Annotated in this window: 51 protein-coding genes and 1 pseudogene (1 of these 52 running past the window's edge); 24 read left to right on the plus strand and 28 right to left on the minus strand. The window is 63.4% G+C overall.

Annotated elements, in window-relative coordinates; all coding sequences use genetic code 11:
* Positions 1–47 precede the first annotated feature (47 nt).
* The gene (locus tag HCN58_RS02590; RefSeq protein WP_171577786.1) at positions 48–1,064 is read left to right on the plus strand and encodes a S1C family serine protease; all 1,017 of its coding nucleotides are present in this window, start codon (positions 48–50) and stop codon (positions 1,062–1,064) included.
* 119 nt (positions 1,065–1,183) lie between these two features.
* On the opposite strand, the gene HCN58_RS02595 is transcribed toward HCN58_RS02590, so the two are convergent.
* The 5 genes from HCN58_RS02595 to HCN58_RS02615 form a co-directional block, all read right to left on the minus strand.
* A complete protein-coding gene (locus HCN58_RS02595) occupies positions 1,184–1,966 on the minus strand; it encodes an alpha/beta fold hydrolase (RefSeq protein ID WP_171577787.1) in 783 nt (260 codons plus the stop codon).
* A 3-nt stretch (positions 1,967–1,969) separates the two neighbouring features.
* On the minus strand, positions 1,970–3,265 hold the full coding sequence (locus tag HCN58_RS02600) for an O-acetylhomoserine aminocarboxypropyltransferase (RefSeq protein ID WP_171577788.1): 1,296 nt from the start codon (positions 3,263–3,265) through the stop codon (positions 1,970–1,972).
* A gap of 44 nt (positions 3,266–3,309) precedes the next feature.
* A complete protein-coding gene (gene pncB, locus HCN58_RS02605) occupies positions 3,310–4,614 on the minus strand; it encodes a nicotinate phosphoribosyltransferase (protein WP_171577789.1) in 1,305 nt (434 codons plus the stop codon).
* A gap of 61 nt (positions 4,615–4,675) precedes the next feature.
* Positions 4,676–8,239 carry a molybdopterin cofactor-binding domain-containing protein gene (locus HCN58_RS02610; protein WP_171577790.1) on the minus strand — a complete coding sequence of 1,188 codons (3,564 nt, stop codon included), beginning with the start codon at positions 8,237–8,239 and terminating at the stop codon, positions 4,676–4,678.
* Positions 8,236–8,721: a (2Fe-2S)-binding protein gene (locus HCN58_RS02615; RefSeq protein WP_171577791.1), complete on the minus strand. Its 486-nt coding sequence runs from the start codon at positions 8,719–8,721 to the stop codon at positions 8,236–8,238. The genes HCN58_RS02610 and HCN58_RS02615 overlap by 4 nt, the downstream gene beginning before the upstream one ends.
* A 285-nt stretch (positions 8,722–9,006) precedes the next feature.
* On the opposite strand from HCN58_RS02615, the gene HCN58_RS02620 reads away from it, so the two are divergent.
* The 8 genes from HCN58_RS02620 (at position 9,007) to HCN58_RS02655 (ending at position 17,284) form a co-directional block, all read left to right on the plus strand.
* Positions 9,007–10,452: a 6-hydroxynicotinate reductase gene (locus HCN58_RS02620; protein ID WP_171577792.1), complete on the plus strand. Its 1,446-nt coding sequence runs from the start codon at positions 9,007–9,009 to the stop codon at positions 10,450–10,452.
* Positions 10,449–11,357 carry a UPF0280 family protein gene (locus tag HCN58_RS02625; protein ID WP_171577793.1) on the plus strand — a complete coding sequence of 303 codons (909 nt, stop codon included), beginning with the start codon at positions 10,449–10,451 and terminating at the stop codon, positions 11,355–11,357. The genes HCN58_RS02620 and HCN58_RS02625 overlap by 4 nt, the downstream gene beginning before the upstream one ends.
* A 20-nt stretch (positions 11,358–11,377) precedes the next feature.
* On the plus strand, positions 11,378–11,962 hold the full coding sequence (locus HCN58_RS02630; RefSeq protein ID WP_171577794.1) for an amino acid synthesis family protein: 585 nt from the start codon (positions 11,378–11,380) through the stop codon (positions 11,960–11,962).
* 24 nt (positions 11,963–11,986) lie between these two features.
* Positions 11,987–13,189 carry an ABC transporter substrate-binding protein gene (locus HCN58_RS02635; protein ID WP_171577795.1) on the plus strand — a complete coding sequence of 401 codons (1,203 nt, stop codon included), beginning with the start codon at positions 11,987–11,989 and terminating at the stop codon, positions 13,187–13,189.
* A 232-nt stretch (positions 13,190–13,421) separates the two neighbouring features.
* Positions 13,422–15,311 (plus strand): ABC transporter permease, encoded by a 1,890-nt coding sequence (locus HCN58_RS02640; RefSeq protein ID WP_171577796.1) that lies wholly within the window; start codon positions 13,422–13,424, stop codon positions 15,309–15,311.
* Positions 15,308–16,099, plus strand: a complete 792-nt coding sequence (locus HCN58_RS02645; protein ID WP_171577797.1) for an ABC transporter ATP-binding protein — start codon at positions 15,308–15,310, stop codon at positions 16,097–16,099. The genes HCN58_RS02640 and HCN58_RS02645 overlap by 4 nt, the downstream gene beginning before the upstream one ends.
* Positions 16,096–16,800 carry an ABC transporter ATP-binding protein gene (locus HCN58_RS02650; RefSeq protein ID WP_171577798.1) on the plus strand — a complete coding sequence of 235 codons (705 nt, stop codon included), beginning with the start codon at positions 16,096–16,098 and terminating at the stop codon, positions 16,798–16,800. The genes HCN58_RS02645 and HCN58_RS02650 overlap by 4 nt, the downstream gene beginning before the upstream one ends.
* A gap of 28 nt (positions 16,801–16,828) precedes the next feature.
* Entirely contained in the window at positions 16,829–17,284 is a 456-nt protein-coding gene (locus HCN58_RS02655) for a MarR family winged helix-turn-helix transcriptional regulator (RefSeq protein WP_171577799.1), read from the plus strand.
* 13 nt (positions 17,285–17,297) lie between these two features.
* Here HCN58_RS02655 and HCN58_RS02660 read toward each other — a convergent pair whose 3' ends face one another.
* The 3 genes from HCN58_RS02660 to HCN58_RS02670 form a co-directional block, all read right to left on the minus strand.
* Positions 17,298–17,963, minus strand: coding sequence for a hypothetical protein (locus tag HCN58_RS02660; protein ID WP_171577800.1), 666 nt, complete (start codon positions 17,961–17,963; stop codon positions 17,298–17,300).
* Between the two features lie 2 nt (positions 17,964–17,965).
* On the minus strand, positions 17,966–19,366 hold the full coding sequence (locus HCN58_RS02665; RefSeq protein WP_171577801.1) for a selenium-binding protein SBP56-related protein: 1,401 nt from the start codon (positions 19,364–19,366) through the stop codon (positions 17,966–17,968).
* A 378-nt stretch (positions 19,367–19,744) separates the two neighbouring features.
* Positions 19,745–20,035: a hypothetical protein gene (locus HCN58_RS02670; RefSeq protein WP_171577802.1), complete on the minus strand. Its 291-nt coding sequence runs from the start codon at positions 20,033–20,035 to the stop codon at positions 19,745–19,747.
* A gap of 36 nt (positions 20,036–20,071) precedes the next feature.
* On the opposite strand from HCN58_RS02670, the gene HCN58_RS02675 reads away from it, so the two are divergent.
* The 4 genes from HCN58_RS02675 to HCN58_RS36700 are packed head-to-tail and all read left to right on the plus strand — an operon-like array spanning position 20,072 to position 22,437.
* The gene (locus tag HCN58_RS02675) at positions 20,072–20,731 is read left to right on the plus strand and encodes a TetR/AcrR family transcriptional regulator (protein ID WP_171577803.1); all 660 of its coding nucleotides are present in this window, start codon (positions 20,072–20,074) and stop codon (positions 20,729–20,731) included.
* Positions 20,732–20,747: 16 nt separating this feature from the next.
* Complete coding sequence (locus tag HCN58_RS02680) at positions 20,748–21,560, plus strand: crotonase/enoyl-CoA hydratase family protein (protein WP_171577804.1); 813 nt, start codon at positions 20,748–20,750, stop codon at positions 21,558–21,560.
* 20 nt (positions 21,561–21,580) lie between these two features.
* Entirely contained in the window at positions 21,581–22,138 is a 558-nt protein-coding gene (locus tag HCN58_RS36695; RefSeq protein ID WP_283814521.1) for an enoyl-CoA hydratase-related protein, read from the plus strand.
* Complete coding sequence (locus tag HCN58_RS36700) at positions 22,078–22,437, plus strand: Clp protease/crotonase-like domain-containing protein (RefSeq protein WP_283814522.1); 360 nt, start codon at positions 22,078–22,080, stop codon at positions 22,435–22,437. Before HCN58_RS36695 ends, HCN58_RS36700 begins: the two co-directional genes overlap by 61 nt.
* A 17-nt stretch (positions 22,438–22,454) precedes the next feature.
* Here the strand turns inward: HCN58_RS36700 and HCN58_RS02690 are convergent, their stop codons facing one another.
* From HCN58_RS02690 to HCN58_RS02700, 3 genes are all read right to left on the minus strand, one after another.
* Entirely contained in the window at positions 22,455–22,880 is a 426-nt protein-coding gene (locus HCN58_RS02690; protein WP_171577805.1) for a DUF4399 domain-containing protein, read from the minus strand.
* Between the two features lie 16 nt (positions 22,881–22,896).
* Complete coding sequence (locus tag HCN58_RS02695) at positions 22,897–24,498, minus strand: SUMF1/EgtB/PvdO family nonheme iron enzyme (RefSeq protein WP_171577806.1); 1,602 nt, start codon at positions 24,496–24,498, stop codon at positions 22,897–22,899.
* A 490-nt stretch (positions 24,499–24,988) separates the two neighbouring features.
* On the minus strand, positions 24,989–26,188 hold the full coding sequence (locus tag HCN58_RS02700; protein WP_171577807.1) for an amidohydrolase family protein: 1,200 nt from the start codon (positions 26,186–26,188) through the stop codon (positions 24,989–24,991).
* Between the two features lie 144 nt (positions 26,189–26,332).
* Between HCN58_RS02700 and HCN58_RS02705 the strand changes: the two genes are divergently transcribed.
* A complete protein-coding gene (locus HCN58_RS02705; protein WP_171577808.1) occupies positions 26,333–27,106 on the plus strand; it encodes a ferredoxin--NADP reductase in 774 nt (257 codons plus the stop codon).
* A 132-nt stretch (positions 27,107–27,238) separates the two neighbouring features.
* Here HCN58_RS02705 and soxA read toward each other — a convergent pair whose 3' ends face one another.
* From soxA to HCN58_RS02750, 9 genes and pseudogenes are all read right to left on the minus strand, one after another.
* Positions 27,239–28,012: a sulfur oxidation c-type cytochrome SoxA gene (soxA, locus tag HCN58_RS02710; protein ID WP_171577809.1), complete on the minus strand. Its 774-nt coding sequence runs from the start codon at positions 28,010–28,012 to the stop codon at positions 27,239–27,241.
* Positions 28,009–28,329: a thiosulfate oxidation carrier complex protein SoxZ gene (gene soxZ, locus HCN58_RS02715; RefSeq protein ID WP_171577810.1), complete on the minus strand. Its 321-nt coding sequence runs from the start codon at positions 28,327–28,329 to the stop codon at positions 28,009–28,011. Before soxZ ends, soxA begins: the two co-directional genes overlap by 4 nt.
* A complete protein-coding gene (locus HCN58_RS02720; protein WP_171577811.1) occupies positions 28,329–28,808 on the minus strand; it encodes a SoxY-related AACIE arm protein in 480 nt (159 codons plus the stop codon). The genes soxZ and HCN58_RS02720 overlap by 1 nt, the downstream gene beginning before the upstream one ends.
* A gap of 9 nt (positions 28,809–28,817) precedes the next feature.
* Positions 28,818–29,246: a sulfur oxidation c-type cytochrome SoxX gene (gene soxX / locus HCN58_RS02725; RefSeq protein ID WP_235983346.1), complete on the minus strand. Its 429-nt coding sequence runs from the start codon at positions 29,244–29,246 to the stop codon at positions 28,818–28,820.
* Positions 29,247–29,265: 19 nt separating this feature from the next.
* Positions 29,266–30,537, minus strand: coding sequence for an NAD(P)/FAD-dependent oxidoreductase (locus tag HCN58_RS02730; RefSeq protein WP_171577813.1), 1,272 nt, complete (start codon positions 30,535–30,537; stop codon positions 29,266–29,268).
* 54 nt (positions 30,538–30,591) lie between these two features.
* A complete protein-coding gene (locus HCN58_RS02735; RefSeq protein WP_171577814.1) occupies positions 30,592–32,778 on the minus strand; it encodes a xanthine dehydrogenase family protein molybdopterin-binding subunit in 2,187 nt (728 codons plus the stop codon).
* A gap of 11 nt (positions 32,779–32,789) precedes the next feature.
* Positions 32,790–33,239, minus strand: coding sequence for a (2Fe-2S)-binding protein (locus HCN58_RS02740; RefSeq protein ID WP_171577815.1), 450 nt, complete (start codon positions 33,237–33,239; stop codon positions 32,790–32,792).
* A gap of 171 nt (positions 33,240–33,410) precedes the next feature.
* Positions 33,411–34,394, minus strand: a complete 984-nt coding sequence (locus tag HCN58_RS02745; RefSeq protein ID WP_171577816.1) for a TRAP transporter substrate-binding protein — start codon at positions 34,392–34,394, stop codon at positions 33,411–33,413.
* A 47-nt stretch (positions 34,395–34,441) separates the two neighbouring features.
* Positions 34,442–35,835, minus strand: a pseudogene (locus tag HCN58_RS02750) (MFS transporter).
* Between the two features lie 283 nt (positions 35,836–36,118).
* On the opposite strand from HCN58_RS02750, the gene HCN58_RS02755 reads away from it, so the two are divergent.
* Genes HCN58_RS02755 through HCN58_RS02765 form a run of 3 tightly spaced genes read left to right on the plus strand, consistent with a single transcriptional unit; the run spans position 36,119 to position 40,045 of the window.
* Positions 36,119–37,855, plus strand: a complete 1,737-nt coding sequence (locus tag HCN58_RS02755; RefSeq protein WP_171577817.1) for an ABC transporter permease — start codon at positions 36,119–36,121, stop codon at positions 37,853–37,855.
* A 23-nt stretch (positions 37,856–37,878) separates the two neighbouring features.
* The gene (locus tag HCN58_RS02760; RefSeq protein ID WP_171577818.1) at positions 37,879–38,913 is read left to right on the plus strand and encodes an ABC transporter substrate-binding protein; all 1,035 of its coding nucleotides are present in this window, start codon (positions 37,879–37,881) and stop codon (positions 38,911–38,913) included.
* Positions 38,897–40,045, plus strand: coding sequence for an ABC transporter ATP-binding protein (locus HCN58_RS02765; protein WP_235983309.1), 1,149 nt, complete (start codon positions 38,897–38,899; stop codon positions 40,043–40,045). The genes HCN58_RS02760 and HCN58_RS02765 overlap by 17 nt, the downstream gene beginning before the upstream one ends.
* 36 nt (positions 40,046–40,081) lie before the next feature.
* On the opposite strand, the gene HCN58_RS02770 is transcribed toward HCN58_RS02765, so the two are convergent.
* From HCN58_RS02770 to HCN58_RS02795, 6 genes are all read right to left on the minus strand, one after another.
* Complete coding sequence (locus tag HCN58_RS02770) at positions 40,082–40,870, minus strand: ABC transporter ATP-binding protein (protein ID WP_171577819.1); 789 nt, start codon at positions 40,868–40,870, stop codon at positions 40,082–40,084.
* Positions 40,858–41,913 (minus strand): dihydrodipicolinate synthase family protein, encoded by a 1,056-nt coding sequence (locus HCN58_RS02775; protein WP_171577820.1) that lies wholly within the window; start codon positions 41,911–41,913, stop codon positions 40,858–40,860. The genes HCN58_RS02770 and HCN58_RS02775 overlap by 13 nt, the downstream gene beginning before the upstream one ends.
* Positions 41,914–41,924: 11 nt before the next feature.
* Positions 41,925–42,749, minus strand: coding sequence for a GNAT family N-acetyltransferase (locus tag HCN58_RS02780; protein WP_171577821.1), 825 nt, complete (start codon positions 42,747–42,749; stop codon positions 41,925–41,927).
* Positions 42,736–43,773, minus strand: a complete 1,038-nt coding sequence (locus HCN58_RS02785; RefSeq protein ID WP_171577822.1) for an NAD-dependent epimerase/dehydratase family protein — start codon at positions 43,771–43,773, stop codon at positions 42,736–42,738. The genes HCN58_RS02780 and HCN58_RS02785 overlap by 14 nt, the downstream gene beginning before the upstream one ends.
* Before the next feature lie 14 nt (positions 43,774–43,787).
* Complete coding sequence (locus HCN58_RS02790) at positions 43,788–44,558, minus strand: ABC transporter permease (RefSeq protein WP_171577823.1); 771 nt, start codon at positions 44,556–44,558, stop codon at positions 43,788–43,790.
* 89 nt (positions 44,559–44,647) lie between these two features.
* Complete coding sequence (locus HCN58_RS02795; RefSeq protein WP_171577824.1) at positions 44,648–45,295, minus strand: TetR/AcrR family transcriptional regulator; 648 nt, start codon at positions 45,293–45,295, stop codon at positions 44,648–44,650.
* A 98-nt stretch (positions 45,296–45,393) separates the two neighbouring features.
* Here HCN58_RS02795 and HCN58_RS02800 point away from each other — a divergent pair, with 98 nt between their 5' ends.
* From HCN58_RS02800 to HCN58_RS02810, 3 genes are all read left to right on the plus strand, one after another.
* Positions 45,394–46,398 (plus strand): ABC transporter substrate-binding protein, encoded by a 1,005-nt coding sequence (locus tag HCN58_RS02800; protein WP_171577825.1) that lies wholly within the window; start codon positions 45,394–45,396, stop codon positions 46,396–46,398.
* Between the two features lie 93 nt (positions 46,399–46,491).
* On the plus strand, positions 46,492–46,788 hold the full coding sequence (locus HCN58_RS02805) for a hypothetical protein (protein WP_171577826.1): 297 nt from the start codon (positions 46,492–46,494) through the stop codon (positions 46,786–46,788).
* A 52-nt stretch (positions 46,789–46,840) separates the two neighbouring features.
* The gene (locus tag HCN58_RS02810; protein ID WP_171577827.1) at positions 46,841–48,787 is read left to right on the plus strand and encodes an alkyl/aryl-sulfatase; all 1,947 of its coding nucleotides are present in this window, start codon (positions 46,841–46,843) and stop codon (positions 48,785–48,787) included.
* Positions 48,788–48,927: 140 nt separating this feature from the next.
* On the opposite strand, the gene HCN58_RS02815 is transcribed toward HCN58_RS02810, so the two are convergent.
* Positions 48,928–49,995, minus strand: a complete 1,068-nt coding sequence (locus HCN58_RS02815; protein ID WP_171577828.1) for a glycosyltransferase family 4 protein — start codon at positions 49,993–49,995, stop codon at positions 48,928–48,930.
* Between the two features lie 302 nt (positions 49,996–50,297).
* Here HCN58_RS02815 and HCN58_RS02820 point away from each other — a divergent pair, with 302 nt between their 5' ends.
* The 4 genes from HCN58_RS02820 (at position 50,298) to HCN58_RS02835 (ending at position 56,208) form a co-directional block, all read left to right on the plus strand.
* On the plus strand, positions 50,298–52,061 hold the full coding sequence (locus tag HCN58_RS02820; RefSeq protein ID WP_171577829.1) for an ABC transporter ATP-binding protein: 1,764 nt from the start codon (positions 50,298–50,300) through the stop codon (positions 52,059–52,061).
* 68 nt (positions 52,062–52,129) lie between these two features.
* Positions 52,130–54,328 carry an amylo-alpha-1,6-glucosidase gene (locus HCN58_RS02825; protein WP_171577830.1) on the plus strand — a complete coding sequence of 733 codons (2,199 nt, stop codon included), beginning with the start codon at positions 52,130–52,132 and terminating at the stop codon, positions 54,326–54,328.
* Between the two features lie 47 nt (positions 54,329–54,375).
* The gene (locus tag HCN58_RS02830) at positions 54,376–54,873 is read left to right on the plus strand and encodes a PRC-barrel domain-containing protein (RefSeq protein ID WP_171577831.1); all 498 of its coding nucleotides are present in this window, start codon (positions 54,376–54,378) and stop codon (positions 54,871–54,873) included.
* Positions 54,874–54,918: 45 nt separating this feature from the next.
* A complete protein-coding gene (locus tag HCN58_RS02835; protein WP_171577832.1) occupies positions 54,919–56,208 on the plus strand; it encodes an MFS transporter in 1,290 nt (429 codons plus the stop codon).
* On the opposite strand, the gene HCN58_RS02840 is transcribed toward HCN58_RS02835, so the two are convergent.
* Positions 56,177–57,107 carry the 3' portion of an MFS transporter gene (locus HCN58_RS02840; RefSeq protein ID WP_171577833.1) on the minus strand. The gene runs 299 nt beyond the window's last position, so the window shows 931 of its 1,230 coding nt (coding positions 300–1,230); the start codon falls outside the window, past its right edge; it ends in the stop codon at positions 56,177–56,179. The genes HCN58_RS02835 and HCN58_RS02840 overlap by 32 nt on opposite strands.

A 57,107-nucleotide genomic window follows, 5' to 3' on the forward strand; every position in this document is an offset into this window, starting at 1 on the left:
GCGAGGAGTTCCCGGCCACCATCTGATGAGGCCGAAGGAATCTCGCCATGTTGGATTTCACCTCAGATATCGCCGATGACCGCCTGTCATCGCGAAAGGCCGAGCCTGCCCCGGACGACCGGGTTCTGCTCGATGCCTATTCCAATGCCGTAATCGACGTGACCGAACGCGTCGGTCCCGCCGTCGTGCGCGTCGAAACCGGGCCGAAGGTGCGCAGTGCGCGCGAGCGCGGCGGACTTGGCTCGGGCATCGTGATCTCGCCGGATGGTCTCGTGCTGACCAACAGCCATGTGGTCGGATCGTCGAAAGAGATCCGCCTGCGCGATACCGAAGGGTTCGTCACGGACGCTCACGTGCTCGGCGTAGATCCCGACACCGACCTTGCGCTTTTGCGGGCAGACGGCGCGCGCGATCTGCGCTACGCCTCGCTCGGCAATTCGAAGACGCTGCGTCGCGGCCAGCTCGTGGTCGCGATCGGCAATCCGCTGGGCTTCGAATCGACAGTGACGGCCGGCGTGGTGTCAGCGCTTGGCCGCTCGATCCGCTCGATCAGCGGGCGGACCATCGAAGATGTGATCCAGACAGACGCAGCGCTCAACCCCGGCAATTCCGGTGGGCCGCTGGTGTCGTCGGCGGCGGAGGTGATCGGCATCAACACGGCGATCATCAATGGCGCGCAGGGCATCTGCTTTGCAGTCGCCAGCAACACCGCGCAGTTCGTGCTGTCGGAAATCATCCGCCACGGCTATGTCCGCCGCGCCTATATCGGCGTCGCCGGCCAGACCGCGCCGATTCCGCGGCGGCACGCGGTGGTCGCCGGCGTCGACAACAAGATGGGTGCGCTGCTGGCGCAGATCGAGCCGGACAGCCCGGCCGCGAAGGCCGGCCTGTTGCCGGGCGATGTCGTGATCAAGCTCGATGGCGCCGAGATCAACGGCGTCGACGATTTGATCCGCGCCCTCGACCGCGACCGCATCGGCCGCACGCTGTCGATGGACGTGCTGCGGATGGGGAGGTTGCGCGGGATCGACATTCACCCGGTGGAGCGCAAGCCGGCGCGGTAGTGATGTCAGACCCTCACGGTGAGGAGCGCGAAGCACGTCTCGAACCATGAGGCCCGGCTGGTGGCCTTCATCCTTCGCGGCGAAGACGCCGCTCCTCAGGGATGAGGGGAGAGAGGGCGCTACTGCCGCAGCGCCGCCAGCAATTCGTCGGGTGCTTCGGCCATGATCATGTGGCCCGCGCCTGGCACGATGACTGTGCGCGAATTCGGCGTCGCCGCCGCGAGCGCCTTGCCGCCCTTCGCCGGCGTCATCATATCGCGCTCGCCGAGAATGAAGGTCGCGGGCACCTTGACCTGGGCTGCGGCCGCGAGCGCATTTTGATACGTATTGCAGGCGTTGAGATCGTTGTGGAGCACGCCCGGCCGCGTTTGCTGCAGCACGCGCTGCGCGCCCTGATGCATCCACAGTCCCGGCGCAAGGCTGCCGCCGAGTTCGGCCTTGAAGCCGAGGCCCCAGATCGAAACCATATCGATGGCGTCAGGGTTGTTGACTTCAGCGGCTTTGAGCAGATCGGGCCCGACCGTCATCGTAGCGGCGGTGCCGATCAGGCTGAGGCCGGACACCTTCTCGGGATGCCGCGCGGACGTCTCCAGCGCGATCAGCGAACCCATGGAATGCCCGATCAGCTTCGCCTTCGGTGCGCCCGCGGCATGGAGCAGCGCCGCGGTCCAGTCGGCCATATCGGCGATGGTCGGCAGCGGGATGCCTGCCGAACGGCCATGGCCGGGCAGATCGGGCGCCAGCACCGAATAGCCGTGATGCGCGAACCAGCGGCTGTGCAGCGCCCAAGTCGAATGATCAAAGCCGGCGCCGTGCAGCATCACCACCGTAGGCAGCAATGGATCGAACGGACGGCCGCCGGTCGCGACGAAGGTATCAACGCCATTGACGGAAAGCTGCATGGTTCAAACCCTCTGCGACGCGCGAAGCGCCTGGCCGAGATCGTCGATGATGTCGGAGACGGTTTCGATGCCGACCGACAATCGCACCAGCTCCTCGCCGATCCCGGCGGCCTTCAGCTGAGCCGCGTCCATCTGCTGATGCGTGGTGCTGGCGGGGTGAATCACCAGCGTCTTGGCGTCCCCGACATTGGCGAGGTGGCTGATCATCCGCAACGACTCAATGAATTTTTTGCCCGCCGCGCGTCCGCCCTTGATGCCGAAACTGACGATCGATCCGGCGCCGCGCGGCAGCAGCCGCTTCGCGAGCTGATGGTCGGGATGATTTTCGAGTGCGGGATGCAGCACCCACTCGGCCGCCTTGTTGGCGGTCAGCGCCTCCAGCACCGCGAGCGTGTTGCTCATGTGGCGCTCCATGCGGACGCCGAGCGTCTCGACGCCTTGCAGCAGTTGAAACGCGTTGGTCGGCGACAGGCAGGCGCCGAAGTCGCGCAGGCCCTCGGTGCGCGCGCGCATGATGAAGGCGGCCTGGCCGAACTGCTCGTCAAAGACGATGCCGTGATAGCCGGCGTACGGTTCGGTGAGCTGCGGGAATTTGCCTGACGCATGCCAGTCGAAGCGGCCGCCATCGACAATAACGCCGCCAATCGCGATGCCGTGACCACCGATCCATTTGGTCGCGGAGTTCATCACGATATCGGCGCCGAGCTCGATCGGGCGGCTGAGGAACGGCGTTGCAAAGGTGTTGTCGATCAGAAGCGGAATCTTGGCGTCATGCGCGATCTGCGCGACCGCCGGAACATCGAGTACTTCGAGCCCGGGATTGCCGATGGTCTCGCCGATCACGAGCCGCGTATTCGGCTTGATCGCGGCGCGGAATTCATCGAGCGCGCGCGGCTTGACGAATGTCGTCGTGATGCCGAAACGCGGCAGGGTGTGGGCGAGCAAATTGATGGTGCCGCCGTAGAGCGAGGACGAGGCGACGATGTGGTCGCCGGCATTGAGGATCGTTGCGATCGCCAGATGCAGCGCGGCCATGCCGCTCGCTGTGCAGATCGCGCCGACGCCGGATTCGAGCGCGGCCAGCCGCTCCTCGAGCACGGCCGTCGTGGGATTGGAAATGCGCGTGTAGATGTGCCCGGCGCGTTCCAGATTGAACAGCGCAGCCGCGTGGTCGGAATCCTGGAACACGTAGGACGTGGTCTGGTAGATCGGAACCGCGCGGGCGCCGGTCGCGGGATCCGGCCGTTGGCCGGCATGCAGGCTCAGGGTTTCGAAGGCAGGCGGCTTGGGTGCGGGCATGCGGGGCTCGTCAGATCAAGTGGTGGCGGGAAGTATTCGACGGTTCAGACGTGCACGGCGGTGCGGACGCGGCCGGCATTGCCGAACACGCGCAAATAACGTTCGATCTCGGACGGCGTGCCGGTCGCCTTCTCCGGATTGTCGGAAAGCTTGACCGCCGGCCGCCCATCGACCGACGTCACCTTGCAGACCAGCGAGATCGGATCGAGATCGGCCGATCCGTCAGGCGCGCAGCCGACGAAATCATTGGTGAGGTTGGTGCCCCAGCCGAACGAGATGCGCACGCGTCCGGCGAAGTGGCGATAGGTCTCCTCGATCGAATCGACATCCATGCCGTCGGAGAATACGAGCAGCTTCTCCCGGGGATCGCGACCCTTCTGCTTCCACCACTTGACGATGTCTTCACCGGCCGTGATCGGCGGCGCGCTATCCGGGCGGAAGCCGGTCCAGTCGGCGACCCAGTCCGGCGCGTCGCGCAGAAATGGTTTGGTTCCGAAGGCATCGGGCAGCGCGATCAGGAGGTTGCCGCCATAAGTATGGCGCCATTGATCGAGGATGCGATAGGGCGCCCAGCGCAGCTCCTCGTCCGAATTGGCAAGCGCGGCCGCGACCATCGGCAATTCATGCGCATTGGTGCCGATCGCTTCGAGATCATTGTCCATCGCCAGCAGCACGTTGGAGGTGCCGGTGAAGGAGGAGCCGAGGCCCTCCTTGACGGCCTCGACACACCAGCGCTGCCATAGATGGCCGTGGCGTCGGCGTGTGCCGAAGTCCGACAGCCGCAGGCCTTCGAGCTTGCGCAGCCGCTCGACCTTGGACCACAGCTTGGCCTTGGCGCGCGCATAGAGCACGTCGAGCACGAAGCGTCCCTGTCCCTTGGTCGCCTGCCGCGAGCGCAGCTCGTTCATGATCGCAAGCGCCGGGATTTCCCACATGGTGGTGTGGGTCCATGGCCCGTGGAAGTGCAACTCGTACTGGCCGTCGACCTTGTTCAGTTCGTACTCGGGCAGGCGAAAGTTGGCGAGCCAGTGGATGAAGTCCGGCGAGAACATCTGGGTCTTGCCGTAGAACGTATTACCGGCGAGCCAGATCAGCTCCTTCTTGGTGAAGCGGATGGTGCGCGCGTGGTCGAGCTGCGCGCGCAGTTCGCCCTCATCGATGATCTCGGCGAGGCGGACCTGCCGGGTGCGATTGATGACGGAAAAGGTGACGCGCTGCTCCGGATAAAATTCCCGGATCATCTGCAGCATCAAGAGCTTGTAAAAATCGGTATCGAGCAGGCTGCGCACGATCGGGTCGAGCCGCCAGCCGTGGTTATAGGTCCGGGATGCAATATCGGTCACTGCCATGCTGGAACTCTACCGTGCCGGGGGCCGCCCAACCAGTGGGTTTTGCCGGCGGCATGGCAGCTCAGCGCGCCTGTTCCCGCCGGATACGGCTAATCGCAGCAGGAATATCCTTCCAGACCGGCTTATCAGGAGCAAATTGTTGCCTCAGATAAGCGACCAGTTCGGTGACCTGGCCGTCGGTCAGGCTGTCCCTGAACGCCGGCATATAGCCGAGGTCGGTTGTGGCCGGTTTCGCGATGCCGTGCAGGATGACCTGGATCAGATTGTCGGGCATGGCGCTGTGCAGATTGCTGTTCAGCGCCAGCGACGGCCGGCTGCCGAACAGCGGCGCGCCGCCGACCTCGTGGCACACCGCGCAGGCGCCCTGATAGAGGCGCGCGCCGACGCTGGCGGCCGCAAGCGTTCGCGTGCCGGTCGATGCTTCGAGCCTGGCGGCAAGCGCTTGCTGTGCCGAGCGATCGATCGCGGTCTCGTTGAACGAGGCGAGATAGACCGCCATGGCGCGAATATCGGCATCAGGCAACGCCGCGAGTTCTCGCACCACCGGCGCCATTGGCCCCGCGGCGACGCCGTGAAAGCGCGATTCGCCGGTCCGCAAATAGGCGTACAGTTCGTCCTCGTTCCACGGGATTGGCGCTTGCGACAAGGAGGTCAGCGCCGGTGCTTCCCAGCCCTCCGCGAATCCCCCGGCGAGATAGGCGTTCGTCTTCTCGGCGCCCAGCCCGTTGCGCGGCGAATGGCAGGCGCTGCAATGGCCGAGGCCTTCGACCAGATAAGCGCCGCGATTCCAGATCTCGGATCTTGCATGATCGGGCTGGAACACGGCGGGCTTGTGAAACAGCGCATTCCACCCAGCCATCAGGGGGCGAAGGTTGAACGGAAATGCCAGCGCGTTGGCCGGCGTCTCCGCTCGCACCGACGACTGCGCCATCAGATAGGCGTAGAGCGCCTGCATGTCGGCATCGGTCGTCTTGGCGAAATGCGGATAGGGGAATGCCGGGTAGAGATGCCGTCCGTCGCGGTGAATGCCGTCGCGCATCGCGCGCTCGAAGGCGGGATAGGACCAGGCGCCGATGCCGGTTTCGACATCGGGCGTGATATTGGTCGAGTAGATTGTGCCGAACGGTGTCGGCAGCGGCCGTCCGCCGGCGTTGAGCACGCCATTCGCAGCGGTGTGGCACACTGCGCAGTCGCCCAGCGCGGCGAGTTGCTGGCCGCGGGCGATGGTCGCGGCCGAATAGACCGAGGCATCGGGTCGCGTGATCGGCGCGATCGCTCGCCACGGCAACACCGCGGCGCCGACGCCGACCACGGCGGCGCACAGCGCTGCGGCTGTCGCAAACACGCCGCGTCGTCCGGCGAATGGGTTCTTCCATCGGTTGAGATCGGATTGCGGCGCCGTTGTCGGCGAGGGCAGGACTTCGGCTGCTGCCGGCTCCTCGCCGCGCAGTCCCCGCAGGATGCGTTCCGGCGTGAACGGCAATTCGCGAAAACGCACGCCGGTCGCGTCATAGATCGCGTTGGCGATCGCCGCCGCGCTGGGGACGGAGGCGGATTCTCCGACACCGAGCGGCGGCTGGTCCTGCCGCGGCAACATCAGCACGTCGATCTCAGGCACCTCCGGGAATTTGATGATGGGATAGGCGCCCCATTCGCGAGCCGTTACGGACGTGCGATCGAACGAGACCTCCTCCATCAGCGCACGGCTGGTCGATTGAATGACATTGCCGTGGATCTGGTGGCGCACACCATCCGGATTGATCATCAGGCCGGAGTCCTGGCCTGCAACGACGCGCGTCACGCTGACATCGCCGGTCGCCTTGTTCACCGCGACATCGGCGATCCATGCCGACCAGGCTGCGCCATAGCCGGGAAACTTGCTGTGCACATAGAGCGCATAGGCAAAGCCGCGCCCGCGCACGATGTCGCCCTCGGCCTGCTTGCCCTCGCGCACCGGCCGCGGTTTCCAGCCGGCGCGCTCGGCCACCGCATTGACGAGATCGACGGCGCGCGGATCCTTCAGATACCGTAGGCGATATTCGATCGGGTCGACGCCGGCTTCAGATGCGCATTCGTCGATCCAGGATTCATGCGCAAACGTGTTCGGCAGCGCCGAGACGCCGCGCAGCCAGGATGCGCGCACGATGGGCGGCATGTCGTTCGCCACCACGCGCAGATTCTCGTAATCGTACGGGGGGATCGCGGTGCGATCGCCCATCTCGAATACGGCCGGCGTATGCGGTACGGCGCCGGTCAGCAGCAGGGCCAGCGTCGGTGCGCCGTTCGATGGATAGCAGGTCGCAAAATCATATCCGGCAACGCTGCCATCCGCGTTCAAGCCGCCGTGGACATCCATCAATTGCGCGGTGCCCTTGGGTTCCCAGGCGTGCTCCTGCTCGCGCGTCAACTGCACACGGACGGGGCGGCCGACGGCGCGCGACAGCAGGACTGCATCGGCAGACACGTCGTCGGCGCAGTTGCGGCCGTAGCAGCCGGCCGCTTCCAGCCGGATCACCTCGATTTCGGCTTCGCGCCGGTGGATCAATCGCGCCAGATCGGTGCGCAGATGATGCGGGTTCTGTGTGCCGGACCAGACTCGGGTGTGGTCGTCCTGGTAATCGGCGACCGCGCAGGATGGGCCGATCGAGGCGTGCATCTGGTAGGGCCAGATGTACGTGCGCGGCATTGGCCTGGCGGCATCGGCAATTGCCCCCTCGACGTCGCCCTTGTCAATCAGCCTGCGCGGGGTCGACGGATTGGCGCGCAGCGCGGTCTCGATATCCTTCAGATCGGGCAGCGTCGGCACCGGCTTCCAGCTCACCTTGAGCTGCGCCGCCGCCTTGATCGCATTTTCCTCGCGCTCGGCGACGACGCCGACGAAGTCGCCGATGCGAACGATGGCGACGAGCCCCGGGATGTCGCGCACAGAGGCTTCGTCCACCGCAATCAGGCTGTTGCCGATGAAGTCGCCGACATCGACGCCGGCATAGGGCGGGCGAACGACGCGGCCATGCAGCATGCCGGGCACGCGCACGTCGTGCACATAGACCAGCTCGCCGGTCGCCTTCGCCGGCAGATCGACGCGCGGGACCGATTGGCCAACGATGCTGTAGGCGCTCACCGCCTTCACGGGAACATCGTCGGCGAGTTCAAGGCGAATGGTCTCCCCCGCAATCAGTTCGCCATAGCTGACGCTGCGATTGTCCTTGCCGCGGACGAGGCCGTCTTCAACGACGAGGTGCTCGACCGCAAACTCCAGCCGGTCGGCTGCGCGTGCGAGGAGATACTGCCGCGCCTGGGCGGCGGCCTTGCGCAGCGGCACTGCGGTGATCTGGATCGTCTCGCTTGCGATCGTCGCGCCCTGATTGGGGACGAGGGTTGTGTCGCCAAGGACGACGACGACACGCGCAAAGGAGACGTCGAGCTCTTCGGCGACGATCTGCCCGAGCGCGGTGCGAATGCCGGTCCCGAGATCGACGTGGCCATTATAGGCGGTAACCGATCCGTCGGCGGTGATCTTGATAAACGTCTCGAACTTGACGGCCTCGACCGGTGACGCGGGGCGAACGACGGACAGCGTGCCTTGCAACCGTTCGCGATTCTCGGCCGTGTCAAGGACGGTCATCGCGTCTGCGCCTCAACGAGACGGCCTGCGGCGCGCATTGCCGCGCGCATGATTTCGACATGCGCACCGCAGCGGCACAGATGATGACGCAGCGCTTCCAGCACCTCGGCCTCCGACGGGCGAGGGGAACGCAGCAACAGCGCCTTCGTCGCGATGATCATGCCGTTGAGGCAATAGCCGCATTGCGCGGCCTGCTCATGGATGAAGGCCTGCTGCACGGGATCGGGATGCTCGCGCGTGCCGAGGCCTTCGAGCGTCACAATGTCGCGCCCGGCGCAGCCTTCGATCGGGATCACACAGGACCGCGCGGCGACGCCGTCGATCAGCACGGCGCAGGCGCCGCACTCGCCGAGCCCGCAACCGTATTTCGGTCCATTCAAGGCGAGGTCGTTGCGCAGCACATAGAGCAATGCGGTATCGGGCGCGGCATCGACATCGTGTGTGTTGCCGTTGATGGTCAGCCGCATCGTTGTCTGCGTCATGCTCCCTTAGGCCCTCATTGCGCTGCAAACTACGCGCCGGACGCTCCCGGAAGATACCGTTTGTGTACAAACGTGCAAGCCGCGCATCCCGCGCTGCAGCGCGCTGCTCGCTTTATGAACAGAACGGCGACGCAGATGCGGTATTATGCGGCAAGTCGGGCCTTTCCCGGCCGGGCCCGCTTGACAGCGTTTGCGTCCGCGCGCAACATCATTCGTATACGAACAAATGGTCGGACCCGCGAAGAAGCGGCTATGATCGGCGCCTTCCCGACTGCAGGCTTGTTCATGACTGACGAGACCGTTGCCACTGGCGACAAGATCCGCTGCGACGCCTGTCCGGTGATGTGCTACATCAAGCCGGGCGCGGCAGGCGCTTGCGATCGCTACGCCAACCACAATGGCGAGCTGGTGCGTGTCGATCCGCATATTGTGCTGGAGCGAACGGTCTCGCACGGTGGACGGCTGGTGCCGTTCCAGGCCGGCGGCGATTGGGACGGCAAGCTCGTTCACGAGCCGAATGTATTCGTCACGGCGATCGGTGCTGGCACGACTTATCCCGACTACAAGCCTGCACCGTTCATCGTGTCCTCGGAAGTCGATGGCGTCGACATGGTCACCGTCGTGACCGAAGGCATTTTCAGCTATTGCGGCGTCAAGGTGAAGATCGACACCGACCGCTATCTCGGTCCCGAAACGGCGACCGTCCGCGCGGAAGGCGAGGCGATCGGCCACGTGACGACCAGCGAGTACGGCTCGCAGATGCTGTCGCTCGGCGGCGTGCATCATCTGACCGGCGGTTCCAAGAAGGAGGGCCGCGTTACCTGCGACGCGCTGATGGAACTTTCCAACTGCAAGCCGGTGGAGCTGACGATCGATGGCGGCGCTACCGTCGTGGTGCAGGCTGGCCGGCCGCCGGTTGTCAATGGTGTTGCCGAAGAGCGCATGCGGGTCGGCTGCGGCTCGGCGACGATCGGCATGTTCGCCAAGCAATGGCACGGCAAGGTCGACGAGGTCGTTGTCGTGGACGACCACATCACCGGCGTCCTCTCGGAACACCAGGCCGGCAAGTTGCTCGATATTCCCGATACCGGGATCAAGATGAAGGGCCGGCGCTCGACGCCCGGCCGTTATTTCCAGGTCGCCGATCCCGGGACGGGGTGGGGCGGCACCAATATTTCCGATCCGCTGTCGGTGCTGGGACCGTTCAATCCGAAGGAGGCGCGGCCCGGGCTCACCATGCTGATGGTTTCGACCACCGGCGAGCACGCCGCCTATTACGAACTCGACGAGGCGCTGCGGCCGGTCGAGAAGCCAATGCCGCCCGATCTGCAGTTCTCGGTCGAACGCATCCAGGAAAATTGCGAACCGGCGCTGTGCACGGTGCTGTTCATGGGCGGTGCCGGCGGTTCGCTCCGCGCCGGCGTCACCGACAATCCGGTGCGGCTGACGCGCTCGGTGAAGGACGCGCTGACGCGGGTTACGAGCGGCGGCGCGCCGGTCTATGTCTGGCCCGGCGGCGGCATCACCTTCATGGTCGATGTCACGCAGATGCCGGCCGGCGCGTTTGGCTATGTACCGACGCCGGCGCTGGTGGCGCCGATCGAGTTCACGTTGAAACTGTCTGATTACGCGGCGCTCGGCGGCCACATGGATCATGTGCGTCCGCTGGCGTCGTTGCGGGAAAACAGCGAATTTCGCCCGATGTCCTATGTACCCGGACGTCACGCATGAAACGGCTCCCGCAAATCGCGCTACTTCCTGACGGCAAGCGGCTGCATTTGCAGGACGGTCCGATCGACCTGATTATCGAGGCGAAGGGGAGTGAAGGCGACGTGCACGCCGCTTACGAGGCCGCCGCGCAGCGCTTTACCGGCCTGCTCGATGAACTCTGCGACGAGTTGATCGAACTTCGAAAGGCCGCCGATCCCGCGCGAAGCGCGCTGAATGGCGTTGTTGCACGTCGCATGCATGCGGCAGTGGCGCCTTTCGCGGCAGAGCACTTCATCACGCCGATGGCTGCGGTGGCGGGCAGCGTTGCGGAAGAAATTCTGGGCGCGCTGCTGGAGGCGGCGCGGCTTGATCGTGCCTACGTCAATAATGGCGGCGACATCGCGTTGCATCTGACCGAGAGCGAGGGATTCACAGTTGGACTGATGGACCGGCCGGACAGTCGCGGTGTGATGCAAACCATCACTATTGAAGCCGAAGATGCGGCGCGGGGTATCGCCACCAGCGGGCGGCACGGCCGCAGCTTTTCGCTCGGGATCGCCGACGCCGTCACCGTGCTGGCGCGAACGGCATCGCAAGCAGATGCCGCGGCCACCATCATCGCCAATGCCGTCGACTTGCCTGGTCATCCCGCCGTCCTCCGCTGTCCGGCCAATGAGCTGCAGCCCGACAGCGACCTCGGCGCGCGCCTCGTGACCCGCGACGTCGGCTTGCTCCGGGAAAGTGAGATCGAGGAGGCGTTAAGGGCGGGGGTGAGCCGGGCACAGCAACTGCTTGCGGCGGGGTTGATCGAAGGTGCGGCCTTGCGTCTACTAGGCGAGACCGTGATGGTTGGAGCAAGTGGGATGAAGGCCGAAGCGTCGCCAGCATTTCATCGAGGCGCGATAGAGCGCGGGGCGCATGTTTGATCGGGAGCGAGGCGAGTAAGATGAGCGCGATCATTCGCAAGATCGTTACAGTGGTCGAGGAGACCCATCTGGAGATGGGACAAAAAGTTGCGCCGCCGACACGGCGCGCGGCCGCGATTGCCGTGATCGAAAATCCGTTTGCCGGAAAATATGTGGAGGACCTTTCACCGCTGATCGCGATCGGCGAGGAGCTTGGTGAACTGCTGTCGAAACGGGCAGTCGCGGCGCTCGGCATTGATGGCGCCAAGGCGCACAGCTACGGCAAGGCGGCTGCGGTCGGAGAAAACGGCGAGCTCGAGCATGCGGCAGCGATCTTGCATCCGAAGATGGGCGCGCCGGTGCGGAAAGTTTTGGGCAAGGGCGCGGCGCTGATCCCGTCGTCGAAGAAACGCAGCGGCCCGGGAACGACGCTGGATATCCCGCTCGGCCATAAGGATGCGGCGTTCGTGCGCAGCCATTTCGACGGCATGGAAGTGCAGATCAACGACGCGCCGCGCGCCAATGAGATCATGGTCGCGGTCGCGGTCACCGACAGCGGCAGGCCGCTGCCGCGCGTCGGCGGACTGACGGTTGCGGAAGTCAAAGGCGAAGATGGCTTGAGATAATGACAGTCAACATTGGAGGTAGGGATGCGACGGAGACATTTGCTGGGAGCGGGATTGGCGATCGCGGTCGCCGGCATGGCTGGTTCGGCCATGGCGCAGAGCGAGATCAAGATCGGCGAGATCAACAGCTATTCGCTGTTGCCTGCCTTCACCGAGCCCTACCGCAAGGGCTGGCAGCTGGCGGTGGAGGAGGTCAATGCGGCTGGCGGCATCAACGGCAAGAAACTCGTCGTCATTTCCAAAGACGACGGTGGCAAGCCGGCGGACGCGCAGACCGCCGCAAACGAATTGGTGTCGAGCGAGAACGTTGCGATGCTGGCCGGCACCTTCCTCTCCAACATCGGTCTCGCCGTCTCTGATTTCGCCAACCAGAAGAAAGTGTTCTTCCTGGCCGCGGAGCCGTTGACCGACGCCATCACCTGGTCGAAAGGCAATCGCTACACGTTCCGCCTGCGTCCTTCCAACTACATGCAGGCCGCGATGCTGGTGGAGGAAGCCGCAAAGCTGCCGGCCAAGCGGTGGGCGACAATTGCGCCCAACTATGAATACGGCCAGTCGGCGGTTGCGGTGTTCAAGAAGTTGATGTCGGAGAAGCGCCCGGACATTCAGTGGGTCGACGAGCAGTGGCCGCCGCAAGGCAAGATCGACGCCGGCCCGGTGGTACAGGCGGTTGCCGCAGCTAACCCCGAGGCGATCCTCAACGTCACCTTCGGCGCCGATCTGGTAAAGCTCGTGCGCGAGGGCAATACCCGCGGCCTGTTCAAGAACCGCTCCGTCGTGTCGTTCCTGACCGGTGAACCGGAGTATCTCGATCCACTCAAGGACGAGACGCCGGAGGGTTGGATCGTCACGGGATACCCCTGGTACGACATCAAGACACCGGACCACGACAAGTTCCTGAAAGCCTACCAGGCCAAGTACAACGATTATCCGCGGCTCGGCTCGATCGTCGGCTATCAGACCATCAAGGCGGCGGCGGCGATCCTGGCGAAAGCCAAATCGACCGATCCGGAGAAGCTGATCGCGGCGACTGAAGGACTGTCGATGCCGTCTCCGTTTGGCGAGATCACTTTCCGTAAGATCGATCACCAGTCGACGCTTGGTGCCTATGTCGGCAAGACCGCGCTGAAGGACGGCAAGGGCGTGATGGTGAACTCGGTCTATCGCAAGGGTGCGGATTATCTGCCGGGCGACGCTGAGGTCGAAAAGCTTCGCCCCAAGGATTGATTTCTCCCCTCTCTCTCCCCGCTCTTCGCGGGGAGAGAGAGAGGGGTGAGGGGCTCTCTCCACGAGTTGTGGCAGCAAGTGGACCTGCACCCCTCACCAGGATCGCAAGGGCGATCCGAACCTCTCCCCGCAGGCAGGGAGAGGTAAGACCGACGACCGTCATTCCTGAGGAGGCCCGAAGCGCCGTCTCGAAGGATGAAGGCCCCAATGTTTCTGCGAACCCGGACCGCCAATGGCCTTCTACTTCGTTCAGTTCCTGACCGGTCTCGCTAGCGCGGCGTCGCTGTTCCTGGTCGCGTCGGGGCTGTCGATCATCTTCGGCGTGACCCGGATCGTGAACTTTGCCCATGGCGCGTTCTACATGCTCGGCGCCTATGTCGCATTCACGTTGACCGAGCGGCTCTCCGGGGCGCTCGGCTTCTGGGGCGGCATCGTCGTCGCGGCACTGATTGTCGCCGTCATCGGCGTGCTGGTCGAGATGGTGCTGTTGCGGCGGATCTATCACGCGCCGGAGCTATTCCAGTTGCTGGCGACGTTCGGCCTCACCTTGATGGTTCAGGACATCGTCGTGATGATCTGGGGCCCGGACGATCTGCTCGGTCGTCGCGCACCCGGCTTCAGAGGCGCGGTCGATTTTTTCGGCCAGAATATTCCGAGCTACGATCTGTTCCTGATCGCGCTCAGCCCGGTCGTGCTCGGCGTGCTCTGGCTTCTGTTCCAGCGCACGCGCTGGGGCGTCTTGGTGCGCGCGGCGACGCAGGATCGCGATATGGTGGCGGCGCTCGGCGTCAATCAGAAATGGCTGTTCACCAGTGTGTTCGCGCTCGGCGTCTTTCTCGCGGCGCTCGGTGGCGCGCTGCAGATCCCGCGTGACGCGGTGCATCACGCGCTGGATCTTCGCATCATCGTCGAAGTGTTCGTGGTCGTGGTGATCGGCGGGCTCGGCAGCATCATCGGCGCCTTCGTCGCTGCCGTGCTGGTGTCCGAACTCAACGCCTTCGGCATTCTCATTTTCCCGAAGATCTCCATCATCCTGGTGTTTCTGGTGATGGCGGTGGTGCTGATCGTGCGGCCGTGGGGCCTGTTCGGCAAGCCGGAAGCTGCCGCGCGTCGCACGCCGGGCCTGACGGTCAATCCATGGCGACCGCTCACTTCAGGCGAGCGCATGATGTCGATCAGCGCACTGGCCCTTGCGGCGACGCTGCCGCTGTTCGCCGGAAATTACGCACTTACCGTGGGCTCGGAGATTGCGATCTTCGTCGTCTTCGCCGCCAGCCTGCATTTCCTGATGTCGGTCGGCGGGCTCGCCTCGTTCGGCCACGCCGCCTATTTCGGGCTCGGCGCGTATGGCGTCGCATTCCTCGCCAAGGCGGCGGGATTGCCGATGATGGTTTCGCTCCTGTTAGGCCCGGTGCTGGGCCTGCTGGGTGCGGCGGTATTCGGCTTCTTCGCGGTGCAATTGTCCGGCGTCTATTTCGCGATGCTGACGCTGGCCTTTGCACAGATCGTCTGGTCGATCGCGTTCCAGTGGGTCACGGTGACCGGCGGCGACAACGGCATTTTGGGTGTGTGGCCGGAGAAATGGGCGGCGAGCCCCGCCAATTTCTATTGGTTGTCGCTCGGCATCACGGCGCTGGTGGTTGCTCTGCTCCGCGTGATCGTGTTCTCGCCGTTCGGCTTTGCGCTGCGCGCGACGCGGGATTCGCCGCTGCGTAGCGAGGCGATCGGCATCAATGGCAAGCGCGTGCAATGGACGGCCTTCGTCATATCAGGCACGGTGGCGGGCATCGGCGGCGCGTTGTTCGCCTATCTGAAGGGAAGCGTATTCCCGGACAGCGTCGGCATCTCGCTGTCTGTGGATGCATTGGTCATGGTGCTGCTCGGCGGCGTGGAGACGGTTTCCGGCGCGGTGATCGGTGCCATCGTGTTCAAGGCGGCGAACATCTGGCTGGTCAGCCAGACCGATCTCTCCAAGCTGGTGCTGGGCGGCTTTATCGTGCTGATGGTGGTGGCGTTCCCCAAGGGCATCGTCGGCACGCTGGAGACGATCAGGAATCGTCGGCGATCCTCCAAAGCCAAAAAATCTGCGCTCGTCACCTCTCGGATCGAGGCCGCCGAATGAGCATGGTTCCCACATTGCTGTCGGTCCAGAATCTGAGCAAGTCCTATGGCGGCGTCCATGCCGTGCGCAGCGTTTCGTTCGAGCTCAAGGCCGGTGAAATCCTGGCGCTGATCGGGCCGAATGGCGCGGGCAAAAGCACCTGCTTCGACATGCTCAACGGCCAGAACGTGCCGGACACCGGACGGATCAATCTGCTGGGCGAGGATACGATTGGCCGAAAGCCGCGCGCCATCTGGCGGCTCGGCGTCGGACGCACCTTCCAGATCACGGCGACATTTCCGACGATGACCGTGCGCGAGAACGTGCAGGTGGCGCTGGTGTCGTATGGCAGGCAATTGTTCAATCTCTGGGGCTCGACGGCGGCTTACGCGCGCGACGAGGCAGGCCGCTTGCTCGATCTGGTCGGCATGGTCGGCTATGCCGAGCGCCCCTGCGGCGAGCTTGCCTACGGCGATCTCAAGCGGCTGGAGCTTGCGATCGCGCTCGCCAACCAACCCAGGCTGTTGCTGATGGATGAGCCGACCGCGGGCATGGCGCCGCGCGAGCGGATCGAACTGATGCGGCTCACCGCGCGGATTGCCCGCGAACAATCGATCGGCGTGCTTTTCACCGAGCACGACATGGACGTGGTGTTCGAACATGCCGACCGCATCCTGGTGCTGAACCGCGGTAGCCTGATCGCCGAAGGCTCGCCCGAGGAAGTCCGTGGCAATCCGCAGGTGCGCGCGATCTATCTCGGCGAAGGATTGCTCTATGATGCGCGTCACCGCGAGGGAGCCGGCGCATGAAGCTGCAGGTCGCCGATCTCAACAGCTTTTACGGCCCGGCGCATATCCTGTTCGATATTGCGCTCGAAGTCGGTGAGGGCGAAGTGGTGGCTTTGCTCGGCCGCAACGGCGCCGGCAAGTCGACCACGTTCCGCTCCATCGTCGGCCTGGTCGAGAACCGTTCGGGACGGATCGTCTTCGAGAGCAGGGACGTCTCACGCGAGCCGACGCATGCGATCGTGCGTGGCGGGCTCGGCTATGTGCCGGAAGAGCGGCGCATCTTCACGGACCTGACGGTTGAGGAAAATCTCGAGGTCGGCCGCCAGCCAAAACGGCCGAATGCACCGCATTGGACGCGCGAAAAACTGTTCACGCTATTTCCTAATCTCGGCGAGATGCGCAACCGGCCGGGCGGGCGGATGAGCGGCGGCGAGCAGCAGATGCTGACGATTGCGCGCACCCTGATGGGCAATCCGTCGCTGGTGTTGCTCGACGAGCCATCGGAAGGGCTGTCGCCAAAAATCGTCGAGCAGATGGTCGACGCCATCCTGGCCATGAAGAACGAAGGCGTCAGCATCGTGGTCTCGGAGCAGAACCTGCATTTCGCGCGGCTGATTTCGGACCGCGCCTACATCATCGAGCGCGGCAGGATTTGCTTCGGCGGCACGATGGCCGAACTCGACGCGCGGCCGGATATCCGGGACGCGCATCTGTCGCTGTGATCGGCGAAGGGAAGGGCGGGGAACGCAGATGGGAAGGAGTGTTTCGCCGAAACGAAGCGTCAAGCCGCCGCGGCCGTCCTACATTCTCGACGAACAGATCGGCTTCATCCTGCGTCAGGTCTGGCAGCGCCATGCCACCATCTTCGCCCGCGAGATCGGCATCAACCTGACGCCGACGCAATGGGCGGCTCTCGCCAAGCTGACCGAGACCGGACCGTGCTCGCAGAATCTGCTCGGACGGCTGACGGCGATGGATGTCGCGACCATCAAGGGCGTGATCGATCGCCTCACCGCGCGCGGCCTGACCGAGACCAGCCCGGACCCCGAAGACGGCCGCCGCCTGCTAGTCAGCCTGACGCGCGCCGGCCAGCAACTGGCCGAGAAGGCCGCGCCGAACGCGCTCGCGATCAGTCGCGAGACGCTGGCCCCGCTCGATGCAAAGGAGCGCGAGACGTTGATCGCATTACTCGATAAGCTGCGTTAAGGCGCAGTTCGTGTCAGCTCAAGTTAAGCGCAAGCGCAATCACGCCCACTAGAATGAGGCTGACGGCCCAGGTCGTATCCAGATTGAACCAGCTCTGGGATATGAATTTCAGGCCGAGATAGCGATAGGCGAGCCATGCGCAACATCCGCCGGCAACGACCATCGCGGCAGCGTGGACGATGGCGACCAGCACGGCCATGCCGAGATTGGTGTTGATGAGCGTGGCCGCGGCTGCGTGGCCGCTGTCGAGCTCGGCTTGGCGGCAGAGCCCGAGGTAGATCGGCACCAGCATCAGCGCCGCGCCATGCGCGAGCGCCACAGCAAACGACCACAGCCCCAATTGCGCCGGCGATATCCGCGCGAGCGCCCTTGGATGGCGCCGGTTGGCCAACCGGAACAGACCGAAGCCGATGACAAGGAGGCTGGCACCGATTTGTATCGTGCGTTGCCATTCGACCACGGCAACCAATAGCGCGAAGGGCAGGATCACCAGGAGCATCGCGAGCAGATGGCCACCCGTGAGCGGCCAGAGCGCGGCCACTAGCGCCCGCGGACTCCGCTCCATCAATCCAGCCGAAACGGCGAGCGGCCAGCCCATTCCCGGGTTGACGCCGTGGTAGAGGCCACTCGCAATGACAGCCAGCCAGAGCCAGGCAGGTGTCCAATCGGCTGCGCTCAACTTCAAACCGACGGATAGCAGAACGAATCCGTCGAACAGTCGCCGCCATCGAGCCGGATCTGATGCGCGCGGTAACCGTCGGGGAAATTGACCCAGTAGTCTGCTGCCAGCTCGAGGCCGCCGTCCGGCTTGGTATTGGCCATTACCATGGCGCCCGGAACACCATCGGGATAGAACTGATCATCCCATGTCGAATAGAGCGAGTTGGTCCAGTAGACCCGCTTGCCGTCGCGGCTGATCTCGACCATCTGCGGGCCACCTCCAAAGGCCTTGCCGTTCGGGTGCGGCGAGCGGCGTGCGATGCCGCCGATGCGTACCGAACCGGCAAGCTTCGGCCTTCGCGGTTCGCTGACATTGTATTGACGCATCTCGCCGGTGCCCCAGCAGGCGACGTAGAGGAATTTGTCGTCCATCGAGAGGTCGATGTCAGTCACCAGCGGCGGCACGGCGCCAAAGCCCTGCAGCAGAGGCGGCAATTGCTCCTTCGGTGCCGCCTCCGGTGGGATCGTCGCCGTCTTCTCGACGTGAAACTTGCCGCCCTCGCGCCACCAGGTCCAGATCGAACCTTCGAGGTTGGTGGTGTCGACGACGGTGCCCAGAAAGCCGTACTCGCGAACCGGATCATGCGCGGGACGCACTTCCAGCCCCATCTGGTGATTGGCCCCGAGATCGATCGTCTGCACGTTTCGCCGGGCCCGCAGATCCCAGAAGTGAATATGGTGACCGTACTTGTTCGAGAGCAGATCCTCCGGCAGGATTCCGTTCTCGAATTGCGGCGGCAACCCCCACTCGCTCGTCACCATGTAATCGCGCGGCAGGTTCCACCAGAAGTCATAATGCAGCGTTTGCGGACCGCGATCGAGCTCCCACCGTCCGAGCACCTCGAATGTTTCGCAATCCATGATGAAGACACCGGGCGGTCCGTCGGTGCCGTTCTTGCCGCCGCCGCCGAGCGTGCTGACGTAAACGCCTTCCGGGCCGCAATGAACGGTGTGGGGCCGCGAATATCCGGTCTTCCTGAAAATTTCCTCAGGTTCGATGATCTTGTGGATCGTCGCCTCGGTGGGATCCGGCTTGGTATCGACGATGTAGATGCGGGAGGACCGCATGCCGGGGATGATCAGGTAGCGGCGCTCCAGGAAGGCATGTCCGGTCAGCGGCGATAGCGCCGACGAGCAGGCGTTCCAGCCGAAATGGTGAAACTCGTCGCCCTTGTTGGGCATCGTCACGGTGTGAACGACCTGGCTGTAGGTCGAGGAGCCCGGCTTGACGTCGATCACCGCAAGTGCGTCCGGCTTTGAAGCATCCGGGCTGAGCAGCACGGTATAGGCGAAGCTCTCCGGCGGAGCTTCCATGGCAAGCTTTGGCGAAGCGTGAAACGTGGGGTCGGGCCGAATATTCATCGTACTGCCTCCCTGTTTGCCTGATGGTCAGCAACACGGCTCAGCGGCATGCAGCAGCAAGAAATCACCCGGCTCGTTGAGTTCCTCTCGCGAGTGCCGCCGGCCAGGGTTTGCGCGATCAACCATACACCGCAATGCGGCAGGCGAAAACAACGATAGTGCTAAATCCGGCGCCAATGCCTGCAGTTGCGCCAAACCCGCGAAGCCGCAGCTGGATCAGACCCGTGCCTTGCGCTCTGCCTGTGCGGCGAGGAGCTCACGCATCCTCGATGCCGGATCATCGGTGCTTAGGCACTCGCGAACGCGACGATGCCGACGGCGGTCGCGGCGCACAGCGGCAAGAGAGATTGATTGAACGCAGCGGCGAAGGCTGGTTCGTCACTTCATGGTGGGAAGGATTCTAGCAGCGGACTCACGCATCACACTCACTCTGGATTTTTCCGGCCGGGATGTTCGGGCCGGCCTTCGGTCGACGAGGTTGGGTTCGACCAGCGCCAGCGCATCGACGCTGCTGCCGATCTCGCTCGTTCCGCTCGCGACCATCTGCAGCGCGACGCCGGTGATCGTCGCCCAGAAGTTTGCGCGGCGATTTCCGGGCTCGTTATCATCTGCCAGCGCTTTTGCGCCATGATCACTATTTTTGGTATACAGATAAACCCATGTTACCATTGACTTCGTGTCACATTAATTGATAACATTGTTATCATGAATAAGCCCGCAATCTCTGCCAAGGACTGGTCCGACGTGGTCAAGGAGGCGAAGCGCGAGCTTCTGCTGCGCGCCGCCCGCGATGAATTCGCCGAACAGGGGCTGGAGGGCGCCACCATGCGCGGCATTGCGGTTCGCGCCGGCTGCACGACAGGCGCGATCTATCCGCTGTTCGACAGCAAGGAGGCGATCTATGCCGAACTGCTGAAACAGTCGCTGGCGGCGCTCGATGCTTTCGTCGCCGAGGCGGTGTCCGCCGTGCGGACTCCGGAAGCGCAGGTCGAGGCGGCCTGCGCGGCGTTCCTGAATTACTACCTCGATCACCGCTTCGAGATAAATCTGGGCCTCTATGCCTTTCGCGGACTCAAGCGGCTGGGCGTCGGCAAGCCGTCGGATGAAGAACTCAAGCAGGCGCTCTGGAAGGTGCTGGAACGCATCGCGTTGCCGCTGACCGAAGTGCGCGGGCTTAAGCCAGCCGAAGTTCGGCCGTGGGTGGCGCTGCTGACCAGCCAGATGATCGGGGCGCTCGTGCTGCAGATCGCGGGCCGGCTCGATTTTCTCTACACCAATGCGCAGACGCTGCTTCGCATGATGCTGGCGCAATGCCTTCCGCGCGCGAAGGGTGCGACTGTTAGAGCTGCACGTAGAACAAAATAGTAAGGGAGTAAGCGAAATGGTCCGGATCGAGAAGCAGGGCGCGGTGTGGACCGTCATTCACAGCCGATTTGCCGAGGCGCGCAACGCGATGGATCCCGACAGCGCCGAGGCGTTGGCGGCGGCCTTCAGGGAATTTGATGCCGACGATTCTGCAAGCGTCGCGGTGCTGTGGGGCGAGGGCGGCGCGTTCTGCGCCGGCTGGGACCTCAAATTCGCCAGCACGCTCTCTGATCGCGATGCGTTTCAACGTCACGTCGTCGATGGGCTGGCGTTTCCAACCGGCGCAAACCCTGCGCCGCGCGGGCCGCTCGGACCGACGCGGCTGGAACTGTCGAAGCCGGTGATTGCCGCAGTGGAAGGACCGGCGGTGGCCGGCGGCATGGAGCTTGCGCTGTGGTGCGATATCCGCGTGATGGCCGATAGCGCCTATTTCGGCGTCTATTGTCGGCGCTGGGGCATTCCGCTGCTCGACGGCGGCAGCGTGCGTCTGGCGCGGCTGGTCGGCCAGGGCAGGGCGATGGAAATCATTCTGACCGGGCGCAAGGTGCCGGCCGACGAAGCGCTGCGCATCGGCATGTGCGAGCAGGTGGTCGAGGCCGGTGGCGCACGCGCCGCGGCCGAAGCGATGGCGCGGGAGATCGCGCGTTTCCCGCAGGCGGCTGTGCGGGTTGATCGGCGCTCGGTGGTCGAGACCTACGGGTTGCCGGTCCGCGATGCCCTGCGGCAGGAATGGGCCAACGGCGTCGAAGCCATTTTCAAGGAAGGCGTCAGCGGCGCGGCGCGCTTTGCCAGCGGCAAGGGCCGCCACGGTGATTTCGCGAAGATCTGACCTTCTTAAGGGAGCCGCACATGGCCAAAGTCCTCTACGAGCGCGACGGCCGTATCGCACGCATCACGCTGAACCGGCCCGAAGTCATGAATGCGATCGACGACGAATTGCCGTGCGCGCTCGCCGACGCAGTGGCCCGCGCTGACAGCGATGCGGGCGCGCATGTCATCGTGCTCGCCGGCGCCGGCCGCGCCTTCTGCGCCGGATACGACCTGACCGCCTACGCCTCCGGCGACAAGGCCAACCGCTACACCCAGCAAATGCCGTGGGATCCTATGCAGGACTACGCGGCGATGTCCGATAACACCAATAAGTTCATGAGCCTGTTCCGCTCGAAACGGCCGGTGATTTGCAAGGTGCAGGGCTTTGCCGTTGCCGGCGGCTCCGACATCGCGCTCTGCTCCGACATGATCGTGATGGCAGAGGATGCGCGCATCGGCTACCGCCTGTGCGGGTCTGGGGCTGCCCGACGACGGCGATGTGGGTCTACCGGCTCGGTGCCGAAAAGGCCAAGCGCATGCTGTTCACCGGCGACAAGATCACCGGCGTCGAGGCAGCCGCGCTCGGCCTCGTGCTGAAAGCCGTTCCGGCCGACAGGCTGGATGAGGAGGTCGACGCACTTGCGCATCGGATTGCGACCGTGCCGCAGAACCAGCTCATGATGCAGAAGCTGATGGTGAACCAGGCGCTCTACAATATGGGCCTGATGGGGACGCAGATGATCGCCACTTTGTTCGACGGCATCACCCGGCACTCGCCCGAGGGGCTGAACTTCAAGCGCCGGTCGGAAGAGATGGGCTGGAAGCGGGCGGTGGACGAGCGCGACCAGGGCACTTTCGACTGGACCACCAATCAGCCGATCACGCAGGATCGGTAATTCGAGGCCCAGGGCCACTACTTGATCGTCACCGTAATTTTTTCGGAGACTACCGGAGGTTTGAACGGATAGTGGCCGGCGTCGCCCAGCACAAGTTGAAGCGTGTGCTTGCCGGGTGGAAGTTCGATCCGGGCTTCGGTCTGACCCGCCCCAAAATGAAGATGTGACTTGTCTTGCGGAATCTCTTCGTTCGGATTGAGCGGCTCCTTTACATCGATTAGAAGATGGTGATGGCCACTATTCGGATAGTTGTCGCCGGCGTGCGTCACGCCCATGTTGCGCAGACCAAACCGGCACCAAAATCCGCCTTTGATGACAGCGCCGTTCTGCGGCCACACGAAATAGAGAAGGGCATCCTTGTGTGCGGGTTTGCCTTGAGAGTACGCGGCGAACGGCAGGGAAGTGAGCGCTGCTGAGAGAGCGATCCACTGCACGAACTTCATGACCGTCCTCTTAACGCTACTTGAGGGATAGCGCGACGCGAAAACCGTGGGTGGGATATCGCACGTTGGTGTCATAGCTGCCGCGGTTTGATGGCCGGGCATAGTCTGAGTCCTTCCGCCAGGAGCCGGAACGGATGACGTGCGAGGCGCATGCATTCTCGACCCATGCTGACCCGTCCGCCGGCGCACCTTGATAATTTCGGTGCCAGCAATCTTCGACCCACTGATCGACGCTGCCCCCCATATCAAACAGCCCAAAAGGATTTGGCTTGAGGCTGCCGACCTTGACCGGCTGCTCGTTGGCTGAAATGTCGCTGCAGTTCTTGCAATTGACCATGCCGGGCTGAAACTGGTCGCCCCACCAGTATCGGGTCTGCGTGCCGCCGCGCGCCGCATATTCCCATTCGGCTTCGCTCGGCAAGCGATATGGCTTTCGGGTGATTTCGGCGAGCCACGCGACATATTGCTTGGCATCGCTCCAGCTTACGTTTGTAACAGGCGCATCGTCCTTTCCGGCCGCCGCGAATCCGCATGCCTTTGCGGCGGCGCATGCGTTCCATTCCTGCACGGTGACGGGAAATTTCCCCATCGCGAATGGCTTGACCATTACCTGACGGACCGGCTTTTCCGAAGCGTCTTCGTTGCTGCCCATCGCGAAGCTACCGCCCCGAAGTGAGACCATCTCGGGTTCTCGAACCGGTGCGGCCGCTTGCGTCGACGGCTGAGGCTCGGGTGCGGCGGGAGATGCCGGCGGTAACGGCGCCGCCTGTTTCGCTGCTGGCGACGACTCAGGTCGAGGCGCCGCCTGTTGTTGAGTTGGTGCCGCGGAAGGAGCGGGTTGAGGCGGCACCGGTTGTTTAGCGGCAGGTGCACGCGCCTTCGGCGCTTCCGCTGGAGATGACACGGGAGCCGATGCCTGATCTGTCGCCTTGCGAGGTTGTGCGAGCATGTACCAGAGAGAGCCGCCCGCAATGGTCGCTATCGCAAGGAAGAGCAAGAGGATCAGGATGCGTTCGCGCCGGTTCCGGACTTCGTGAAGGGCGGAGGGGTCGGGAAGCACGCGGTAGACCCGGACCGGATCGGTGATGTTCTTGACCTTTCGATCACCGAGCGACTCGTATCCGCAAACCAGCTTATGCTTTATCTGTTCGTAGATGCCGCCGGAGATATAGACTTCGCCTGCGTGAGCTATGCCTTCAAGCCGTGTCGCAATATTGACGCCGTCGCCATAGACGTCGTCGGTTTCGATGATGACGTCGCCAAGATTGACGCCAATCCGGTATTCGATCCAATGATGCTTGGGCAGTGATGCATTGCGGCCAACCAGATTTTGCTGGATCACGATGCTGGCTCGCACGGCCTCGACGGGACTGTCGAAAATGGCGATGAAGCCGTCGCCTGTGGTTTTGACAAGCCTGCCGTGGTGTTCTCTGATGCTGGGGTCGATTAGGTCGCGCTCGATCCGCTTGACGCGACTGTGCGTCCCTTCTTCGTCGATCTGCATCAGGCGGCTGTAACCGGAGATATCGCCTGCCACGATGGCCGCAAGGCGGCGTGGCATTGGCTCGCGCGATGGCTCACCAGTTCGGCCCGACTTGATGTCCCGAATTTGGGCCATGGCTCGGATTGGCTCCCAACTGCGAATACAGTGTGAGGAAAGCAATCTTTCTAGCACCCACAGCGTACCATGCTGGCTGTTCGCCGCAAGCAGCCGTGCGCGGGTTCCACCCTGGCTGGCAGGACCGAGTGTGAGTGGGCTCACAAAAATGAGGCTGACCGCCGGTACGTATCTAGACCAAATCCTCAGGGTATGAACTCAGATCGAGATACCGGTGCGTTCCGATTCTCGCGATTGTGCGAAGAGGGTGGCGATAACCACGACGATGCCAAAACGCGAAGGCGGGTGAGTTGAATTCTCGCGCGGCAGCCAGTTGATCAATCCCGTCCCGGCCATCTGGTGCGGTAGCGAATTTCCGGCTTGCCATGGCCCGAACTCCGCCGCATGCGGCCGCCTTGGCCGACAATTCTGACCGGCAATTCGTTCACCGCTTTCGAGGCTTAACGTGATTTTTTCAGGCGCGCCCGGCGCAACCGCGGGGCCGCCGGCATCAATGCCCGCTGACGATCTCCGGTACCTTGCCAGCCGGCGGCGTGTTGCGGCTGCGCTGGGTGCGAACGATGCCGTCGATGATGGTCATGCCGATGCCGGGGAGGTCGCCGAGCTGGACGCTCTCCAGGATGTTCTTGCCGGGCGAATGCTGCGCCCTGTCCATGATGACGAAGTCGGCGGAGCGGCCGACCTCGATGATTCCGCAATCGAGTTCGCGCATGCGCGCGGTGTTGCCGGTCGCAAGGCAGAAGGCGAGTTCGGCCGGCAGCTCGCCGAGCGAAGACAGCATCGAGACCATCCGCAAAATACCGAGCGGCTGCACGCCGGAGCCGGCCGGCGCGTCGGTGCCGAGGATGACGCGGTGCAGGTCGCCCATCTCGCGCGCGGTGCGCAGCGTGAACAGCGCCGAGCGCTCATTGCCGTTGTGAACGAGCTCTAGCCCGCGCTTGCAGCCTTCGCAGATGCAACGAATCTGATCGTCGGGCAGCGCAGTGTGGCCGCCATTGATATGGCCGACGACGTCGGTATCGGCTTCCAGCACCACGTCCTTGTCGATTAGGCCGGAGCCGGGGATCGAAGGGCCGCCGGTGTGGATCGTGCTCTGGATGCCGTATTTGCGCGCCCAGCCGACCATTTTCCGCGCGGTCGGGCCGTCCTTGACGCCGCCCAGGCCCACTTCGCCGAGCAGCTTGACGCCGGCTGCGGCCATTTCCTTGAAATCGTCCTCGACCATCTCGCATTCGATGACCGGCGCGCCGGCGTGAACCTTCACCCCGCCCGGGCGCAGCGTCCAGAACGCGCGCTGCGCAAAGATCGCCATCGCCTTCAACCCGACGACGTCGCGCGGACGGCCGGGCATGTGGACCTCGCCGGCCGAGATCATGGTGGTGACGCCGCCATGGAGATAGCTGTCGATCCAGTTGATCTGGTTCTGCCGCGGCGTCCAGTCGCCGGCGACGGGATGGACATGGCTGTCGATCAGGCCCGGCGCGACGGTGGTGCCATTGGCATCGACTGTCGTGGTGGCGCCTTCGGTGTTGACGTCCTTGAGGCGGCCGATGGCAGTGATCTGGCCGTTTTCGGCGACGATCGTATCGGCATCCAGGATCGGCTTTTCCAACGCCCCCGACAGCACGAGCCCGATATTGCAGATCACCAGCTTGCTCGGACCGGTCGCCTGGGGTGCGTCGTGGGCCATGGTTTTTCCTTTTGGTTCAATGCCTTCACCGGACATTCTGCCCGGCTTGACGATCGGATCAAGTTGGATTATTTGTTTGTATACGAATGATCGTATACGAATGATTTAGCCGGTCAATCGGCTTGCAGGTCAGGGAACGGCGCGATGAGCAATTTCAACCAGGAGAGCGTGCTGAGCGTCCATCACTGGACCGACACGCTGTTCAGCTTCACCACCACGCGCGATCCCTCGTTCCGTTTCCGCAACGGCGAATTCACGATGATCGGCTTGAAGGTCGGCGAGAAGCCGCTGCTCCGCGCCTACTCGGTCGCCAGCGCCAATTACGAGGACCGGCTCGAATTCTTCTCGATCAAGGTGCCGGACGGCCCGTTGACCTCGCGGCTCCAGCATTTGAAGCAGGGCGACGAGATCATCGTCAGCCGCAAGGCTACCGGTACGCTGGTGATCGACAACCTCGAGGATGGCCGCAACCTCTACCTGATCGGCACCGGCACCGGGCTGGCGCCGTTCCTTTCGGTGATCAAGGATCCCGAGACCTATGAGCGGTTCGAGAAGGTGGTGCTGCTGCACGGCTGCCGCCGCGTCGCCGAGCTCGCCTATGGCGAGATGATCACCGAAAAACTGCCGAGCGACGAACTGATCGGCGAATATGTCCGCAACCAGTTGATCTATTATCCCACCGTGACGCGCGATCCCTTCCGCAACCGCGGCCGCATCACCGACTTGATCACTTCAGGAAAACTGTTCGGCGACATCGGGCTGGCCACGCTCGATCCGTCGCATGACCGCGTCATGATCTGCGGCAGCCCGGCACTGGTGACGGACACGCGCACGCTGCTCAACGGCAGGGGTTTTGTCGAAGGTAATCACGGCGAGCCGGCGCAGTTCGTGGTCGAAAAGGCGTTCGCGGAGCGGTAATTCAAAGCGCCAGCAATAGTTTATCCCCTCACCCTGAGGAGCTTGCGCAGCAAGCGTCTCGAAGGGCGAGGCCCGAGTGGGGCCTCATGGTTCGAGACGCCCGTTCCGCGCTCCTCACCATGAGGGTTGAAATTAAGGCCTCACCCCCGGCGCTTCCAGCGGCATCCCGCGCGCCCGCGACATCAGGTACAATTCCAGCTCAACCAGTTCCGGCGCGCCGTAATCATAGGCCTGCGCGCGGATGCCGGTGATGCAGGCGCGCAGGCGTCGCTGCAGCGAGCCCAGCGATTGCCATTCCAGCCGGTAGAGCGGGTAACCGGTCGGGTGTCCTTGCGTGATCGCGGCGCCGGCGAGCCGCTTGTCCCAATTGTCGTCATGGCAATTGGCGCAGGCGAGATTGAACTGGCCCTGCCGCTGCATGTAGAGCTCGCGTCCTTTGGCGATGAAGGGGGCGAGCTGCGGGTCGGCGCCGGTTTCGATCGATGCGCCCTGCGACTGCCGCGCGACAAGGGCTGTCAGCGCCAGCAGCTCGCGGCTCTCGAAGGGAAGCGGCGTCGCCTGCTGGTGGTTGGTGCGGCACGAATTGATGCGCTGCTCCAGATCGATGGGACGGCCGGTTGCCTTGTCGAAGGCGGGGTAGCTGATAGCCACGCCCTTCATGCTGTTGCGTGCATTGCCGTGGCAATCGGCGCAGGCCTTGCCCGCGGAGCCCACCTTGCGGTTCCACAGTGTTTCGCCGTCGAGCACCCAGAGCATGCCGGGATTGGCGGTGTCGTCGTCCTGCATCGTCTTGGTGTCCGGCTTCATGAAGCTGTAACCGGAGCGGCGGTCGGCTTGCGGGATCTCGGCAGCGCCGACGGCGCCTGCCACCAGCAGTGCGGCGGCTATCGCGCCCAAAAATCTCATTCGACCGAGATCGAGGCGGAAGCGGTTTCGGAAAAACCCTTGTCGCCGATCCATTCGAATTCGAACTTGCCGCTTTCGGTCGCGGTCGTGAAGAAGGAGAAGAACGGGTTGGCCGCGACAGCGGGAAACAAATCGGCGCGGAATATCTCGTTTCCGTTAAAGCGGCAAGTAAAGCTCGTGATGATGTCGCGCGGCACGACTTCGCCTGAAGCTGTATGGCGATAGCCGGTTTCCATGATGTGCGACATCAGCGTCTTGATCTCGATGATATCACCGCGCTTCGCTTTTGCTGGAACGTTGATCAGGGCGGATGCCATCAGATCACCTCCTCGGTGCAGGCGGCGAGCGTTACCACGACATCGACGCTGGCCGACCAGAACGACCCGTCGGAGAGTTTTGCAATCGCGACCACCTTCTGGCTGTCGGCGAGGCGGATGCGGGTCGAGACTTGAGCGCGGCCGTTATGCGGGCCGAGATGGAAATTGCCGATGTTGGGCTGCGGGTTCTTTTCGTTAAAGAGGTGGATGCTCACGACGTGATCTTCCGGCGCCATCGGGTGCGCGACGCTCACCGTCAGCGGCACGGTGTTGCCGTTCTCGACCAGCGGCGGGATGTCGAGTTTGACCTTGCCGGTTTTGACAGCGGCGCCGCCGGCGACATTGCGGATGGCAGCAGCAAGCATCGCGGGCGTCGCCTCGGCGGGACGAACGGTGACAATGGGAACGACGCCGAGCACGGCTGCGCCACCGGCGAGGCCGAGAAACTGGCGGCGTGACGAATTGGGTGATTGCTGCATCGTGCCTTCCTATTCGCGCAGCGTTACGAGATACGCCACGATATCCTCGATCTGTTCGGCCGACAGGATCGGCTTGCCGCGCCACAGCGCCCCGACGCGAGTGAGGCCGTCCACGCGGTAGTAGGACGGCATGATGGTCGCCGCATTGAGGCGGGACGCGTCCACCAGCCGAAGCCGAAGCTGACCCTCGGACCAGCGGTTGCCGGAACCGGAAAGATCAGGCGCCAGATCGCCCTGGAATTTCTGTTCGGGAAATGGGCCGCTGTGGCAGAGGATGCAAGTACTGGAACGTTCGACGACGAGCGCGCGGCCGCGCGAAATGTCGCCTCGCGCATTCGTGAGCGGCTCGGGAATGGCGTCGCCGACCACGGCATAGGGCTGCAGCGCCTGCGCGCCGGCCGGGGCGGGCGGGGTGAGAAGGGCCGCAGCAAGCCACATCCCAATATGGATCGTCGATCTAGCCAAACGTTTCCTCGGTAATCGCCTTGAACCATTTTTCTGCGCCGTCCGCCTCACGCTGGCGCACTTCGCGCGGCGCATCAACTCGGCTTGTCGCGCCTTCGACCTCGGCGAATTGTCCCTCTTTGGGCTGATACACGCCCGATAGCGAGAACGCGTAACCCGGCGCGACGGTGTTGTAGCAGGCGCCGCTCAGCCGGGGCGTCTGGGGCGTTCTGCCCGACATCATGGCGACAATCGCGGCGGCGCATGCCTTGCCTTGCGCGCTCGCGGCCGACGCGGCCTTCGGAATTTGCCCGGCGATGCAAGCGTCTCCAATGACGTGAATATTGGGCACGAGCTTCGAGGCAAAGCTGACGGGATCGATCGGGCACCAGCCGGTATTGTCGGCAGCGCCTGCAATCTCGGCAATGCGACCGGCCTTCTGCGGCGGGATAACGCTGGCGACCTGCGCTGTATAGTTGCCGAAATCGGTGATGATGGTGCTGGTCGCGGGGTCGACCGATGTCACTCTTCCGCCCTGTGATAGCGAAATCCGCTCGATCATGCCGGGATAGAGCTCCTTCCAAGCGGCCTCGAACAGTTTTTGCTGCGAAAAGCCGTCCTTTGCGTCGAGGATCAGCACCTTCGAGCGCGGCTTTCTGGTTTTCAGATAATGCGCGATCAGGCAGGCGCGCTCGTAGGGCGCGGGCGGACAGCGCAAGGGAGCCGCGGGGACGGCGATCACCACCGTTCCGCCATCCTCCATGCCTTCAATCTGCTTGCGCAGCAGCATGGTTTGCTCGCCGGCCTTCCAGGCGTGCGGCATTTTGATCGATGCGGCTTCGTCATAGCCTGGCAGGGCGTCGAAGCGCAGGTCGATGCCGGGGGAAAGCACGAGGCCGTCGTAGGCAAGCGAATTGCCGTCGGCCAAGACAATTGTGCGCGCTTGCGGATCGATTTCCGCAGCGGCTTGCGGGATGACGGTGACGCCTGCGGCAGCGATCTTATGATAGGTGAATTGCTGCGCGGGCATCTCCCGCATGCCCACGATCACCTCGTTGCTGAACGGACATGCCGTAAACGTTTGATTCGGCTCGATCAGGCTTACCTGAAGCTTTGCATCAAGCTGCCGCAGCGCGCGGGCGCAGCTTGCGCCGCCGAACCCGCCGCCGATGACCGCGACGCGCGCCGTCCCTTGCGCAAAGGACGGGCATGGCAATGCCGCAGCCGCGGATGCGGCGATGCCGCGAGCGACATCTCTGCGCGTCATCCGGCGCGTGGCGACCATGGCAACATCCGGAAAAGGAGAGCGGCGGCCGGATCGGGCCGCCGCCCATTACTCTCAGGCAAACGTGATGTTCTGGTCCTTCAGCGGGACCGAACGGATACGCTTTCCTGTCGCCGCGTAGTAGGCGTTGAGCACCGCGGGCGCGGCAACGCCGATGGTCGGCTCGCCGACGCCGCCCCAGAAGCCGCCGCTCGGCACCATGACGCATTCCACCTTCGGCATCGCGGCGATCCGCATGGAATCGTAGGTGTCGAAGTTGGTCTGCTCGATCTTGCCGTCCTTCACCGTGCAGCCGCCGTAGAACAGGGCGGACAGGCCATAGACAAAGGACCCCGCGATCTGCCGTTCGACCTGCGCCGGGTTGACGACGTAGCCAGGGTCGGTCGAGGCGACGATGCGATGCACCTTGATCTTGCTGCCGTCGGTGACGGAGATTTCCGCAGCACCCGCGACATAGCTGCCATAGCCCATCACCTGCGCAATCCCGCGATGAATGCCTTGCGGCGCGGGCTTGCCCCAACCGATCTTGTCGGCCACGGCATTGAGCACGGCGAGATGTTTCGGATGCTTGCTCATCAGCTTGCGGCGGAATTCCAGCGGATCCTGGCCGACCGCATTCGCAAGCTCATCCATGAAGCATTCCAGATAGATCGCGTTGTGATTGACGTTGACGCCGCGCCAGAAGCCCGGCGGAACGTGCGGATTGCGCATGGAGTGCTCGACCAAAAGGTTCGGCACGGAATAGCCGATCGCCGCTTCACCCGTGGCATTGAGGCCCTGGAACGCCGCCGGATCCTTGCCGTTTTCCAGCGCCGCCGGACGCACCGAGAACAGGATCGACTGGCCTGACAAGCGCACATGCAGCGCTGTCAGATTATTATCGGCATCGAACGCGCCGGTCAGCTTGCACTGCGTGACCGGATGATACTTGCCGTGCGCCATGTCCTCTTCGCGCGACCACAACAGCTTGACCGGCGTGCCCGGCATCTGCTTGGCGATGAGAACCGCCTGCCGGACATAATCAGTCATGCCGCGGCGGCCGAAGCCGCCGCCCAGCATCAGCTTGTGGACCTCGCATTTTTCGGCCGGCAATCCCGACGCTTCCAGCGTAGCGGCAAAGGCCGCTTCGCCGTTCTGCGTGCCGCACCAGACCTCGCATTTGTCCGCGGTGTAGAGCGCCGTAGCATTCAGCGGCTCCATCGTGACGTGGTTCTGGTAGGGATAGTTGTAGACCGCCTCGACCTTCTTGGCGGCCGAGGCAATCGCCGCTTTGGCGTCGCCGTTCTGGTTGCCGATATAGGCGGGCTGGGCATTGTCGAGGCCCTCGGCCAGCCATTTGGCGATCGATTCGCTCGAGACCTTTGCGTTCTCGCCTTCGTCCCACTCGATCGGCAGCGCCTCCAGCGCGGTCTTGGCGTGCCACCAGGTGTCGGCAACGACCGCGACCGCGCTATCGCCAACCTTCACCACGTTTTTCACGCCCTTCATGCCGGTGATCTTGGCTTCGTCGTAGCTTTTCAGCTTGCCGCCGAACACTGGGCAATCCTTGATCGCGGCGTTGAGCATACCCGGCAGCTTGACGTCTGCGCCGTAAATCATGGCGCCGGTGGTCTTGTCGACGGTGTCGAGCCGCTTCAATCCCTTGCCGGCAATCTTCCAGTCTTTGGGATCCTTCAGTTTCACATCGGCCGGCGGTTCGAGTTTTGCGGCGGCTTCCACCACTTTACCGTAGGTCGTGGTCTTGCCCGATGGCGTATGGGTGATGACGCTGTTGGAAGCGGTGCATTCGGAAGCCGGCACCTTCCATTCGTTCGCGGCGGCCTGCACCAGCATCATGCGCGCGGTGGCGCCGCCCTTGCGGACATAGTCCTGGCTGGAGCGGATCCCCCGGCTGCCGCCGGTCGAGAAATCGCCCCAGGCGCGCTTGCGTGCGACACTTTGACCCGGCGTCGGATATTCGGTGACGACCTTCGACCAGTCGCATTCGAGTTCTTCGGCGACGAGCTGGGCGAGGCCGGTGAGGGTGCCCTGGCCCATCTCGGAGCGGGCGATGCGGATCACGACGGTGTCGTCGGGGCGGATCACCACCCAGGCATTGACCTCGGGCGAACCATCAGCGGCGCGAACCACGGTCGGCCCACCAAAGGGAAGGTCAAGGCCGAGCGACAGGCCGGCGCCGGCGGCCGCGGTGCCGATCACGAAGGCGCGGCGGTTGAGTTTGGGCATCACGTGCTGGTTCATGGCGTCCCCCCTCACGCGCTTGCAGCGGCGTGGATCGCCTCGCGGACCTGCTGGAAGGTCCCGCAGCGGCAGATATTGGTGATGGCCTCGTCGATGTCCTGGTCGGTCGGCTTCGGCTTCTCCTTGAGAAGCGCTGCGACCGCCATGATCATGCCGCTCTGGCAATAGCCGCATTGTGGCACATCGTTGGCAACCCAGGCCTGCTGCACCTTGTGTAGCGCGCCATTTGAGGCGAGACCTTCGATCGTGGTGATCTGCTTGCCGGCCGCTTCGCTGACCGTAACGCCGCAGGAGCGCATTGCGACCCCGTCGACATGAACGGTGCAGGCGCCGCATTGTGCAATGCCGCACCCATATTTGGTGCCGGTCAGCCCGACATTCTCCCGGATTGCCCAAAGCAGCGGCGTGTCGTCTTCGACGTCCACATTGATTGTTTTGCCGTTTATTGTGAGGTTTGCCATCGCGTATCCCCTATTAGCTCAATCCACCGAGTGAGCTGCGCGCGGGAAGATGGCCTGCAACTTGGAACAGTTCAAATCAAGAAAATGCGCTTGCGCACGGGGATGAAAGTTGATTGGCCGGGGTTATATGGCGCTGCAATCTCGAAATTGCCGGCGCCGTGGTCCGGACCGCTATGGTTTGCTGGTCTTGAAGGTGTCGAGAATCTCCGCGCAGACGGACCCCGACCGGGTGCACCAGGCACGCTGCGCCGCCGCTGCTCCCGTTCGCAGCGCTTCAACGATCAACGGCGCGGGATTTGAATCAATTGTGACGCCGTTCTGGCGCATGCGGTGATAGTTCTGTTCCAGCCGCGTCGACAGCGCGAGCCACAATTCGCTCTCGGTTTGACGGCTGGCGGCATCGACCGCGGCTCTCGTGTCCGGATTCAAACCGTCATAGGCCGCCTGATTGACGCTCGCGATCGAAAGCGGCAGCGAATAGCTGATCTCGCTGAAATAGGGCAGATACTCCCAAAGCTTGCGGCCGGCGCCGCCATCTCCTGACGACAACACCGCATTGATGCTGCCATCGACTAGTTTCGGCATGGTGTCGGCGAAACTGATCGCTGCGGCCTTGGCACCAACGCTTAGGAATACCTCGGTTGAGGTTTTGTCATAGGTCCGGATGGAAAGAATGGCCAGGTCGGGCGGCGACGTCAGCGGCGTCTTCGACCAAATGCCTGAAGGCGGCCATGGCGTCAGATAAAGCAGCCGCAGGCCTTTCTTCTGCAGTGCCGCCGCAAGATGCGGCCGCGCGATATCGGCAAGGCGTTTGGCGTCGGCGGTCGACGTCACCAGAAACGGCAGCGAAGGCAGCGCAAAGATCGGGTCTTCGGCCTCGAGCGCGCCGGCAAAGGCATCGCCGGCCTGCACCCGGCCATCCGCAATCGCGGCGAGCATGCCGGCCGATTTGATGCCGGCCTTGGCGTCGAAGCTCGGCCTGATGTCGAGCTTGCCTGCGCTGGACTCGGCGACGTGTTTGGTGAAGGTCGTCAGGCCAATTCCCGGCATCGCGTTTTGCGGATATTCCGTTGGCATGTCCCAGACGATCTGGGCCTGAAGGGCTGCCGGAAACAGCAAAAGACATACGCCGGCCAGCACAGTGAGAATTCGCAACTCGCCCTCCAAACCCATCGCGCTCGCTCGATCGCCGGGCGATGACCTCATGTGCTACGCGGAGCACCCACGGCCAAACGCAGGAAACTCATCACGCTGCCGAGCGCAGCAAACCGGCACCGAGTGCCAATGCAAGCGTCGCGCCATCATGGCCGGCAAGGGCAAAACACAGGGCTGCAAGAGCAGCGCCGAGCGTTTGCCCGGTCAGGCGTGCGGTTGCGACGATGCCGCTTGCGCTGCCACTGCGGTGCGGTGGTGCGCTCGACATCAGCGCCCGCAAATTGGGCGTTTGAAAGAAACCGAAGCCGATCCCGCAAATCACGGTGCGCCAGACGATGTTGGCGGTGCTGGGGTCTGGTGGCAGCGTCGCCAGCAGTGCCATGCCGATGCCAAGCAATACCAGGCCAAGGCCGCCGAGGATGCCGACGGGATAGCGGTCCGACAGCCGGCCCCCAATCGGCGCCATGATTGCCACGACCAGCGGCCAGGGCGTCATGAAAAAACCGGTCTCCACCTGAGACCGGTGCAGCACGTCTTCGAAGTAGAAGGGCAACGAGACGAAGGCCAGTCCCTGCACGGCGAATGAACAAACCGACGTGGCTGTCGACAGCGCAAACATCGGCCGTCGGAACAGGTCGATCGGCAACATCGGCGCGGGATGGTCTGCATCTCGTCGGGTCATGATCCAGCCGAGCAGCAATGCCGCGCCAAGCTCCACTCCGACCAGGACAGGCGGGGCCTGATGCGCCGCGCTGCCGATGCCGATGATGAAGAGCCCGAGGCAACTTGCGGTCAGGGCCGCGCTCGCAAAATCGAACGCGTGCTTTGCGCGCGGCGTTTTCGGCAAGGTCTTGAGGCCGATCCAGATTGCGATCACGCCGAAGGGGATATTGATCGCGAACAGCCATGGCCATGTTCCGATTGCAAGGATCGCGGAGGCAATCGTCGGACCGAACGTGAATGCCGTACCGACGACCAGCGCGTTATGGCCGAAGCCGCGGCCGAGCATGTGCGTCGGATAGACGAAACGGACCAGCGCCGCGTTCACGCTCATGATGCCGCTGGCGCCCAACCCCTGCAGCGCCCGCGCTGCCGTCAGGCTGGGCAGCGACCATGCCAAGGCGCAGCCGAGCGAGGCCAGGGTGAACAGCACGAGACCGCCGATATAGATGCGTTCATGACCGACGATCTCGCCGAGCGCGCCGAGCGGCAGCAGCGTCGCGACCAGCGCGATCTGGTAGATATTGACGACCCAGACCACGTCGGCCGGACTGACATGGAGGTCGGCCGCGATGGCGGGCAGTGCGATGTTAGCGATTGCCGTATCCAGCGAAGCCATCGCTAGCGCGGTAAAGATCGCCGCGACCGCCCAGCGCCTGAGTTCCGGCGGCAAGCCGTCGATGGGCGTGGCGGGCGGCTTCGCGGTCGTATCCAGTGACATTCTCTTGGGCTCTCCACGCCAGGGGCGGTCGCGCCCTCTGCGGCGTGTACTACGGACGCGGCGCGTGCCACAGGCACGCCGCTGCATGATGCGTATGCGAAGCGACGGCCGGCATCGCAAAAAGCCCTTTCGCGCCAAATCCGCGCGCCGACTTTCGGATACCTTCACGGCCGCCAAGCGATCGACTAGGCTTGAGGCGCACAGCGACCGCAATGTCATAAGAAGACGGTCGCCGGCGAGAGGAAACGCTTTGAACGGACTGGCGGGCCGGCGCAGCGAAGCCATGCGTAGCGCAAGTGAGGGCAGGCGTGGGCGCGTAGGGTCCGGCCTGTGGGTTTCCCTCCTGCTGGCGATCCTCGGCTTTCTCGTTATCTACCCGATCCTGATGCTGCTGCTCGGTGCGCTTACCGACACCAATCCGGTGGTCGACGGCATCAGCCTCCGTCATCTCTCGGTGACCAACTTCCTCACCGTGCTGGCGAACCCGAATGTCGCCGAGGCGCTCGCGAACACGCTGATTGCCTGTGGCGGCGGCACGCTGATCGCAGTCGCGGTCGGATTGCTGTTTTCCTGGATCGTCGTCCGCACCAATACGCCGTTCAAAGGCTTTATCGCGGCCGCCAGCATCCTGCCATTGTTCGCGCCGCCGCTGGTCGCGGGTGTTGCATGGGCGATCCTCGGCTCGCCGAAGACCGGCCTGATCAACACCATGTTCAAATGGGTGGGGCTGGATTGGCGCGTCGATTTCTATTCGATGTGGGGATTGGTGTTCGTGTTCGGCATCTACTACGCGCCGTATGTCTACATGTTCACCTCTTCGGCGCTGCGCAACATGGATCCGAGCCTGGAGGAGGCCGCCGAGATTTCGGGCGCCAGTGCGTTCGCCACGCTGTTCTCGGTGACGTTTCCATTGATCATGCCGGCGATCGTCTCGGGCATGCTGCTGTCGTTCATCGTGATGCTCGGCATCTACGGCATTCCGGCGGTGTTGGGCGCGCCGGCCAACCTTGCCGTGCTAACCACCTATATTTTCAAGCTCACCAACTGGTCACCTCCGCTCTACAACACCGCCGCTGCGGTGGCGATCATCCTGATGGTCGTCACCGGCCTGCTCGTGTTCCTGCAGCACACGGTGCTAAGCGGCCGCAGCTATACGACCGTCGCCGGCAAGGCGTTCCGTCCGCGCAGCCTCGATCTGGGGCGCTGGCGCTGGTTCACCTTCGGTCTCGGCATCGTTTACCTCCTGGTCGTCGTGGTGCTGCCGTTGTTCGCGCTGATCGTCGCCGCGTTCCGCAAGTTCATGTTCATCCGCGATGTCTCGAGCCTGTTCGATGCCAGGCAATATTCTCTGATGCATTTTCAAAGTATCTTCGACAATCCGCTGACCATGCGCTCGATCTACAACGCCGTCGAAGTCGGGCTGATCACCGCGATGGTCGGCGGTGCGCTGGCGTTTGCGATCGGCTACACCATTCACCGCACCCAGGTGGTGGGCCGCCGCTGGATCGACGTGATCTCGACCCTGCCGGTCGCGATCCCAGGCCTCGTGGTCGGCGTCGCCTATCTCTGGGCCTGGATCGGCATTCCCGCTGGGCTCTACGGCACGATCTGGATTCTGGCGCTGGCGTTCATCGCGCGCTTCATGCCGGATACGGTCAAGGCGTTGTCGACCTCATTCCTGCAGATTCATCGCGAGCTCGAGGAAGCCGCCTGGGTCTGCGGCAAGGGCGTGCTCGGCACCATCAGGACGATTGTGCTGCCGCTGGCGCGGCCGGGCGTGATCGCCTCGATGACGCTATTGTTTGTGCTCGCGATCCGTGAACTCGGCTCGTCGCTGTTTCTCTATACCAGCAACACCATGGTGATGTCGGTGCTGCTGCTCGACTATTACGAAGGCGGAAACCTCGGAAAAACTGCGGCATTCAGCCTGGTGCAGACCGTTCTGCTCGGCGTTCTCATCGGCGGCGCCAATTGGCTGTCGCGCGGTGCGGCGCAGGGCAGTGTCGCCCGAACCGGATAACAAGAGGAAGGGGAGGATTGGCTATGACTGGAAGGATCTTCACCAACATTGCTGCCGCTGCCGCCATCGCCGGTCTCGCGCTTGCTTGCGGCGCACCGGCGCAGGCGCAGGAGTTCGGTTCGCCCGAACTGATTGCGGCGGCGAAGGCCGAGGGGAAGCTGGTGTACTACACCGCGAACTTCGCCGAAGTCGAGCAGCAGGTCATCAAGGCGTTCAACAAGCGCTTCCCCGAGATCAAGGTCGAGATGGTACGCGCGCCAGGCGGCCAGCTCATCACCCGCGTCAAGACCGAGGCGGCGGCTGGAAAACTGATCGCCGACGTGGTCGATCATTCCGACCGCGCGCTGATGCAGCCTTTGGCGGACATGTTCCAGGATTACGCGCCGCCGAATGCCGCCGACTATAATCCTGAGGCGCAGATCGCACCGCAGCTCTGGCCGCGTGTCACACTGGTGTGGGCGATTGCCTACAATACTGAGCTGGTAAAGAACCCGCCGAAGACCTGGATGGACCTCACCAAGCCCGAATACAACAAATTGACCGGGCAGGTGATCGCTCCGTCGGGCGGCACCACGTGGACCCGGGTGATGTTCGAGCGCCAGGTGCTCGGCGAGGATTATTGGGCCAAGCAGGCTGCGACTCATCCGGTGCTCTATCCATCGGGTGCGCCGATGTCAGATTCGCTGGTGCGCGGCGAAATCGCGATGGGGCCGTTGCTCTACAACGCGATCTATCCGAAGCAGAAGGACGGCGCGCCTATTCAGATCTTCTTTCCGCCGGAAGGCGCGCCGGTCAATCCTTATGCAACGGGCATTCCGAAAACCGCCGCGCACCCGAATGCTGCCAAACTGTTTCTCAACTGGTGCCTCTCGAAGGAGGGCCAGACCTTCATGATCAAGGAGCTCGGCAATCTCACGTCACTGAAGGTGCCGCCGGCATATCCGGAAGGCTTTGATCCCAAAATGGTCAAGGTCTGGTTTCCGAAGTTCGACGAGTACGTGAAGTTGCACGCGGCTTGGGTGGCCGAGTGGAACAAGGCCTATGGCTACGGGCAATGATCGTCATATCAGGCAACCTGTTGAACCGATGACGGCGACCCTCGAAGTCACCGACCTGCGCAAGCAGTTTGCGATCGGCCGGCCGGCGATCGATGGCGTCAGTTTTGGCGTGCCAGCCGGCGAGATCGTGGTTCTGCTCGGCCCCTCCGGCTGCGGCAAGACCACGACGCTACGCTGCGTCGCGGGGCTGGAGCACCCGACATCGGGTGAAATCAGCATTGCCGGGAAGGTCGTCTCGTCGCCCGAGCGTGGCATTTTGGTGCCGCCGAGGTTGCGCGACCTCGGCATGGTGTTTCAGTCCTACGCGGTGTGGCCGCATATGACGGTGCGGCAGAACGTGGTCTATCCACTCAAGCACCGGAAACTGTCGCGCAGCGACGCCCGCAGCAAGGTCGACGAGGCGCTCCAACTGGTCGGCCTGTCGGAATATGCCGACCGGCCGGTGGTCGCATTATCAGGCGGCCAGATGCAGCGCGTGGCGCTGGCGCGCAGCATAGTTTACCGGCCGCAATTGCTGCTGCTCGACGAGCCGTTGTCGAACCTCGATGCCAAGCTGCGCCTGCGGCTGCGCGACGATCTCCGCGTCATTCTCAAGCAAACCGGGATGACCGCGCTGTATGTCACCCATGACCAGGCCGAAGCCGTCGTGCTCGGCGACCGCATCGGCGTGATGCGCGACGGCAAACTGCTGCAGATGGATACGCCGGATGCGATCTATAACCGTCCGGCGGATCTGTTCGTCGCCAACTTCACCGGTGCGACCAACGAGCTTGCGGGCACGCTGGTATCGCGCAACGGCCAATTCGGCACGGTCGATTTCGGCGACGGGCGGCGGGGCGAGGTGGCGTTGCTGCAGTCGCTCGGCCCGGACGAGAAGGTGCGCATTGCGCTACGGCCGGAGAACATCGCGATCGGCCAACATGATGGCGCCAACATTTTTCCCGCCCGCGTTCTCGACCGCCGCTATCAGGGCACGCAGACGGCCTACGGCATCGAACTGTTCGGCCGGCGGCTGGAGGTGGTCGAGCTCGGCACCGCCGCCCGGCATCAGGTCGGTGTCGAGACCCAGGTTTCGCTGCCGCGGGAGAGTTGCTGGGCCTATCGCGACACGGGGCCCGTGGCGTTCGAGTAGATCCGCGATTGCGGACTTTGGAGGAAACCCGTCGGCTTAAGCGCTCGGGCTCAGCCCCAGCCGCGCATAAATCCGCCGCGCATAGGCGCCGAATTCGTCGGTGGTCTTGATCGGCAGTGCCCGCGGGAACGGCAGCTCGATCGGGAAATAGTCAGCCATTCGCGCTGGTCCTGCGGTGAGCACGGCACAATGCGAGGCGAGGAACACCGCTTCCTGGATCGAGTGGGTCACGAACAGGATGGTCTTGCCGCTTTCGCGCCAGATCCGCAGCATTTCGAGGTTCATCTGCTCGCGGGTAAGCGCATCGAGCGCGCCGAACGGCTCGTCCATTAGGATCAGCTTGGGATCGTGGATGAAGGCGCGGGCAATCGCCGTGCGCTGCTGCATGCCGCCGGACAATTGCTGCGGATATTTGTCTTCAGAGCCGGCGAGGCCGACCAGGTCGAGCAGATCGCGGGCGCGCCTCCGCGCGGCCCTCATCGGCAGGCCGACGATTTCGGCCGGCAGCAGTACATTGTCGAGAATGGTTCGCCATTTGAGCAGCAAGGCCTGCTGGAACACCATGCCGATATCGCGCGCCGGATCGAACGCCGTCATTGCGTTGCCGATTTTGATCGTGCCGCCGTCGGCCTCGTGCAATCCGGCCAGAATCTTCAGCACGGTGGTCTTGCCGCAGCCGGACGGGCCGACCAGCGAAACCAGTTCGCCCTCTTTCACGTCCATGGTGACGTCGGAGACGGCGAGGAATTCCGCGCCTTTGGACCGGTAGACCTTGCGGACGTTGCGCAGGCTGATGAAGGGCTCCTCCGCCGTCATGCCAGCCATTTCTGCAGGTTCGCCTTCACGAAGGCGTCATCGGAGAGATCGGCATGCTCGCGGCAGACACGGTCGATCTCCCGCATCTGGCCCGGGCTCAGCCCTTCGGCGGGATCGAGGCACCAGAGACCCTGCATCAATCCCTGCCGCCGCAGGATTTCATGGCAGCCGGCGATGCAGCCGTGAAAATTGTTGGCGACGTCGAAGAACGCGCTGTTGCAATCGGTGACACGCGCGTCGAGCGCCAGCAAGTCGGCCGGCACGGTGTCCTTGCCGCGCGCCGCCTTGCACATCTCAAACTGCTTGATCGCGCTCGCGGTCCACACCGACCAGTGCCCGAGCAGGCCGCCTTTGAAGTACGCTCGCGTGGCGACGCCCTTGTCGCGCAGGTCGAAGGGCAGCGTGAGGTCCAGCAGGATGTGATCGTCGTTGCCGGTATAGAGCGCGACACGGTCGAGTGCGTTGGCCGCCGCCACTCCGCGCAGAACGTCCAGCGTCCGATAGCGGTTGAACGGCGCGATCTTGATGGCGATCACGTTGTCAATGGCCGCGAAGCGGCGCCAGAAATCGGCACTGAGGATGACGCCGCCGACCGCCGGCTGCAGATAAAAACCGATCAACGGGATCTCGCGCGCCACCGCTTCGCAATGCGCGATGATCTCGTCCTCGGAAGCCGATTTCATTGCAGCGAGGCTGAGCAGGCCGGCGTGGTAGCCGATGCTGCGTGCAGTCTGGGCTTCCGCAATGGCTTGTTGGGTCGGACCTGCGAGGCCTGCGACCATCGCAACCGGCCGCTTAGTCCATGACGCGGCGGTCTCCGCTGCCAACTCCAGCACCGGCCGGTACAGGCCAACATCGCGGATCGCGAATTGCGTGGTGTGGACGCCGACGGCGAGGCCTCCAGCGCCGGCATCGAGATAGTAGCGCGTCAGAGCGCGTTGATGCCTGACATCGAGTGCGCGGTTGGCGTCGAGCGCGAGCGGATGCGCCGGCAGCACGGTGCCGTCGGCGATCAGCTTTCGAACCTCGGCCTTGATTTCGCTATGATGCATGGCGGCTGTTCCTATCCGAATTCCGGGCCGGCGACGGCGAACGGCGGTTGCGCGGGCGAGGCGGTCGCGGAGCCAAAGCGCATTCGCTGAAACGGCCGCTCGATAGCCCAGCCTGACTTGACAAGCCCGTGCAGAAACTCTTCCTGAGAATGGACGGCGTCGATCAGCCAAGGTCCGGTCTCGGAGCCGATGATGGCGTCCACCAGCGCCAGCGCTTGATCGGCGCGATCGGCCAGCAGCGGACCGATATGCCGGGCGGTGCGCCCATCGCGGACGAGGGCCATGGCTCGAGCATCCGACACGATGCGAGAACCCGGGCGCGCAGCAAATTCCGACAGCAATGTGCTGCGGACAAATCCCATGGCGCTGCTATCGCGCGCGGCCAAGGCGTCGAGGTTGCCAGCAATTAGCGGCCTTGTCGCTGTGGTGCCTTGCGGCTCTTCCAAGCGCAGCCGCCGCAATTGCAGTGTCGGCGTGAAGCCGAGCGGACCGTAGATGATCGCGCCAGCGGGCGTAGCATCAAGCCAGCTTGTGAGCCCGCGCCGCGCGGCCGCTTCCAGGCAGGCGTCGACGAGCCTGGTCGCAAGACCGCGGCGACGGAAGTGTGCGGTCACCAGAACCATGCTGATCCAGGCATTTCCCGCCGAGTACGGCAGCAGCGCGGCTGTCGCCACCAAGCGGTCGCCGTCACGCGCGCCGAACACGGCGCCCTTGCTCAGGAAAAAGCGCCAGTCGGCTTCGTTCTGGTTCCAGCCGGCTTCGGTCGACAGCACCAACCCCGCCGGCGCATCGCTGACACCGAGCTCGACGATGTCGATGGGCTCAATAGCGGCCATCGCGCACCTCGTATTTGGTGGGCTTGCCGAGGCTCGGCATCGAACGCGAGACCCAATCGGCGGTCCAACTGATGAGCTGCTCGGTATCGACGATCGGCAGGCCAAACAATTTCACGGCCTGCGACGTGTCGGTGAGCCATGCCGTCGGCTCTTCCTTGCCGACAATCACGGGCGCGCGACCGAAGCGCTGGCCGAATTTCGCGGCGAGATCGCGCACCGCCAGGATTTCATGGCCGCTGACATTGATCGGTGAGGTCGGCGTCTCGCAATGTGCGAGGCAGCGCAGCGCTTGTGAAGAAGCGTCGCCCTGCCAGATGAAATTGACATGGCCGAGGCTGACGTCGATCGGCTTGCTCTGCAGCACCTTGCTCGCGATATCGTGCAGCACGCCGTAGCGCATATCGATTGCGTAATTCAGCCGAAACAGCCGTCCGGGCGTTCCATGCTTGCGTGAGAAATACTCGAATATTCGCTCCCGCCCGACGCAGGATTGAGCGTATTCGCCAGGCGGGTTGGGCGCCATGTCCTCAGCCGAACCTCTGCCGGAGACCGGCACGAACGGATAGACGCAGCCGGTCGAGAACGCGACGATCCGCGAGGTCGCAAAGGCCTGCGCGACCAGGGCGGGGACGTGCGAATTCATCGCCCAGGTCAGCGAGAGGTCGCCCTCGGCGCCGAACTTGCGACCTGCCATGAAGACGATATTCGGAATCTTCGGCAGCGCCTTGATGGCGGCCTCGTCGAGCAGATCGCAATGGATGGTCTCGACGCCGCGCGCCTGCAGCCAGCCCTTGACGGCGGGATCGCTGAAGCGGGCCACGCCGATCACGCGGCGCTCCGGCGCGGCCGCTTTTGCAAGGCCGGCCAGCGTCGGCCCCATTTTGCCGGCAACACCTAAAATCATGATGTCGCCGTCGACCTTGCGCAAATCGTCGATTAACGCCTGACTCGGGCGGCACAATAGCTCGTCGAGCGCGGCGATATCGGCGATCGTCTGCGGCAGGTTTTCGCGCGTCAGCAGCATGTTCATTCCCTGTCTTATTGCAGCCGGATGTCCCGGACGACGAACATCCGTTCGAGGCTGAGCACGAGGCCGTAGAGCGCTACGCCCAGCAAGGTCAGCAGCACCACCGCCATCATCATCGCCGGCGTATCGAGGGAGGCCTGCACCTGGATCATGAGATAACCGAGCCCGTGCTCGGAGGCGATGAACTCACCGACGATCGCACCGGCCACCGCCAGGATGGCCCCGACCTTCATTCCGGAAAAGACATAAGGCAGCGCGCCCGGCAACTGGATTTTCCGGAACAGCGTCCAGCGCGAACCGCGCAGCGACTTCACGAGGTCCAGCAGATCAGGCTCGACCTCGCTTAGTCCGCGGGCGGTGGTGAGCAGGATCGGAAAGAAACAAATGGAAAATGCGATCAGAATGTTCGGGAATATCCCGTAAGAGAACCAGACGATAAACAGCGGGCCGAGCGCCACCTTCGGGATCATGTTCAGTGTCACAAACAGCGGCAGCAGCAACAGGCTGACCAGCGGCGACCAGGTGAACAGCACGGCCAGCATGATGCCGACCAGCGCGCCGAGGCAGAACCCGCCGAGAATTTCGGCAGCCGTCACCGCGAGGTTGGACAGCCAGGCATAGCTGGGCGAACCCAGTGTCGCGACGGTCGCAAGTGGCGAGGGCAGAATGAATTTTGGCACCTGGAAGGCGTCGACTAGAACCTGCCAGAGCACGATCACAGCCAGATGCACGATCAGGATGATCGCGAAAGACCGTGCCGATCCGCCGTCACCGCTGGACACCGCGCACTCCCTTTGGATGCGCGGCCGGTTCCCCCGCCGCGCGGCGCCAATCTACCGCGGCCTCTCTCAGTAATCAACCATCTGGTTGATTAGGGCCGCAGCGAATGCAGCACCAGATCGACCACATGCCTGCGACGGGCCTGCCGCGCGGCCCGGCTCGAAAGGTCCTTGCCGAAGATCGCCGACAGGGTAGGCGTGTTCGAAAAGTAGAAATAGCTCAGCCCGGCAATCGAGATATAGAGGTGCACGGGGTTAATACCTTTACGGAATATGCCGGCCTTCACGCCCTCGCCGAGAATGGTCGAAACCAGGCTGACCAGCGGCGAATGCATAGCTTCCAGTTTTCGCGAGCCACGGACGTGCCGGGCGCCGCCGCGGTTTTCGTCGTTCAGCAGGACGATGAAGTCCGGATGGGCGGCGAGGTGGTCAAAGGAACTTTCGATCAGCTTCTTGATCGCCTGTTCAGGCGGCAGTCCCTCGAGATTGAGCTTGCGCTCCTGGGCGCGGATCTCCTCATAGACCCATTCCAGCACCGCCAGATACAGCGCGTCCTTGTCGCCGAAATAATGATAGACGAGCTGCTTGTTGACGCCCGCGCGCGCGGCGATCTCGTCGACTCGGGCGCCGGCGAGCCCGCTGCTGGCGAATTCGCGTCGTGCCGCGGTCAGCAGTTTCTTGCGGGTCGCGGCCGGATTGCGCCGCTGCGGCCTGGTATCGTCAGAACGTTTTTTAGGCATTTCCAACCAAATAGTTGACAAGTCGTCAGGTCCCTTGTTGCATTGGTAGCGTCACAGAAGAGCTACGACAAGATCGGTTGCAGAACGAGGAGGATGCAATGAAGGCTTTGCGAATTGCGGGACTTGCGCTTGCGGTTGCGGTGCCGGCCATTCCCTGTGCGGCCGCCGAGTCCGTCAACCTGATCCTTAACTGGACCCCGACCGCCGATCATTCGCCGTTCTACTACGCCAAATCGCAGGGCTGGTACGAGAAGGCCGGCATCGACCTGACAATTGAGGTCGGCAAGGGCTCAGGCGTGTCCTCGCTGAAGGTCGGCTCCGGCGGCTCCCCGTTCGGCATCGCCGATCTCGCGACCGCACTGGTGGCCAAGAGCAAGGGCGCCGACGTGGTGGCGCTGATGAGCATCTACGCCAATACCGGACAGACCTTTTACTGGCTGAAGAGCTACGGCGTGAATGGGCCGAAAGACTTTCCGAACCACAAGATTGGCAATCCGCCGGGCGATGCGTCGCGGGTGATGTGGCCGGCCTTTGCCAAGGCGGTGGGCATCGCGCCTGACTCTGTGAATTTCGTCAATGTCGGCCCGACTGCCAAGATCGCGGCATTGAAGAGCCACACCGTCGATATCATCAGCGATTTCTACAACGAGCACGATCTCAAGGTGATCGAATTCGGCGCCGATCTCGGCTACGTCAATTGGAAGGATATCGGGCTGAACCCTTACGGCAATTCGCTGATCGTCAACGGTGCCTATCTGCAAAAGAACCCGAAGCTGGTCGAGGAGTTCGTCAAGGTCAGCCAGAAGGCCTACGCCGCCTGCGTCGCCGACGTCGCGCCTTGCCTCAAGGCGCTGCTCGACCAGGCCTCAGGTCTCGACAAGGAGAACCAGCAGCGCCAGTGGGAGCGCATCAAGTTCCTGATGACGGACGAATTCACCACGACCAAGGCATTGGGCTGGATCGACGCCGAGCGGATGAAGAAGGACTACGAGCTGGTGCACACCTATCTCGGCATGGAAAAGCCGTTTGACGTGAATACCGCGTTCTCGACCAAGATGCTGGATACGTCGGTCAAGATGGATGCCAGCAAGGTGAAGAAATAGGGTAGGTGTCTCAGCCGTCATTGCGAGCGAAGCGAAGCAATCCATGCTGCCGCTTGCCGAAAGATCGATTGCTTCCCCGCTACGCTCTTCGCAATGACGGTGGTGCCGTTTGAGGACTTGCTGCTGCGCTGGGTCAAGCTGCACCCATGGGTCGCAGGTTTGAGCGATCGGGACGCGCAGATGCCAAGCCGGTGTGATTGGCACGATATTGCGCTTGCGGAAGATTCCTTCGAGCTCGCGCCAATCCGCGAGCACGGTACGATAGATCCAGCGGTAGTAGTGCTTCCCACGGTCAATTTCTTCCGCGCTCTTGCGTCGATGTCCAGCTCGCAGGCACATATCGACGCCTGGCACGACAGCCGCCAGTTCGAGGGGCTGCAGTTTCGCTGACGCTGTTCGAATTTCGACCTTCTGTTTCTTCTGCATAAGGGAGCACACAACAATGAGCCAACCAGCCACGATCGAACTGTCGAGGGAATCCCCGAAGGAAGCTTCCGCGCCGGTCATCGCACAGCATGCGGCAACGCTGAAGGCGCTGCCGTTCTGCGACACGCGCGATTTCGACGACGCCGCGCGCGGCTTCCTCGGCACGATCGAGAATGCGAAGATTGTCTCGCCTCAGGGCCGGGTGGTCTGGAGCCTGGAGCCCTACGGCTTCCTGTCCGCGGAAGCAGCGCCGCCGACGGTCGATCCCAGCCTGTGGCGGCAGTCGCGGCTCAACATGCATCACGGCCTGTTCGAGGTGGTGTCCGGCGTCTACCAGGTGCGCGGGCTCGACATCGCCAACATGACGCTGATCGAGGGCGACAGCGGCGTGATCGTGGTGGATACGTTGACCTCGATCGAGGGAGCGCGGGCAGCGATGGAGCTCTACTTCCAGCACCGGGGCAAGCGGCCGGTTGCAGCCGTGATCTTCACCCATACCCACACCGACCATTGGGGCGGCGCGCGGGGCGTACTCGACGATGCAACGCCTAGCGGCGGCAACGTGCCGATCATCGCGCCCAATCTGTTCATGGAGCACGCGGTTTCGGAAAACATCATCGCCGGTCCTGCCATGCTGCGGCGGGCGCAATATCAGTTCGGTCCGTTCCTTGCGAAAGGCGTGCGCGGACAGGTCGATTGCGGGCTGGGCAAGACTATGGCGGCGGGGGCGGTCGCACTCGTCCGTCCAACCGACCTGATCATGGCGACTGGCGACAGGCGTACCATCGATGGGGTCGAATTCGAATTCCAGATGGCGCCGAACAGCGAAGCGCCGGCAGAGATGCATTTCTTCATACCGCGTTACAAGCTTCTCAATCTTGCGGAAAACTGCACGCATAATTTTCACAACCTGCTGCCGTTCCGCGGCGCCGACGTACGCGACGCACTGGCTTGGTCAAAATATCTCGGCGAGGCGCTGCAGATGTGGGGCGGCAAGGCGGATGCGATGTGCGGCCAGCACCATTGGCCGGTCTGGGGTCAGGAGCGGATCGACACCATGATCCGCCAGCAGCGCGACCTCTATAAATTCGCGCATGACCAGACCATCCGGTTGATGAATCACGGGCTGACCGCAGCTGAAATCGCCGAAACCATCCGCCTGCCGGCGAGCCTTGAGGGCGCCTGGCATGGCCGTGGCTATTACGGCCACATCAGGCACAACGTGAAAGCGATCTACCAAAAGTATCTCGGCTGGTACGACGCCAATCCCGTCAATCTCGATCCGTTGCCGCCGGTCGAGTCGGGCAAGAAGTATGTCGAGTATATGGGCGGTGCGGACGCAGTCCTGGCGCGCGCACGAGAGGATTTTGCCAAGGGCGAATTCCGCTTCGTCGCGCAGGCGGTGAGCCATTTGGTGTTCGCCGATCCCGACAACCAGGCGGCGCGCGCGTTGCTCGCCGATACGTTCGAACAGCTCGGCTATGCCTCTGAAAGTTCGACCTGGCGCAATGCCTATCTGTTTGGCGCGCAGGAATTGCGCCAGAGCATGCCGAAGACGCCGCCGCGCGCCGCGATGCCGCTTGAAACGCTCGCTGCGCTCCGCACCGAACAGCTCTGGGACGTGCTCGGCGTGCGCCTCAACGGTCCGAAAGCCGAAGGCAAGCGGGTTGTGCTGAACTGGCATTTCACCGACACCAAGGAGAGCTTTATTCTCCATCTGGAAAACTGCGCACTTACCTATGTCGCCGGCGGGCAAGCCGCCGATGCCGACGCCAGCTTCACGCTGCCGCGCGGCGTGCTCGACGAAGTGATTGCCAAGCTGACGACGTTTCCCGAAGCGGTCGGAAGCGGAAAGATCGAGGTTAGCGGCAATCCGGTGCGGTTCGGCGAGCTGATGATGCTGATGGACGAATTCCCGCGGATGTTCGAGATCGTCGAGCCGAAACGGACGATGGCGAGCTGACGTTGTCGCGATCTTGTAGGATGGGCAAAGGCGCGTGAGCGCCGTGCCCACCATCCGTCCGGATCCATGCGATGGTGGGCACGCTCTGCTTTGCCCACCCTACGGTCGTCTTGCGACGACGAGGGAAGGTGCTACAGCAATTACTCCGCGCTGCTGACGAGCTTGATCCGCGGCTCTTCCTCCATCAGGCCGCGATATGCAGCAAGGTAGTCGAGCGCCATGCGGCGCGCCGTGAAGCGGGCTTCGAACTGTTTGCGGATGGCAGCGCGGTCGAGCGCGGCAAGACGGTCGACCACGGCGACCGCGCTGGTTTCATCTTCCACGACAAAGCCGGTAAGCCCGGCATCGATGATCTCCGGAACTGAACCCCGGTTATAGGCGAGGACCGGCGTACCGCAGGCCATGGCTTCGATCATGACGAGGCCGAACGGCTCCGGCCAGTCGATCGGCACTAACAGGCCGATCGCGCCGCTAAGAAAGTCGGATTTTTCGCGATCGCTGATCTCGCCGATATATTCCACCAGCGGATTGGCCTTAATGAGCGGTGAGATCAACTCGTCGTAATAGTCCTGGTCGGCCCGATCGACCTTGGCTGCGATCTTGAGCGGAATGCCGCATCGTGTAGCGATGCGGATGGCGCGATCCACGCCCTTTTCCGGTGCGATCCGTCCGAGCACGGCCAGATAGGATGGCTGCACGGGCTGGGGTGTCAGCAAATTTTCCGGCAGCCCGTGGTGAATGGTGCGCACCCAATTGGCCTGCGGCACCGGCCGGCGCTGCGCGTTGGAGATCGAGATCACCGGGACCTTGGAGAAGGTATTGAATACCGGCTGATGCTCCGGCAGATCGAGCCTGCCGTGCAGGGTGGTCAGGAACGGCGTGGGCTGCCGGTAGAACAGCGAGAACGGATAGTAGTCGAGATGAAAGTGTAGAAAATCGAACTCTTCATCGTCGCATTTCTGCCGCACGCGCTCCAGCATCACCATGTGCAGCGCGTTGGGGTCGCGTACCGAGCCGTCGAGGCGTAACGCCTTCGGCCACGTCGCATCGAGTTTCGCCGAAGTGCGGGAATCCCCGCTGGCGAACAAGGTGACTTCATGTCCTAACGCTACCAGTTCTTCGGTCAGCCAGTGCACCACCCGCTCGGTGCCGCCGTACAGTTTGGGGGGAACAGCCTCCGTCAGCGGGGCGACCTGCGCGATGCGCATCTTTCGTCTCCTGTTTCGAATGTTGGTTGGATAAAGCCCTCAGCCCGCAGATCGGCACCGGCGTGCCGGAAGCTGGAACGTTCTTGCATCTGCGAAGTTCCAATCATCGGCGTATCTTGGTTCTTCCACACGACCGTCTTGCTGATGCCATCTGACACCAACAGATTGAAGGCGACTTGATGCTGCAGAATTGTTGCGCGGTGATGGCCACGCCCCCGCAAACCCGAAGCGGCACCGTTCACGACCTCGTGCGCGATACGCGTTAGGGATTCCCTTTCACTCTCAACAGGTTTGCAGACGACATGGACAATCTTTCAGGATATGTGCGGCGGCCGTTTCCATTTGTCTTGCGCTATCTGCGCCGGCGCCGCACGGCCCATGTGGTCATCGTGTCTGCTGTCGTTGCAGCAGTTGCCTGCTCCGTGGGCACGCAATATGGCGTGAAGAATCTGGTCGACAGTCTGACGGCCGGTTCGTCGCACGCGAGTAGCGTATGGCTGGCATTCGGTTTTCTCATGTCGCTGATCGCGGCGGACAATCTGTTGTGGCGGGTCGCGAGCTGGACGGCGAGCTTCACTTTCGTGGGAGTCACCGGCGATCTTCGTCGCGACATGTTCCGCCATCTTACCGGCCACGCCCCCAGCTACTTCTCCGATCGGCTACCGGGCATGCTGACCAGCCGTATCACCGCGACGTCCAACGCCGTCTTCACCGTTGAGAACATGTTCGTCTGGAACGTGTTGCCGCCCTGCATCGCGACCGTCTCCGCGATCCTGCTGATAGGAACCGTCAGCCTGGCGATGTCCGCAGGCCTGATCGTCATCGCAGGTATCATGCTGATGGCGATGTTTCACCTCGCCGCGGCAGGCAAGCCGCTGCACGACGACTTCGCCGACAAAGCGGCGGCGGTGGACGGCGAGATGGTCGACGTCATCAGCAATCTTCCGCTGGTGCGTGCGTTCTGCGGCCTCAGCTACGAACACGACCGCTTCGACGCCACCGTCGAGCGGGAACTCGACGCTCGTGGACGCAGCCTCCGCTATCTGGAGAAGCTGCGTTTGCTTCACGCCGTTGTGACCATCGTACTGACGATCGCGCTGCTGGCATGGGTCATTACGCTGTGGCAGCAGGGCACAGCGACCACTGGCGACGTCGTGCTGGTCTGTACGCTCGGGCTCTCGATCCTGAGCGCGACGCGCGATCTTGCGGTGGCGCTGGTCGACGTGACCCAGCATGTCGCCCGCCTGACGGAAGCGATCGCCACTTTGCTGCTGCCGCACGAATTGAAGGACCATCCCGAGGCCGAGCCGCTGATCCGCAGCGGCGCCGCCGTCGGCTTCAACAACGTCTCGTTCCACTATCCCGGCGGCGTTCAGGTGTTCGAGAAGTTCTCCTTGCGCATTCAGCCGGGACAGCGGGTCGGATTGGTCGGCCATTCCGGCGGCGGAAAATCCAGCCTGTTCATCTTGCTGCAGCGGTTCTATGACATCCAGCACGGCAGCATCACCATCGACGGCCAGGACATCTCGCGGGTGACGCAGCAAAGCCTGCGCGAGGCGATCTCGGTCGTGCCACAGGACATCTCGCTGTTCCACCGCTCGATCATGGAAAACATCCGCTATGGACGTCCGAACGCGACCGACGACGAGGTGCTGCGCGCGGCGATCGCGGCGCGTTGCGATTTCATCGAGAATCTCCCCGAAGGCATGGCAACGATGGTCGGCGATCGCGGCATCAAGGTCTCCGGCGGGCAGCGGCAGCGGATCGCCATCGCGCGCGCCTTCTTGAAAGACGCGCCGATCCTGTTGCTGGACGAAGCAACCGCTGCGCTCGACAGCGAGTCCGAAGAGGCGATCCGCGAGGCATTGACACGGTTGATGCGAGGACGCACCGTGATTGCAATTGCCCACCGTCTCGCCACCTTGCGCAATTTTGATCGCGTGGTGGTATTACAGGGTGGGCGGATCATCGAAGACGGACCGCCGGATATTCTCCTGCAGGGAAGGGGCCCTTACCGCGAATTGGTTGCGCGCGAACTGGGCCGCCTCGCCACCCACGCGGCCTGATCTGCTGCAGTAGCGTTTGCGTCCCAATGCGTCCATCACAACGCAAGAAGATCGCTTGAGGGGTCAAAATGACAGCCGAAGTCACCCAACTGATCACCATTCAGGCTGCCGATCACGTCGCGGAGTCGCCGTTCTACATTCCGATGACGGGCCCGGCGACGCGGCCGCGCTGCTCGCTCAAGCATGATGATACCTTTATCGTGCTGGACAGCCACGGTGATATCGGCGCCTCCGCCGGCGGGCCCGACGGTCTGTTCAACGCTGATACGCGTTATCTCGCCCGGCTGGAGATGGTGCTCGACGAAGTCCAGCCGCTGTTGCTCGGCTCCAATCTGCGCGACGACAATTCCGCGCTGACCGTCGACCTCACTAATTCCGACGTGTACCGTAACGGCAGGCTGGCGCTGCAGAAGGACACGCTGCACATCGTGCGCTCGATTTTCCTGTGGCGCGGCACGGCCTACCAGCGCATCGCTCTGCAAAATCACGGCGACCGGCCGGCGAGCTTCGACCTGACGCTGCTGTTCGATAATGATTTCGCCGACTTGTTCGAGGTGCGCGGCGAGCGCCGGTCGCGCCGGGGAGTAGGGTCCAGCCGGTTGCTCGGCCCTGCCGACGTCGTGCTGGAGTACAGCGGGCTCGACGGTCAGACCCGCATTACGGCGTTGCATTTCGAGCCGCGGCCGACGCGGCTCGCCGTCAATTCGGCAACCTATCATTTCGAGCTGGCGCCCAGGCAAGTGATCGCATTGTTTGTTGCGGTATCCTGCAACAAGCCGGCCATGCAGAAGCCGGTACCGTTCTATCGCGGGCTGCTGGCGCATCGCCGCGAGATGCGACGGTCGACGGTCGGCGCAGCCAGCATCGAGACGTCGAACAACATCTTCAACGAGGTGCTGTGCCAGGCGATGGCCGATCTCAACATGCTGATGACGGATACACCGCAGGGCCGATACCCCTATGCGGGCATTCCCTGGTATTCGACCACGTTCGGCCGCGACGGGCTGATTACCGCGCTACAGATGTTGTGGGTCGATCCGCGCATTGCCAAGGGTGTGCTGAGGCGGCTGGCTCATTTTCAGGCCAAGGCCGTCGATCCGCTCGCCGACGCCGAGCCCGGCAAGATCCTGCATGAGATGCGCGGCGGCGAGATGGCGGCGCTGCGTGAAGTGCCGTTCGCGCAATATTACGGCAGCGTCGACTCGACATCGCTATTCGTGCTGCTGGCCGGCCTCTATGTCGAGCGCACCGGCGACGAGGAAACGCTGGCCGAACTGTGGCCCGCGGTCGAGGCGGCGTTGCGTTGGATCGACGGCCCCGGCGACCCCGATGATGACGGCTTCATCGAGTACCAGCGCGCCACCGAGCAGGGGCTTGCCAATCAGGGCTGGAAGGATTCCTATGACGCGATCTTCCACGCCGACGGACAGCTCGCCGAGGGCTATATCGCGCTGGCGGAAGTTCAGGGCTATGTCTTCGCCGCCAAGCGGCTGGCGGCCCGTTGCGCCCGGCGGTTGGGAAAGATTGATCAGGCGGCGAAGCTCGAATCCGAAGCCCTGCTGCTGGCCGAGCGCTTCGAGGAGGCGTTCTGGTGCGAGGATCTCGGCACCTACGCGCTGGCGCTGGATGGCGCCAAGCGGCCGTGCAAGGTCCGAACTTCCAATGCCGGCCAGCTTCTCTTCACCGGCATCGTCGGAACCGATCGCGCCCGCCGCGTTGCGGCCGATCTGATGAGCCAGAAGTTCTTTTCGGGATGGGGTATCCGCACCGTGGCCTACGGCGAGGTTCGCTACAACCCGATGTCCTACCACGATGGGTCGATCTGGCCGCACGACAACGCGCTGATCGCGCTCGGTTTTGCACGCTACGGGCTGAAGCATTCGGTGGCGCATCTGTTCAAGGGCCTGTTCGACGCCGCAAGCTACATGGACTTGCGAAGGCTGCCGGAATTGTTCTGCGGATTCCGGCGGGAAAAGCGGCGGGGACCGGTGCTCTATCCCGTTGCCTGTGCGCCGCAGGCCTGGGCCAGCGCGACGCCCTTTACGCTACTGGAAGCAGCGCTCGGCCTCGAATTCGATGCCACGCGCGGCGAGATACGTCTCCGTGACCCGCGCTTGCCGGAATTTCTCAACGAGGTGGTATTACGCGATCTGCGGCTTGGCCCTTCCAGCGTCGACTTGAGGGTCCGCCGCCACGGCGAGGAAGTGTCGCTCGAGGTATTGCGTACGCGCGGACAGATTCAGGTGTCGATCGTATTGACGCATTAGCGGTCGTGCATTCGCTATCCATGCGTCTTCGCAGTTCAGGAGGCCAGATGCGCGCCGGTATTGTCATCATATCGCTGATCGCCGGGCTAACGATGAGCCTTCCGGTTTCGGCAGCGGAAGATGCTGGAACGCAGGGAAGCCGTGCGGCTCCGGCTGATGCAGCGAAAGATGCCACGAAAAAGGAGCCGGCGCCTCCGCCGTCGGTCACCGTGATCGGCGCCCGCGACGCGCTCGGCATTCTGGGCCGCGAGGTCCGCAGTCCGGCCAACGAAAATATGGGACGCATCGTCGATGTGATCGTGGACCGCGAGGGCACTGTACGCGCCGCCGTCATCGATTTCGGCGGCTTTCTCGGTGTCGGCAGCCGAAAGATCGTCGTCGACTGGAGTGCGCTGCATTTTGGCCGTGTTGCCAACAAGAGTGACAGCATCACGCTCGAGCTGACCAAGGAACAGGTGACGGCGGCGCCGGAATACAAGCAGGACGCGCCGGTCATCGTGCTCGGTGCGGCCGGCCGCTTACAGCCGTGGGATTTCGACAAATAAAGGAGAAACGGTCTGATCGCGCGCCCATCCCCGTCGCTCGATCCGATGAACGACGATCGCCATGGGCGATCCGCCGGCGACGGTAATGTTGTGCCGCTGCCGCCCGCGCCCAGCGAGCGGCCCAAGCCGTCGCGCGAGAGCCAGCGCGGCCTCGACTGGTTCATCTTCTTTCTCGCCGACGTGCAGACCGGATTCGGTCCGTTCATCGCGGTCTACCTGACCACGCAGAAATGGACGCAGGTCGAGATTGGCTTCGTGCTGTCGATCGGCGGGATCATCGGCCTGCTCGGGCAGATGCCGGGCGGAGCCGTCGTCGATGCCGCCCGTTCCGAGCGGCTGGTGGCGGGGCTCGCGGTCGCCACCATCGGCTGCGCCGCGCTGGCGTACGCGCTATGGCCGATCTTCCCGGTAGTGACTGCGGCCGCCGTCTTGCATGCGCTTGCAAGCTGCGTGCTGGGTCCGGCAATCGCCGCGATTAGCCTCGGCCTGGTCGGGCCGTTTGCGATCGGGGAACGGCTCGGGCGCAATGCCCGTTTCGCGTCCCTAGGTAATGGTTCAGCGGCGGCGCTGATGGGCGCATGCGGTTATCTGTTGTCGAGCCAGTCGGTCTTCTTCGTCACCTTCCTTCTCGCAATCCCCACGTTGCTGGCGCTTGCCCGGATTCGTGGCCAGGAAATCAACGTGGCGCAGGCGCACGGTGCCTTGAGCGAGGACGGCGATACCAAGGCTGCTGACAAGGAAGCGACCAGTGTGCTTCATCTTCTTCGGCAGCGCCCGCTGCTGATCTTCGCCGGCGGCGTATTGCTGTTCCAGCTCGCCAACGCCGCCATGCTGCCGCTGATGGCCGGCGTCGTCACGACGCGATCGGCTCAATGGGCGCCGGTGCTGATCGCGGCCTGCATCATCGTACCTCAAGCGATCGTCGCGTTGACCTCACCCTCGGTCGGGCGCAAGGCGCAGGCTTGGGGGAGGCGACCGCTGCTGCTATTGGCGTTCGCCGCGCTGGCGATCCGCGGCTTGCTGTTTGCGGTCGTTCGCGATCCCTATGTTCTGGTCCTGGTGCAGGTGTTCGACGGCATTACCGCGGCCGTGCTCAGCGTGATGGTGCCGCTGATCGTGGCCGATGTCGCCTATGGCAGCGGCCACTTCAATCTGGCGCAGGGCGTGGTCGGCACTGCGACCGGCATCGGCGCGTCACTCAGCACGGTGTTGGCGGGCTATATCAGCGATACCTTCGGCAGCAGTATCGCCTTTACCGGGCTTGCAGCGATCGCGGCGCTGGGCTTGACGATGATCTGGGCCTTCATGCCGGAGACCCGGCGGATTGAGGCTTAAGCGTGAGGCGCGTGGTCAAAAGTGCAGCGACGGCCAGCGACGCGCCGACGCCGGCGACGCAGGCGCTCCATCCGAAGCGATCGAATAACTGACCCAGCACGGCACTGCCGACGAGGCCCCCGAGGAAATAGCAGGCAAGATAGGTTCCGCTGGCAATGCCACGATTGTCCCTGGCGGCCAGCCCGACAAAGCCGGTAGCGCAAGCTTGCGCGAAGAACGTGCCGACGCCCACCAGCACCATGCCGGTCAGAACTTCCGGGAGATGCGAAGACAGCATCAGAGGCAGGCCCACAGCGGAGACGGCCAGCGCGCCCCAGATCGCCGGCCGCGCACCAAAGCGAGCTGCCGCCTTGCCGGCGAACAGTGTCGTGACCACGGAAGGTGCGAAAACGAAATAGACGAGGCCGAGATCCATCCGCCCGAGCGACAGTGGCTCCCGCACGAGCACGAAATTGACGAAGGTGAAGGTGCCGATGAAGGCAAACAGGATGCAGAAGCCGATGGCGAAGGCCGAACGCAGCGCTGGGTCACTCCAATGCTCGATTGTTGCCGCGAACGGCGATCGCGCAGCGTGCATCGCATGCATCGGCTTGGCCCGATGGATGGTGAAGTAAACCAGCACGGCACCGGCGAGATTGAGCAGCGCGAAGAAATAGAAGTTCGAGGCCAGCCCGAGCGTGTCGACCACCGCGGCCGACACCAGCCGGCCGATCAGATTGCTTGCGACGTTGCCGGTGATATAGGCCGCGAACGCGCCGCCTGCATCCATCGAACTGCATTGCTCGCCGAGATAGGCCAGCGTCAACGCGAACGCTGAGGCCATGCAGAGGCCCTGGGCGATGCGAAGCACCGTAAACGTCGTGAGATCAGGCGCGATCGCCAGCAACGCGGTGGGGACT

The organism is Bradyrhizobium australiense, from assembly GCF_013114825.1.
Lineage (GTDB): Bacteria > Pseudomonadota > Alphaproteobacteria > Rhizobiales > Xanthobacteraceae > Bradyrhizobium > Bradyrhizobium australiense.

Coding starts and splice junctions, on each gene's coding strand:
- HCN58_RS02590 (WP_171577786.1), top strand. CDS start 48: ATGTTGGATTTCACCTCAGATATCGCCGATGACCGCCTGTCATCGCGA.
- HCN58_RS02595 (WP_171577787.1), bottom strand. CDS start 1,966: ATGCAGCTTTCCGTCAATGGCGTTGATACCTTCGTCGCGACCGGCGGC.
- HCN58_RS02600 (WP_171577788.1), bottom strand. CDS start 3,265: ATGCCCGCACCCAAGCCGCCTGCCTTCGAAACCCTGAGCCTGCATGCC.
- pncB (WP_171577789.1), bottom strand. CDS start 4,614: ATGGCAGTGACCGATATTGCATCCCGGACCTATAACCACGGCTGGCGG.
- HCN58_RS02610 (WP_171577790.1), bottom strand. CDS start 8,239: ATGACCGTCCTTGACACGGCCGAGAATCGCGAACGGTTGCAAGGCACG.
- HCN58_RS02615 (WP_171577791.1), bottom strand. CDS start 8,721: ATGACGCAGACAACGATGCGGCTGACCATCAACGGCAACACACACGAT.
- HCN58_RS02620 (WP_171577792.1), top strand. CDS start 9,007: ATGACTGACGAGACCGTTGCCACTGGCGACAAGATCCGCTGCGACGCC.
- HCN58_RS02625 (WP_171577793.1), top strand. CDS start 10,449: ATGAAACGGCTCCCGCAAATCGCGCTACTTCCTGACGGCAAGCGGCTG.
- HCN58_RS02630 (WP_171577794.1), top strand. CDS start 11,378: ATGAGCGCGATCATTCGCAAGATCGTTACAGTGGTCGAGGAGACCCAT.
- HCN58_RS02635 (WP_171577795.1), top strand. CDS start 11,987: ATGCGACGGAGACATTTGCTGGGAGCGGGATTGGCGATCGCGGTCGCC.
- HCN58_RS02640 (WP_171577796.1), top strand. CDS start 13,422: ATGGCCTTCTACTTCGTTCAGTTCCTGACCGGTCTCGCTAGCGCGGCG.
- HCN58_RS02645 (WP_171577797.1), top strand. CDS start 15,308: ATGAGCATGGTTCCCACATTGCTGTCGGTCCAGAATCTGAGCAAGTCC.
- HCN58_RS02650 (WP_171577798.1), top strand. CDS start 16,096: ATGAAGCTGCAGGTCGCCGATCTCAACAGCTTTTACGGCCCGGCGCAT.
- HCN58_RS02655 (WP_171577799.1), top strand. CDS start 16,829: ATGGGAAGGAGTGTTTCGCCGAAACGAAGCGTCAAGCCGCCGCGGCCG.
- HCN58_RS02665 (WP_171577801.1), bottom strand. CDS start 19,366: ATGAATATTCGGCCCGACCCCACGTTTCACGCTTCGCCAAAGCTTGCC.
- HCN58_RS02670 (WP_171577802.1), bottom strand. CDS start 20,035: ATGGTAACATGGGTTTATCTGTATACCAAAAATAGTGATCATGGCGCA.
- HCN58_RS02675 (WP_171577803.1), top strand. CDS start 20,072: ATGAATAAGCCCGCAATCTCTGCCAAGGACTGGTCCGACGTGGTCAAG.
- HCN58_RS02680 (WP_171577804.1), top strand. CDS start 20,748: ATGGTCCGGATCGAGAAGCAGGGCGCGGTGTGGACCGTCATTCACAGC.
- HCN58_RS36695 (WP_283814521.1), top strand. CDS start 21,581: ATGGCCAAAGTCCTCTACGAGCGCGACGGCCGTATCGCACGCATCACG.
- HCN58_RS36700 (WP_283814522.1), top strand. CDS start 22,078: ATGCTGTTCACCGGCGACAAGATCACCGGCGTCGAGGCAGCCGCGCTC.
- HCN58_RS02690 (WP_171577805.1), bottom strand. CDS start 22,880: ATGAAGTTCGTGCAGTGGATCGCTCTCTCAGCAGCGCTCACTTCCCTG.
- HCN58_RS02695 (WP_171577806.1), bottom strand. CDS start 24,498: ATGGCCCAAATTCGGGACATCAAGTCGGGCCGAACTGGTGAGCCATCG.
- HCN58_RS02700 (WP_171577807.1), bottom strand. CDS start 26,188: ATGGCCCACGACGCACCCCAGGCGACCGGTCCGAGCAAGCTGGTGATC.
- HCN58_RS02705 (WP_171577808.1), top strand. CDS start 26,333: ATGAGCAATTTCAACCAGGAGAGCGTGCTGAGCGTCCATCACTGGACC.
- soxA (WP_171577809.1), bottom strand. CDS start 28,012: ATGAGATTTTTGGGCGCGATAGCCGCCGCACTGCTGGTGGCAGGCGCC.
- soxZ (WP_171577810.1), bottom strand. CDS start 28,329: ATGGCATCCGCCCTGATCAACGTTCCAGCAAAAGCGAAGCGCGGTGAT.
- HCN58_RS02720 (WP_171577811.1), bottom strand. CDS start 28,808: ATGCAGCAATCACCCAATTCGTCACGCCGCCAGTTTCTCGGCCTCGCC.
- soxX (WP_235983346.1), bottom strand. CDS start 29,246: ATGTGGCTTGCTGCGGCCCTTCTCACCCCGCCCGCCCCGGCCGGCGCG.
- HCN58_RS02730 (WP_171577813.1), bottom strand. CDS start 30,537: ATGGTCGCCACGCGCCGGATGACGCGCAGAGATGTCGCTCGCGGCATC.
- HCN58_RS02735 (WP_171577814.1), bottom strand. CDS start 32,778: ATGAACCAGCACGTGATGCCCAAACTCAACCGCCGCGCCTTCGTGATC.
- HCN58_RS02740 (WP_171577815.1), bottom strand. CDS start 33,239: ATGGCAAACCTCACAATAAACGGCAAAACAATCAATGTGGACGTCGAA.
- HCN58_RS02755 (WP_171577817.1), top strand. CDS start 36,119: ATGCGTAGCGCAAGTGAGGGCAGGCGTGGGCGCGTAGGGTCCGGCCTG.
- HCN58_RS02760 (WP_171577818.1), top strand. CDS start 37,879: ATGACTGGAAGGATCTTCACCAACATTGCTGCCGCTGCCGCCATCGCC.
- HCN58_RS02765 (WP_235983309.1), top strand. CDS start 38,897: ATGGCTACGGGCAATGATCGTCATATCAGGCAACCTGTTGAACCGATG.
- HCN58_RS02770 (WP_171577819.1), bottom strand. CDS start 40,870: ATGGCTGGCATGACGGCGGAGGAGCCCTTCATCAGCCTGCGCAACGTC.
- HCN58_RS02775 (WP_171577820.1), bottom strand. CDS start 41,913: ATGCATCATAGCGAAATCAAGGCCGAGGTTCGAAAGCTGATCGCCGAC.
- HCN58_RS02780 (WP_171577821.1), bottom strand. CDS start 42,749: ATGGCCGCTATTGAGCCCATCGACATCGTCGAGCTCGGTGTCAGCGAT.
- HCN58_RS02785 (WP_171577822.1), bottom strand. CDS start 43,773: ATGCTGCTGACGCGCGAAAACCTGCCGCAGACGATCGCCGATATCGCC.
- HCN58_RS02795 (WP_171577824.1), bottom strand. CDS start 45,295: ATGCCTAAAAAACGTTCTGACGATACCAGGCCGCAGCGGCGCAATCCG.
- HCN58_RS02800 (WP_171577825.1), top strand. CDS start 45,394: ATGAAGGCTTTGCGAATTGCGGGACTTGCGCTTGCGGTTGCGGTGCCG.
- HCN58_RS02805 (WP_171577826.1), top strand. CDS start 46,492: ATGACGGTGGTGCCGTTTGAGGACTTGCTGCTGCGCTGGGTCAAGCTG.
- HCN58_RS02810 (WP_171577827.1), top strand. CDS start 46,841: ATGAGCCAACCAGCCACGATCGAACTGTCGAGGGAATCCCCGAAGGAA.
- HCN58_RS02815 (WP_171577828.1), bottom strand. CDS start 49,995: ATGCGCATCGCGCAGGTCGCCCCGCTGACGGAGGCTGTTCCCCCCAAA.
- HCN58_RS02820 (WP_171577829.1), top strand. CDS start 50,298: ATGGACAATCTTTCAGGATATGTGCGGCGGCCGTTTCCATTTGTCTTG.
- HCN58_RS02825 (WP_171577830.1), top strand. CDS start 52,130: ATGACAGCCGAAGTCACCCAACTGATCACCATTCAGGCTGCCGATCAC.
- HCN58_RS02830 (WP_171577831.1), top strand. CDS start 54,376: ATGCGCGCCGGTATTGTCATCATATCGCTGATCGCCGGGCTAACGATG.
- HCN58_RS02835 (WP_171577832.1), top strand. CDS start 54,919: ATGAACGACGATCGCCATGGGCGATCCGCCGGCGACGGTAATGTTGTG.